The organism is Thermohalobacter berrensis (assembly GCF_003609645.1).
Lineage (GTDB): Bacteria > Bacillota > Clostridia > Tissierellales > Thermohalobacteraceae > Thermohalobacter > Thermohalobacter berrensis.
Genome location: NZ_MCIB01000015.1, coordinates 1 through 45,813 on the forward strand (window position 1 = coordinate 1; position 45,813 = coordinate 45,813).

Consider the following 45,813-nt stretch of genomic DNA (forward strand, 5'->3'; position numbering starts at 1 on the left):
ATAGCTAATTTAATATAACTTGACATATTTTAAATCCTATTTTATAATTAACCTGCAAAATGAATAATAAGGGATTGTTACTGGAAAGCAGGCAAGACCCAAAACAGTTTAGAGGTTAATGTACCTTTAATTGTTTTGGGCTTTTTTATTAGTTTATTTTAAGAGAGGAGTGAATTTATGAAGGGAGTTATTTGTTTAGGAGAAGCATTAATAGATTTCATACCATTAGACAACACTAACATGACTTATCAAAAATGTCCTGGTGGGGCTCCAGCAAATGTTGCAGTAGGAGTATCAAAACTAGGAGGAAAAGCTACTTTTTTAGGCAAAGTAGGAAAGGATATTTTAGGTGAATTTTTAAAGGAGACATTAGACCAAAATGGTGTAAAAACAGATTATATGTTATTTACTGAGGAAGTAAGAACAGGGTTTACTTTTGTTACTTTATCTAAGTCAGGAGAAAGAAGTTTTTCTTTTTATATTGACCCAAGTGCAGATAGATTTTTAGAAGTTAATGATATAGATGATAAGTTATTTAGAGAAAATAGGATATTACATTTTGGTTCTATATCAATGATAGATGAGCCTGCCAAAAGTGCTACAAAAAAAGCAGTAGAGCTTGCTAGAAAAGAAAATATGATTGTATCATATGACCCTAATTTACGATTAAGCCTTTGGAAGAGTAAAGAACAGGCTAAAGAAACTATTATTTCTATGCTTGATAAGTGTGACGTATTAAAAATTTCAGAGGAAGAGCTTGAGTTTATAACTTGTGAAAAGGATATAGAAAATGGCATTAAGAAGATTGAAAAATATGATATACCTCTAATTTTTATAACAATGGGAGATAAGGGAAGTTACTTTAAATTCAAAGATGAAATAATTAAGGTACCTGCTATGAAAGTAGAAACTGTTGATACAACTGGAGCAGGAGATGCCTTTGTTTCAGGAATCTTATATTGTTTAAATGAAAGTGAAAAACAATTAAATGAATTAACTTCAGATGAAATAAAACAAATAGCTAAATTTGCTAGTGTATCAGGGGGATTAGCTGCCTCCACTAAGGGTGCTATGACTTCCCTTCCAACATTAAAGCAAGTAAAAGAAATTTTAAATTCTACTAAATAGCCGGCATTTCAGCCGGCTTTTTATTGACATTAGAACCATTATAAAAAAATAAAGGAATTTTAAGGAAGTTAATAGAAGTAATAAACAATAAAGGATAAAAATGAGATGAAAAGAAAAGAATGTGAGAGTTATTTTAAAATTTTTGAGGATTACGCCCAATTATTGAGAATATATGAGAATGTATAAGTATATACAACATAATGTGTGTTATTGTATACAAATACACAATATCCGTATTTAATGATTGTATATTGGTTTTGTAGCTTTTATAGAACAATGGTAAAATAAACAAATGCATTATGGTGTAAAGGAGGATGCGGATGATTAGGTTCGAGAATGTATCGAAGGTATATGAAGATGGTTTTAAAGCAATAGATAATATGAATTTACATATTAAAAAAGGAGAACTTCTAGTATTAATTGGGCCCAGTGGATGTGGAAAGACTACAACAATGAAGATGATAAATCGTTTGATTGAGCCAACTGAAGGTAAGATATTTATTGATAATAAAGAAATAAGTAAGATTAACCCAGTTGAGCTTCGTAGAAATATAGGCTATGTAATCCAACAGATTGGACTTTTACCCCATATGACTATAGGAGAGAATGTAGCTTTAGTCCCTAAGTTAAAAAAGTGGGACGAAAAAAAATATATGAAAAGGGTAAAAGAATTATTAGATTTAGTAGGTTTAGAGCCAAATATTTATATTAATAGATATCCTGCCGAATTAAGCGGTGGCCAACAGCAAAGGGTTGGTGTAATTCGTGCACTTGCAGCAGACCCTCCTATCATATTAATGGATGAGCCTTTCAGTGCGTTAGATCCTATCAGCCGTGAGCAATTACAAGATGAACTTGTTAGATTACAGGAAGAAATTAATAAAACAATTGTGTTTGTAACTCATGATATGGATGAAGCATTAAAAATAGCAGATAGAATATGTATTATGAAGGAAGGTAAAATTGTCCAACTTGATAAACCTGAGAAGATTTTACAAAATCCAGCAAATGACTTTGTAAAAAACTTTATTGGTGAGGAAAGACTAGAGAGAAGTAATGTTTTACCTTCCATTAATGATGTATTAGTAGAGCCAATGACTATAGAACCTAACCAGACATTGAAAAATGCAGTTGGTAAAATGAGAAAGTATAATATGGATAATCTAATTGTAGTAGATATGAATGGTAATTACTTAGGTGTAGTAAATATATGGGATATTGAAGAAAAATTCCAGGATAATAAGTTATTAGTAAAAGATGTTATGAAACCTATCCCATCAGTAAATGAAAACCAAAACTTAAATGAAGTAATAACTTTAATGAGGAAAGAAAATTTAAGTAATGTTCCAGTTATAAAAGATAAGGGACAATTAAAAGGAATAATTACCCATGCTAGTGTTGTAGAAAAAATAGTATGTTGACATTAAATACAAACAATCCTTTTATTGAACAAAACTAAATAGAAGGGAGTTTTCGCATGGAAAAAATTATAGCCAGTATTAAAGATATTTTAGTAGCAAGATGGCCCCAAATTTTAGATGGAACTTTAGGACATATCCAATTAACTTTAATAGCCCTCTTCTTTGCTGTTTTAATAGCTGTTCCATTAGGAATATTTCTTACAAGACATAGAAAGTTTGCTGACCCTATTATTGGAGTAACTTCCGTATTTCAAACTATACCGAGTCTTGCCCTTTTAGGATTTATGATACCTATTCTAGGAATAGGTAAGGTTCCTGCCGTTGTAGCTTTAACAATTTATGGATTATTACCTATATTAAGAAACACTTATACTGGAATAATTGGCGTAGATAAAGGAGTAATAGAAGCAGGCGTAGGTATGGGAATGACCTCAAGACAGATTTTATTTATGATTGAAATACCTATGGCATTATCAGTGATAATGGCTGGAGTAAGAACAGCTTCAGTTTTAATTGTTGGAGTCGGTACATTAGCTTCACTAATTGGCGCTGGTGGACTTGGAGATTTAATCTTTAGAGGAATTGCTACAGCAACAACAAGTCTAATACTGGCAGGAGCTGTTCCAGCTGCAATCTTAGCTTTAACATTCGACTATGTTTTAAAATCAATTGAATTTAAAGTAACTCCTAGAGGATTAAAGAAATAAACTTTATCAAAATTAATATACATATTTTAGTGAAGTATTTTTAGGAAAAGGAAAGTAATTAAAGTTTTTATATAACAACAAAGGAGGGATTTTATGAAAAAAATATCTTTGTTTTTAGTTTTCGTTCTTCTAATGGGTAGTATTGTTGGCTGTTCAACAGCCCAAGGATCAGAGGACAAAATTGTAATAGGTGGGAAAAACTTTACTGAACAAGAGATATTAACCCATTTACTTGCAGTTTTAATCGAAAATAAAACAGATTTAGAAGTAGAGGCTAAACCATACTTAGGAGGAACTAATGTAGTAGCTAAGGCTGTAGAATCGGGAGATCTTGACCTTTATGTAGAATATACTGGAACAATGCTTTTAAGTATCTTAGGTTTAAAGGATGAGGATATTAGTAATCCTGATAAAGTGTATAATAAAGTGAAAAAAATATATGATGAAGAAAAAGATTTAGCTGTATTAGAACCGCTTGGGTTTAATAATACATATGCTTTAGCAATGAAAAAAGAGAAAGCTGAAGAACTTGGAATCAAAACTTACTCTGATCTTGTAAAACATGCTTCTAATTTAGTATTAGCTTGTACACAGGAGTTTGCTGAAAGACCTGATGGATATAAAGGGTTGAAAAAGACTTATGGAATGGAATTTAAAGATGTAAAAGGGATGGACCCTGGATTAACATATAAAGCTGTTCGAGATGATAAGGTTGATGTAAACACAGCTTTTGCAACTGATGGAAGAATACCAGCCTTTGGGTTAAAAGTATTAAAAGATGACAAAAACTTCTTCCCACCATATCATGCTGTTCCAGTAGTAAGAAAGGATACATTAGAAAAATATCCTGAACTTAAAGATATTATTAATTCTTTAGCAGGTAAGCTAGATGACAGTACAATGGCTAAACTTAATGCACAAGTAGACATTGAAAAGAAAGATGCTAGAGAAGTTGCCCGTGAATGGCTAAAATCAGAAGGATTAATTGATTAATAGAGAATAATCAAGAGCGTCCGATTTATCGGACGTTTTTTTATAACACATAAAAAATTATAATCAAATAAAAATTTGGAATAAAATATAATTTTCGTTATCTGTTTCAAAAAAGTCAACCTTGAGAATCTTCTATTTTTAATAGAAGACTTTTTTATTATGGACAGCTTATATTTGAACAAAACCCTAGAACAATTAATAATAATTTTTACAATAATAGAGATAATAATACTGGAAATGAAGTCCCATATATTAAGGAGGTTTATATTGTTGGAAGCTGTAAAAGTAAGTGAAAATGTGTATTGGGTTGGAGTAAATGATAGAAAGCTAGAATTATTTGAGAATCTTTGGCCACTTCCCTATGGAGTAGCATATAATTCATATATTATTGATGATGAAAAAGTTACGTTAATAGATACTGTTGAAGAAGGTCAATTAAATCAGTATATGAAAGAAATAAAAGAAATAATAGGTGATAATAGAGGGATTGATTATTTAATTGTTAACCATATGGAGCCAGACCATTCAGGACTGATAGAAGCTTTAGTTAAAGAATTTCCTAATATTAAGTTAGTAGGTAACAAGAAAACGATTGAAATGATGGAAAGCTTTTTTGGTATTACAAATAATACATATGAAGTTAAAGAGGGAGATGTGATAGATTTAGGGAAACATAGATTAAAATTTTATACCACTCCTATGGTACATTGGCCAGAATCAATGGTGGCATATGAGGAAACAGAAAAGATGCTTTTTTCTTCTGATGCCTTTGGTAGTTTTGGAACTTTAGATGGGGGAATTTTTGATGATGAAGTAGAGTTAGATTTTTTTGAAGGGGAAATGAGAAGATATTATTCAAATATTGTAGGAAAATATGGTGGTGCTGTTCAAAGAGCTTTTACGAAATTGAAAGATTTAGATATTAAAAGAATTTGTCCAAGTCATGGTCCAATTTGGAGGTCATATCCAGAAAAGGTTTTAGAATTATATGATAAATGGAGTAAATATGAAGGTGAGGAAGGGGTAGTTATTGTATATGGAACTATGTATGGCAATACAGCTAAAATTGCTGAATCAATAGGAAGAGCTATAACACAAAAGGGAATTAAAAATGTAAAAATATACGATGCTTCAAAAACACATTCTTCTTTTATTATAAGTGATATATGGAAATACAAGGGGCTTATTATAGGTAGTAGTACATATGATGCTACACTTTTTCCTCCAGTTGAATCACTAATCTCAAAACTACAGAACAAAGGAATTAAAAATAAAATCGTTGGAATTTTTGGAACATATGGATGGAGCGGTGGTTCACTTAAGAAATTAAAAGAATTTGTTAATAGTATAGATTGTCAACTTGCTTATAAACCATTAGATATAAAGCACTCACCAAATGAAAGTGCTATAAATGAATGTATTAAACTAGCAGAAGATTTGGTAAATAGGTTAAGAAAATAGAAATTATAAAAGCAGCCATTAGGCTGCTTAAACTATATATTTTTTCTGATGTTATCAATTGCCCTTTCAAGAATATCATCTAAATCACCTTTTATTTGAGGAGTTTTTATATTTGGATTATTTAAACTTCCTCCATTGTCATCTATTATTTGTTTTGCTCTATCTTGATTACTGCTTTCGATGTCTACAACTACCTTGCAATTTACATTAGTTACCTCGTCAATACCACCCATACCACTAACCATAGGGTCTGCAGCAGTTAATGGTGCTTTACTCCTATCAATTAAAGTTTCTTCACCAGAGTTTAGAGTTAAATCTGATAGACTTGGTCCTGTTTCTGTACCAGCAAGATTTCTTTCGATATTTCTATCACTTATATAATGGTCATTAATGTCATAGTATGCTTTGAAGCCTTCTTTTCTAAGTTGTTCTACAGTATTTCTAGCATTTTTTATATTATTAAAAAACCCTTCGATTCTCATAATAATCCTCCAATTAAAAGTTATTAATTTATTTAAAATTTAATTATAAATATATTTTTTTCATATGGGAATATCTTTATACAAATTATTTTGGAGGATTTTATTAAGCTTAAAAGTTAACTATTAAATAAAAGGTTTATAGTTTTTTATCAATTAATCTTACTGCTCCTCTAAATCTTCTTCTCCAGGGTCTGTTTAGTCTACTAATTAATAAACCCTTTCTAGGTGCCATATGGGCAAATTCTCTGTCATTAATCATAACTCCAGTATGAGTAATTATGTTTCTTTTTACTGCAAAGTAGACTAAATCTAATGGTTGTAGTTCATTTATTTTTACTTCATTACTACAAAAATTTCTTATGGCTCTTATATATCTTTCAGGATCTTTTTTATACCAGTCTCTTTCAATAGGTTTACCATCATCACTAGGTATATTTATTCCAAATTCTTTATAAAATAATACTAGAAAGCCTAAACAATCTAAACCTTCATCTAATGAGCGACCATTGTGTACAAATTTTACATTTTTAAACTTAGGTAATATTTTTCTTATCTCTTCCTCATAATACTCCTTATTCACAAAATCGCCTCCTAAAAAAGATATAAGGATCCAAAAAAGGATCCTTATGTTACTAAATCTTTCTATGTTTGGTTACCTTAAAAGGATTATTGGTGTATCTTTTGTGTAGTTTAAATCTCTTTTTTTATGTTAATTTAGTACTTGTAGAAATAAGGATAGCAGAACAGAATCACTAGAAGTAAAAAGAAAAATAGAAGTTCACTACCATCGTCATATCCACCGTAACCCATATAAACACCTCTTTATAAAATATTTTAGGATCTTTTTAATCCTATTTTAATATATGAATAAATTTGATATAGTGTGAATTTTAGTAAATTTTTTATCTATATTATATTTTCACTAAGTTGAAAGATTACTTAAATATATTGATTTTAGATTTTCTATATGTTATAATCTTTTTTAATTCTTATTTAAAAACACATGTCCGCAAATGACGGACAAAATAGGGGGATAAAATGGATAAAAAATACTTAGTAGTAGATAAAGAGACTCTTCCAGATATTTTTGAAAAAGTTTTAATTGCAAAGGAATTATTGAAAAAAGGAAAGGTTAAAGGAGTAACAGAGGCAGTCAAGACAGTTGGTATAAGTAGAAGTACATTTTATAAATATAAAGACCATGTATTTACTCTTTCTGAAAGTAGCAAGGGTAGAAAAGTAACTATTTCTATGCTTTTATCCCATAAGCTTGGAGTTTTATCACATATATTAAATATAATTGCTGAAAAAAGGGGGAATATATTAACTATAAATCAAGATATACCAATAAATAATATTGCAAATGTAACTATAACATTTGATATATCTAATTTAACCATAGGATTTGATGATATTTTAGAGGAAATAGAAAAATCAGATGGTGTTGTTAAATTAGAACTAATTGCTATGGAATAAGGGGGAGGGAGTATTTGTGGAAAATTTGAAACTAGGAATTCTCGGTATGGGGAATATTGGGACAGGTTTATATAAGATATTACAAATGAATAGGGAGAAAGTTGAAAATCTACTTGGTAGGAATGTTGAAATACGAAAAGTATTAGTAAGGAATTTAAATAAAAATAGGAAAATTGATATAGGAAAGGAATTACTGACAACAAAAGTAGAGGATATTATAGATGATCCAGAGATTGATATTGTTGTTGAATTGATTGGGGGAATAAATCCAGCTGTTGATTATATAAAACGTTCTATTGAAAAAGGTAAACATGTTGTCACGGCTAATAAAGCAGTAATTGCTACTTATGGGAAAGAGTTAAGAAATTTAGCAGATGAAAAGGGAGTACAATTAAAATATGAGGCTAGTGTAGCAGGAGGTATACCTATAATAGATACTTTAATAAATAGCCTTTCATCAAATGATGTAGAAGAAATAATAGGAATTATAAACGGTACTACTAATTATATTCTTACTCAAATGAGTCATTCAAATATATCCTTTGAAAATGCATTAAAAAAGGCTCAAGAAAAGGGATATGCAGAGGCTGATCCTACTTCGGATGTTGAAGGATATGATGCAGCATTTAAGCTAACAATATTATCGGCTGTTGCATTTGGTGAAACTATTTCTCCAGATGATATATCTAGGGAAGGGATAACTAAAGTTTGTCAAGAAGATATTAAATATGCCTCTAAATTGGATTATAATGTTAAGTTATTGGCATCAGCTAAGAAGTATAATAATTCTTTAGAGCTTCATGTCCATCCTGCATTAATTCCTAAAAAGCATCCTTTAGCTTCAGTAGATAATGAGTTTAATGCATTGTTTGTTAGAGGTAATGCTGTTGGTGAACTTATGTTTTATGGTAAGGGGGCTGGTTCACTACCTACAGGAAGTGCAGTATTGGCAGATATTATAACTATAGGTAAGACAAATAAAATGGAACAAATATCAGATAAGGTTATCACAAATAATGATTTAAAGATAAATGGTCAAGGGATAGGTCAATATTATGTTAGGCTTAAGGTGATCGATAAACCTGGAGTATTAGGAAAAATTGCAACAACTTTTGGTGAATATAGAATTAGCCTAGATTCAGTAGTACAAATAGGAAGAGATGAAAAAATAGTGCCATTAGTTTTTATTACACATGAGATAGAAAAGTTAAAATTAGATAAGGCTTTAGAAGTAATAAGAGAATTTTCAGTAGTAAAGGAAGTTTCAAGTATATTAAAAGTAGAAAATTTATAAATCTTATATATAGATATATTAACTATTGAAAAACTATTTACACTATTAACTATATTAGTATATATTAAAATTTATATTATACAATAAGACTATTAGTTATATAAAGAAAGGTTTCATATTTAAATTTATTATATACTTAGAAGCTATGAAGGGCAGTAGTAGATAATATTTTGTTTAAAGAGAGTCGGTGGTTGGTGTGAACCGATAACAAGAGTTGTTGAATCCGGCCTGGAGCTATATAGGGGTAAAAAACCTATGTCGGAGATTTCCGTTATCAAAAAGAGACTACTTTCTTAGTAAAACAAGGTGGTACCACGTAGATTTTTATCTCCGTCCTTGAAATTCAAGGACGGAGATTTTTTATTTATTAAATTAAAAGGGGGAAGAAAATTGATAAAGAATTATTTTCTATGGGGAAGAAGCTTAAGGTTGTAGGTAGAGCAGGGAATGGAATAGATAATATAGATATTGATGAAGCAACAAAAAGGGGAGTTGTTGTTGCTAATACACCTGAAAGTAATAGTATATCGGCATGTGAATTGACAGTAGGACTTCTACTTGCTCAGGCTAGAAATATATGTAATGCAAACAATTGTTTAAAAACAGGAGGATGGGATAGAAAAATATTTAAAGGTATAGAACTTTATAATAAGACACTAGGTATAATAGGCCTAGGTAGAATAGGATCATTGGTTGCTAAAAGAATGGCTTCATTTGGTATGAAAATAATAGCCTATGATCCATATATATCAGATAAAAGGTTTGAAAGATTTGAAGCAGAGAAGAAAAATACATTACAGGATTTATTAAAAGAAGCAGATTTTATTACTATTCATACTCCTAGAACTAAAGAAACGATGGGAATGATAGGAGAAAAAGAGATTAATTTAATGAAAAATGGAGTAAGAATAGTTAATGCTGCTAGAGGAGGAATTATAAAAGAAGAGCCACTTTTAAAAGGTCTTAAGAGTGGGAAAATAGCAAGTACAGGATTAGATGTCTATCAAAAAGAACCAAGTTTTAACAATCCATTATTTAAATTAGATAATGTTGTTGTAACTCCCCATATAGGAGCAACTACCTATGAAGCTCAACAAAATGTCGGTATAACTATAGCTAAACAAGTTTTAAGTGCACTAAAGGGTGAAATAGTTTCAAATGCTGTGAATTTACCAACTTTAAATCGAGAAGATGTAAAGAGTGTAAAACAATATATTGAACTTATGGAGAAGTTTAGAGCTTTTAAAGGTGTAAGGCCAAATGATGAATTGGCTGAAAAGGTTGCTTTATTACTCTATGATGTTATGAATAGGAATAAAGCTAAAGAAAAATTTTATGTTGAAACTTATGAAGGTAAAGGGACAGTATAAACCAACAAAAAAACATACATTTGGCATGTATCTAAATGAAAAATGGTATAAATTAGTTACTAAAGAAGGAATATATGATGAAACTGATCCTGTTGATAGGTTAGATGTTACAATTATGCACAAAAATTTACTAGAACCTATTTTAGGAATAAAAGATCCAAGAAGGGATAAGAGAATAGATTTTATTGGTGGTATTAGGGGTCTTAAGGAATTGGAAAATAGAGTATCAAATGATATGAAGGTTGCTTTTTCTATGTATCCAACAACTATGGAAGATTTGTTAGAGGTAGCTGATGCAGGAAAAATTATGCCCCCCAAATCCACTTGGTTTGAACCTAAATTAAGAAGTGGGTTATTTATTCATAAATTGTCAAATTGTAATTTTTACTAAAAATATTCTTAGTATAAATTAATCTTTTTTGAATACCTTCTATCCTAATAGATAAAAATATAAACGTATAAACTTAAGTTAGAAGGTGATAAAATGATAACTAAGAAAAAAACTAATAGACTTATAAATGAAAAATCTCCATATTTACTTCAACATGCCCATAACCCTGTGGATTGGTATCCTTGGAGTGAAGAAGCCTTTGAGAAGGCAAAAAAAGAGGATAAACCAATATTTCTAAGTATTGGGTATTCCACCTGTCATTGGTGTCATGTGATGGAAAGAGAATCCTTTGAGGATGAAGAAGTTGCTAAACTGTTAAACGAAAATTTTGTATCTATAAAGGTAGATAGAGAAGAAAGACCTGATATTGATAGTATTTATATGACCTTTTGCCAAGCATTGACTGGTCATGGAGGATGGCCACTTACAATATTTATGACACCAGATAAAAAACCCTTTTATGCTGGTACTTATTTTCCGAAGGAGAGTAAGTTTGGTCGTAATGGATTATTAGATATTCTTGAGAATATTAAGGAAGCCTGGCAGAATAGTAGAGAAGAGTTAATAGATGCAAGTGAAAAAATTGTTAACTCTATTGAAAGTTCTATAGTTGCAGAAAATAAGGTTAAAATTGATAAAGAAACTATCCATAAAACTTTTGAAGAATTAGATTATCTTTATGATTCTGTATATGGAGGCTTTGGAAATGCGCCTAAATTTCCTATACCCCATATTTTATCTTTTTTGCTTCGATATTGGAAAGTAACTAAAAATAATAAGGCCCTTAAAATGGTTGAAAAAACATTAAAATCAATGTATAAGGGCGGTATTTTTGACCATATTGGGTTTGGTTTTTCTAGATATTCAACAGATAGAAAATGGCTAGTTCCACATTTTGAAAAGATGTTATATGACAATGCACTTCTTACAATAGCTTATACTGAAGCATATCAAGTAACTAAAAATAGTCTATATAAAGAAATAGCTCAAAAAATATTAACATATATTTTAAGGGATATGACTTCACCTGAAGGTGGTTTCTATTCTGCAGAAGATGCAGATTCTGAAGGAGTAGAAGGTAAGTTTTATGTGTGGTCAGTTGAGGAAGTAAATGGTGTTTTAAGTGAAGAATTTGGGGAACTTTTTAGTAAATATTACGATATAAGTAAAGAAGGAAATTTTGAGGGAAAAAACATCCCCAACTTAATAAAACAGGATATTGATAAAATACAAAATGATGATGACATAAAGAATAATTTAGATATCCTAAGACAAAAGCTCTTTTTATTTAGAGAAAAAAGAACTCATCCCCATAAAGATGATAAAATCCTAACTTCTTGGAATGGACTTATGATTGCAGCAATGGCAATAGCAGGAAGAGTATTTAACAGATTACAGTATATCGATGCAGCTAGAAGGGCGGTTGATTTCATATTTAAAAAACTAGTTAGGGATGATGGAAGGCTTCTGGCTAGGTATAGAGATGGACATTCTGCATATTTAGGTTATTTAGAAGATTATGCATTTTTAATATGGGGATTAATTGAGCTTTACCAAGCAACCTTTAATATTGAGTATTTAGATAAAGCAAAAAAATTAAACGATGAAATGATTAGGCTTTTCTGGGATGAAAAAGATGGAGGCTTCTATTTATATGGAAAGGATAGTGAACAGTTAATAGTTAGGCCTAAGGAGATATATGATGGAGCAATACCTTCAGGAAATTCAGTAGCAGCATTAAATATGTTAAGATTAGCCAAATTAACAAAAGATGAATCACTTAGAGAAAAGGTTCAAATTATGTTTGAAACCTTTGGAGGAAGAGTAAAAGAATCTCCTAACTCATATACTCACTTTATGATGGCGTTATTATTTAACAATGTAGAAAACAAAGAAGTTGTTTTAGCTGGCAATAAAGGAGATAATAGTACTAAAGATTTTATAAAAGAGATAAATAATAGATTTTTACCTTTCACTACTGTTTTATTAAATGATAATAATGAAAAATTAGAGAAAATAGTTCCTTTTGTAAAAGAACAAAAGAAAATAGATGATAATGCTACAGCATATGTATGTGAGAAATATTCTTGTATTGAGCCTACCACAGATATAAAAAGCTTTTCTGGAATATTAGATAAAGAAATTAATATATAATTAAGGCACACTCATCTAAGTGTGCCTTAAAATTATCCTTGTATTTCAAATGTGAAAGGATAAACTTCTTCAGCTGATTTACCTAGTTTATTTGCAAACTTATCAGCATCAATTTCTTCAACAACATTGTTATCTTTAAAAACTCTTACATTCCAAACTTGACCATCTTCTTTAATTAGCATTTCAGCAGGATAAGTTGTACCATCGTCAAATTTGATTTTTCCTTTTTTCCAAGGCATAAAAAATCCTCCTTTAAATTAAAAGTTGTATCTATTAATATTGTTTTCATTTATTACATCAATTATTTATTACAATATGTAGCAAATATGACTACAGTATATTAATAGATATTAAGTTATAACTGTAGTATATCGTACAGCTTTATTTTTATAGTGTAGCAAAACATATAGTAATTATTTGTTTATTTTGTAATTTAAAGTTGGAATAAAATTTGCACTACATAATATAGTAACTTTTGACTGTTAATTTAATTAATGTAAGGAGGATAATAATGGAACAGATAGGTTTTGTTATTGAAGCCAATGACGAATTTGCCACAATTGAAGTAAGGAGAATATCTGTTTGTGGGGATAAATGTGGTAGTTGCCAAGGTGGATGTAGAGTGCCGGTTACAAAAGTCAAAATACCTAATACACTACAAGTAAAAACTGGTGAATATGTTGAACTAAAAATGGAAAATAAGAAAGTTATATATTCAACTTTTATTGTATATGGTATTCCCTTTATTATGATGATTGTTGGAATGATAGGTAGTTACTTGTTATTTAAAAACTTAAAAATTTCTAAGCATGAGACGTTAAGTTTTATAAGTGGAATGATTTCTTTAGGTGTTTCTTATTTTATATTGAACTTAATTGATAAGAAAATGAAAGAAAAAAATAAAATAAATATTAAAATGATTAGAAAAGTTTCATTACAGGAATTAATATAAATTAGATATTTGGTTATAGAAAATATCGCCTATATGATATTTTAATTACAATCTGTATCGTGGAAGCAGTCCTTGTTTTTAAATTTAATATTTTAAGTAGTTAAGAATCATTCAATTTTATCTTATTAACTTAATTAATTTACTGGTTTATGAGATATATAATCAAATGTAACAAAACAATATAGACTTAATTTTTGAAATTAAATAATAGAGGTGAATGTAGAATATGAAAACTGAAAATAAAGGAAACTTTAATAATCTTATAGCAATTTTTTTTACTTCCAAATCATTATTTATTTATGAAATACTAATTACTAGATTATTTTCAACCATATTACATTATCATTTTGTATTTTTAACTGCTTCTCTAGCTATACTTGGTATAGGTTTTGGAGGTCTAATTGTATATAAGAATAAAAATAGGTATAAGAATAGTTTATTAGCATTCATACTTTCGTTATCATATATAGTATGTGTCCTTTTTATATATAAATTACCTTATATAAACGTTTATATAATTTATTCATTAATATCAAGTATACCATTTGTTTTTGGCGGTATGATAATTTCAAAAGTTTTTTTAGAAAATAATGGGCAAGTAAACAAATTATATTTTGCAGATCTACTAGGTTCAACCTTGGGAAGTGTTTTAATTATTCCTATTATGGACTACTTTGGATTTATGGTGACACTTTTTATTGTTAGTATTATAAGTTCCTTAGCTTCATTATTGTATAATGATAATACAATAAAAGGTCTTAAACATACAATTTATCTATTTATTTTTATTATGTTAGTTCTTATAATGGAACAGAATTTAATTTTAAATTTAGAAAAAAATTTTACTGCTTATTTTACTAGTCCTACTACTATGTACACATATATAAAAGAAAAATTTGATAAAAATGCTAAGATAGTATATACTCACTGGGATTCTATTTCTAGGACAGATGTTGTAGAAGAAAGTAATGGAGATACAACTATTATAACCGATGGTGGTTCAAGTACCTCTATGATAAAATTTAATGGGAAATTACAAAATGTAGAATATTTAAAAAAGGAAATAGGTTTTTTACCTTTTACCCTAGGAAACAATGAAAATACACTAATTATTGGTTCAGGAGGAGGAAAAGATGTATTATTAGCACTGTTAGGGGGAAGTAGGAGAATAGACGCAGTAGAAATTAACGGTTCTATAATTGACGCCGTTAATCAATTTAAAGAATTTAATGGTGATATATATAATTTTGATGGAGTTAATTTATATATTGAAGATGGGAGAAAATTTATTGAGAAAACTGATAAAAAATATAATAATATATACTTGTCTATGGTTATGACAAAGGCAATAGAAAAAGGAGGATTGAACCTTTCTGAAAATTATGTTTTTACAAAAGAGGCAATAAGAGAATATTTTAAGCATCTGGAAGATGACGGTTATTTAAGCTTTATGTTTCATAGTACCCATGATATGATTAAAGGAATTAATACAGTTTTGGAAGTTTTGTTAGAAATGGGGGTAAAAAAAGAAAATTTAAATGAACATTTTATTGCGATTAATAGTATAACTAATTCAATGGATGAAAAACAAAATTCCAACATAAATATGCCAGTTGTAATATTTAAGAAAACACTATTTACTAATAAGGAATTATCTAACATATATGATGAAATAGTTAAGCAAGATAGGATAATAATTAATATGCCAGGATTAAAATATATGGATATTTATGAAGGAATTAGCAAAGGAGAATTGAAATTATCGGAGTTATATGATAAATTAACAATTAATATTAAACCATCCACTGATGATAGACCTTTTTTCTATAATTTCACAAAAGGATTACCAAATACATTGAAAATATTGCTAAACATAACATTTCTTTTAACAGCCACAACATATTTATATATTGTGAAATATCAAAAACTTTTTAGACATGCTGTTTATTTCGGAGCCATTGGGGTAGGATTTATGATGATAGAGATACCTCTTATACAAAAAAGCATACTTTTTTTAGGTAATCCAGCCAAGGCATTTAGCTATATATTATTCTCTTTATTGTTAAGCTGTGGTATAGGAAGTTTTTTTAGCACCAAGAAGGTTTTTATGACTAAAGTTAAAGAAAGACAAATTATTTTTATACTTATACCAATTATAACCATGGGATTACTAGCTTTAATTCCATTTATAATTAATAATTATATTAATATTGACAATGCTTATAAACTTTTACTAATTAGTATAATTTTGTTTCCTTTAGGTTTTTTCATGGGAATGGCCTTCCCAATGGGAATATTTAAATTAAGAGCCCAAAATAATCATAACTATATCCCACTTATGTGGGGAATTAATGGGATAACTTCTGTTTTAGGCTCCGTGTTAGCTTTAGCTGTATCTATGAGTTTTGGGTTTAATATTGCTATAATTACTGGAGCTTTGTTTTACTTAGCTATTTTTATATTTAACATATAAAAACTATAGAGAATTGAGGGGGTAAAGATATGGACTTAAACGAAAAATATACTAAGTTAAAAGAAATTATAGAAAATTTAGGAAGTGGAGCAGTTGCTTTTTCAGGTGGAGTAGACAGTACATTTTTAACAAAAGTCTGCAAAGATGTTTTAGGAGATAAAGCTATTGCAGTTACTGCTACATCATCAACTTATCCTCAAAGAGAATTTAAAGAAGCATGTAAGTTAGCAAAGGATATAGGAATAAAACATATAATTATTGAATCAGAGGAAACTGATATTGAAGGATTCAGTAAAAATCCTCCAAATAGATGTTATTATTGCAAAAAGGAGCTATTTACAAAGGTTAAAGAAGTGGCTAAAAAGTACGATATACAGTACGTATTAGATGGTTCAAATTACGATGATTTAGGAGATTTTAGACCGGGAATGGAAGCAGCTAAAGAGTTAAAAGTTGTAAGTCCACTGAAAGAAGCCAAACTTACTAAGGAGGATATAAGAAAACTTTCAAAAGTGTTAAATCTTCCTACTTGGAGTAAACCTGCCTTTGCATGCTTATCATCCAGATTTCCTTATGGACAAGAGATTACAGAAAAGAAGTTAAACATGGTAGAAAAAGCAGAAGACTATCTAAAAAATTTAGGATTTATACAATTTAGAGTAAGACACCATGGTGAAATTGCAAGAATTGAGGTAAGTCCTGATGAAAGAAATAAGTTTTTTGATGTAGAACTATTAGATGAGATTTCAAGGAAGTTAAAAGAAATAGGTTTTACATACGTAACTATGGATTTAACAGGATATAGAACAGGAAGTATGAATGAAGTTTTAAAGGAAAAGGATACAAAATAAATTGGTTTGCTGATGGATTTTATCCATCGGCTTTTTTAGTATTGAATAATATTATAAAAAGAGAAATTGCTTTTTAGCATTTTTATATAGGAGGTTAATAAAATGGATAAAAAGACGAAAGTAATTCAAAAAAGGTATAATCGAATTGCAAAAATTTACGATTTATTAGAATTACCACTAGAGAGATTAAAACTTTCTTTATGGAGAAAAGAAGCCATTTCTCACTTAGAAGGTAAAGTGTTAGAAGTTGGAATTGGTACAGGTAAAAACCTAGAGTATTATCCAGAACATTTAGAAGTTACAGGTATAGATATTAGTGATAAAATGATTAATAAAGCCAAAAATAGAGGAAAGAAACTTAATAAAAAAGTAAAACTAATCCAAATGGATGTCCAAAATTTAAGTTTTGAAGATAATAAATTTGATTCAATATATGCTTCGTGTGTTTTTTGTTCAGTTCCAGATCCAGTCAAAGGATTGAGGGAAATTAAAAGAGTGTGTAAAAAAGATGGAAAGATTGTAATGATTGAACACATGAGAAGCGAAAAAAAGATTATGGGTATTATAATGGATATATTTAATCCATTAGTAGTAAAGACTTATGGTGCTAATATAAATAGACGTACAGTTCAAAACATAAAAAAAGTAGGTTGGAAAAGTGTTGAAACTAGAAATTTATGGTCAGATGTAGTAAAAATGATTATCATAGATAATAGTAAATAAATATAATATTTACTATAAAATTGATAAAAATAAGAGGTGAAATTGTGGAGGAAAGTTTAATTATATTATTTATTATTTTAGGTTTGGGATTATTTGCACAAAATCAATCTTTGGCAATAGCAAGCTCATTACTTATTTTATTAAAATTATTAAATTTAAATTTTTTATTTCCAAAGTTAGAGGCTTATGGGCTAAGAATTGGAATAATAATACTTACAACTGGAATTCTAACTCCAATTGCTATGGGAAAATATTCAATTAAGGATGTATTAGAGTCGATCAAATCACCTATAGGACTGACAGCTTTAATAAGTGGAATAATAATTATTTATTTTTCAGGTAAAGGATTTAAATTACTTACTTTAGAACCGAAAGTAGTAATACCTATAGTGTTTGGTTCAATAATAGGTTTAATCTTATTTAAAGGTGTTCCTATAGGGCCTTTAGCTGCAGCGGGTATATCTGTTGTTATTTACAATTTATTAGGCTTTATATATAAGTTCTTTTAACAGAGGTTGAATTAAACATAATGTTAATGAACATACTAAATTTATTAACATAGGATTTGTAAAATAAATTATTTTATTTCTTGAATAAATTTTATTCTATGATATAATTAATAAAAAAATATAAATAAAACGATGACTAAGACTAGTAAGCATATAGGCTAACTAAAGCGATCCGGGGATGGTGGAAGCTCGGAGTTAAGCTGTATGCTGAATGGACTTAGGAGTGTGAATCTGAAATAGTAGTAGGATTTAACGGTTATATCCACCGTTATGGATAGAGTGGGCCGTTTATGGTCAATTAGAGTGGTACCGCGAAAGTTAAACCTTTCGTCTCTAAAATAGGTTAGAGATGGGAGGTTTTATTTTGTTTAATATCACATCAAAAGGGAGGTATATAAAGTGGAAGATAAGAAGGTAATATTTAGTGGGGTACAGCCATCAGGAAAATTAACCATAGGAAATTACTTAGGTGCTATTAAAAATTGGCTTAAATATCAGGATGAATATGATTGTTACTTTTGTATAGTAGATTTACATGCTATTACTGTTCCTCAAGTAGCTAAAGATCTTAGAAGGAATTCTTTAGAAGTATTAGCTTTATATATAGCAAGTGGACTTAATCCAGAAAAGGTAACTTTATTTATACAATCACATGTAAGTGCCCATACAGAGTTGGCTTGGGTATTAAACTGTATGACATATATGGGTGAATTAAATAGAATGACACAGTTTAAAGAAAAGTCTAAGAAAAATGAAGCTAACTTAAATGCGGGGCTTTATACGTATCCAGTACTTATGGCTTCAGATATACTACTTTATCAAACTGATTTAGTACCTGTAGGAGATGATCAAAAACAACACTTAGAATTAGCTAGAGACTTAGCTAGAAGATTTAATAATAGATATAGCCCAACATTTAAGGTTCCAGAACCTATTATCGCCAAAGTTGGTGCAAGAATAATGAGTCTTCAAGAACCTAATAAAAAGATGTCAAAATCTGATGAGAATGAAAACTCTTATATTCTATTAACAGATGACCCAGATACTATAAGAAGAAAAGTAAAAAGAGCAGTTACAGACTCATATAATACAGTTAAATTTACTGATGAACAGCCAGGTATTAAAAATCTTATTACTATATACTCTAAGTTATCAGATGAATCTATTGAAGATATAGAAAATAAGTATGAAGATAAAGGATATGCTGATTTTAAGAAGGATTTAGCAGAAGTTATAATAGAGGGCTTAAGACCTATAAGAGAAAAATTTGAAGATTTAATGAAAAATAAAGATTATTTAGAAGAAATATATTTAGAAGGGGCTAACAATGCAGAAAGAGTAGCAAGAAAAACATTAAGGAAAGTTTATAGAAAGGTAGGTTTTAGACCTAGAAAATTTAAATAGAAAATACCCACTAAAATAGTGGGTATTTTCTATTTGAGTGGTTATATAATAGAGGATGGGATGATTAAAATGCAACCTAAAAAAAGGTCAAAATTAAGAATTGTGATGGGTCAAAAGTATTATAGATTAAAAAGATATTTAGAATGGTATTTTGGGAATAAGAAATATGCTAGAGAATTATTAACTATTAAATTACCATATGTAATATTTACACATAGAACACCTTTAATAAGAAAACTAAAAGATGTTGATATGTGGATGCAATATAATAAAGTTACAAATCTAAAAATTGCTACAAAAAAGTTAAATGGAATTTTATTATATCCTGGAGAGACTTTTTCCTATTGGCGGTTAATAGGTAAACCAACAAAGAAAAAGGGTTATGTAGAGGGAATGAATTTATTCTATGGTAAAATTCGACCGTCAGTAGGAGGTGGATTATGCCAGCTTTCAAATCTTATTTATTGGATGACTCTACACACACCTTTAACGGTAACGGAAAGATATAGACATAGCTATGATATATTTCCTGACGTAAATAGAACTCAACCCTTTGGAAGTGGTGCAACATGTGTATATAACTACCTAGATTTACAGGTATACAATAATACAGATGATATTTATCAATTAATTGTTTATTTAACGGATGACCATTTAGTTGGTGAATGGAGAGCTGAAACTCCTAATCCTAGTAAATATAAAGTATATGAAAAAAAGCACTGGATTACACAGGAATACTGGGGTGGATATATGAGACATAATATTATATATAGAAGAGAATATGATTTAAATGGTGAAATTATAAATGATGATTATATTACTGAAAACCATGCTATCATGATGTATAATCCTTTAATAGAGGGTAAACCAAAAAGTGTTGAGGAAGATTAATCTTCCTCAACACTTTTAATTTTACTTATAAACTTTAGGAAACAAGATAAAATTTTCCGCATGTAATACGGAAAATTATTGGATTTTATTTTCTAATAAAAAGAATTATAATTGAAACTGTAGAGAGGGGAAGATAATCTTGAGTTTTGATGCGCGCAAAAAGAAAATATTATCTGGATTCATAAATAGTAATGGGCCCATAACTGGTAAATATTTGTCAAAAGCAGTAGGGGTATCTTCTAGAACAATTAGGAATGACATAAAATTACTTAATAAAGAGCTTAATAAAAAAGGAGTAAGGATTACATCTAATCCCGGAATTGGATATTCTATTGAACCCAATAATAAAGATTCTATTAAAATTTTGAAAGATTTAACTAAAAGTAAAAAGGATTTACCTATACTTCCAGAGGAAAGAGTTTTCTACATAATAAAAAAGCTATTGTATTCAGATGATTATATTACTCTTGAAAATCTTGCAGAAGAGTTATATGTAAGTAAATCAACAATTGTTAATGATGTTAATAGAGTTGAAGAGTGGTTAATGAAACGCAATTTAAAATTACATAAAAAACCTAATTATGGAATTAAAATAGAGGGGGATGAAATAAATTTAAGATTTTCAATATCAGATTATTTAACTAATTTAAAGTTAAGATATGATAATGTAGTAGAAAATCAACAGTTAAGGGAAATGTTAGCAGACATAGATGTTGATAAAATAAAAAATATTATCCTAGAATCATACAAAGATATGCCATTAAAGTTATCTGACATGGCCTTCAATAATTTAGTAATTCATATTGCAATCGCTATAAAAAGAATTAGGGAAGGCAAAAAAATATTTTTACCACATTCAGAGATAAATAGCTTAAGATATAAAAAAGAATATAGTATTTCAGAGAAGATTGTTTCAGAATTAGAAAAAGACTTTTGCATAGATATTCCAGATGAAGAAAAAGGATATATAACTATACATTTATTAGGAACAAAGGCTTTAAAGGATAAAAATTTAGATAATAGAGAAATTAAAAATACTATAGGTAATAGTTTAATGGAATTAATAGAAGAAATGGTTAAAGAAGTCTATAGAGTATATAATGTAGATTTTAGTGATGATAAAGATCTATTATATGGTTTAGCCTTACATTTAAGGACTACATTAAATAGGTTAAAGTACAATATGAATCTTCGAAACCCCCTGTTAAAAGAAATTAAAGAAGAATATCCCCATGCTTTTGAAATGGCTATTACAGCCTCTAAAGTATTAGAAAAAATAGAAAATACATCTATTGATGAAAATGAAATAGGGTATATAGCAATGCACTTTGGAGCTGCAATTGAAAGAAAGAAGTACCTAGAGAAAAAAGAAAGAAAAAGAATAGCAATAATTTGTGCTACAGGAATGGGAACAGCACAGTTTTTAGCTTCAAAAATTAAAAAAACTTTTATTAATGTTGATATTATAGGTGTATTTCCTTCATACAAAATTGATGAAATTTTATCTCAAAAACCAGATTTAATACTTAGTACAGTACCCCTAGAGGTAAAAGACATACCTACTATACATATTAGTACCCTTCTTAGCAAAGGGGATTTAGAAAGAGTTAATAGGGCACTAGAAAATTCAACTGAAACTGATGATAAGGAATTATTAATTGACTTATTTGATAAAGATTTATTTATTACAAATATTGAACATACAGATAAATTTCAAGTTATAAAAGACCTAAGTAGGTTATTATATGATAAAAATATTGTTAAAGAAAATTATGAACATTCAATAGTTGAGAGGGAAAAAATATCTTCAACTTCTATTGGAAATTTAATTGCAATTCCCCATGCTATTTTGGGAAACGCTATCAGCTCTAAAATAGCTGTAGGAATATTAAAAAAACCAATAAAGTGGGGAAAGGATAGGGTACAATTAGTATTCTTACTTGCATTTGAAAAGATGTCTGATAAGTATTTTGAAAAAATATTTGATGTTTTTTTTCAGATTATCAATGACAAAACAAAAGTGCTTAAGCTTATAAGCGCAAAAAATTTTGATGATTTTATTAATATACTACGAGGTAATTAATCCACTTATAAACTTCATATATTTACTACAAATGGCAAATGTAAAGGAAGTGTTAGGTTATGAATATCACTAGTCTAATAAATGAAAAATTAGTTAATTTAGAATTAAAGGCTAAAGATAAAACAGAAGCTATAGAAAAATTAGCAGATTTATTAAAAAAAGAGAAAAAAATAGAATCCAAAAAAGAGTTTGTTAAAGGAATCTTTAAAAGAGAGAATGAATCAACTACAGGTTTTGGTAAGGGAATTGCTATTCCACACTGTAAGTTAGATAGTATTAAAGAGGCAAGTATTGTAATAGGAAAGTTAAAAAAGGGTATTAATTGGAATTCTATAGATGGAAAACCTGTTTATTTAATTATTATGCTAGCTATCCCTAGTAAAGAAGCAAAAACTACCCATTTAAAAATACTATCAAATTTAGCTAGCAGTCTAATTGATGATAAGTTTACTAACAATTTATTAAAAGCAGATAGTTATGAAGAAATAATAAAATTATTAAATGAAAATAACTAGGAATTAAAGGAGGAGATTGTATGAAAATAGTAGCAGTAACAGCATGTCCTGCAGGTATAGCACATACCAATATGGCTGCATCGGCTATAGAAAATGCAGCAAAGAAGAGAGGGATTGAAATCAAAGTAGAAAAGCAAGGGGCATTAGGTCTACAGAATGAAATTACCTCTAAAGATATTGAGGAAGCTGATGTTGCAATTTTATCAGTTGCTACAAAAGTAGAAAAAGAATCCCGTTTTGACTCTTTACCTGTTTATAAGGTTAAAATTGATGAGACATTAAAAAATCCAGAAAAGGTAATTGAAGATGCTTTAAAATTAATTAAATAAAATAAGAGGAGGATAGATTATGGATAGAGTTAAAAGTTTAGGAAAAGAATTACAAGAACACTTAATGACAGGAGTATCTTATATGATTCCCTTTATAGCTGCTGCAGGTCTTATGTTAGCCCTTTCATCTATTATAGGAAAATTTACTCTAGGTACTGCAACTGTTTGGCTAGATGAATATTCAGGAACTTTTGCAAATACTATTAACAGAATCGGTGGAATGGGTTTTAGTCTACTAATACCTATAATAGCTGGATACATATCTTACTCTGTTGCAGATAAGCCAGGTATTGCCCCTGGTATGATTGGTGGAGTTTTAGCAAATGAAATGAAAGCAGGTTTTATTGGAGGAATAGTAGTAGGTTTATTTGCTGGATATTTAGTAAAATGGATGAAGGATAACATTAAATTACCAGTGCCAGTAATGCCTTTATTAACTATTATACTTATACCTTTAGGAGCAACATTAATTGTAACTTTAGTCTTCTATTATATAATTGGACAACCAATAGCAGGATTAATGGCTTTCTTAGAAAATTGGTTAAAGGGAATGCAAGGTGGTAGTAAAGTTATTATGGCTATGATTTTAGGTGGAATGATGGCGTTTGATATGGGGGGACCACTTAATAAAACTGCTGTTGCTTTTGCTTTTGGAATGTATGCTTCAAATATTTATGAGCCAAATACAGCAATTCATATAGCAGTGTCAGTTCCACCATTAGGTATGTGGTTGGCAACTAAATTAGCTCCTAAAAAATATAGTCAATCAGAGTTAACTGCAGCTAACCCTGCAGCTATTATGTCACTATTTGGAATTACTGAAGGAACAATTCCTTTTGCTATGGCAGACCCATTTAGAGTAATTCCTTCGATTATGATAGGTACAGCTGTAGCAACAGGTTTAGCAGCTTTATTTGATATTATTAATCCAGTGACTTTAGCTTTCTTTTTATCTTGGCCGTTTGTAAATAAACCAATTTTATATGGTGTTTGTATGATTTCTGGAATGGTAACTATTGCTCTATTAGTGAATCTATTAAAACCAACTAAAAAAGAAAAGAAAGCTGAAGCTATATAATATTGAAAATGTGCCATACCTTTTTGGTATGGCACATTTTTATTCTATTCTAAAGTTATTGTCTCCATAGCTTTTTCTGCAAACTTAGTTGTAACTATCTTGTCATATGGTGCTCTTTTGTCAAGTTGACCTGCCATTTCCATTATTTCCATTAAGTGATTTAAACCCTTTTCAGTTAATATAGGATCAGGTTTCCAAGTATCTTGGTCTCTATATCTATTTATTACAGTAACAAGTAATTCCTTATCAGTATCAGGAAAATGAGGCTGTATTGCTTCAGCTACTTCTTCAGCTGTATGAGATTGTACCCAAAGCATACCTTTGTAGATAGCATTGGTAAAACCTTGTATTATGTCTGGATTTTCTTCTATATAGCTCTTTTTAGCACTGTAGCATGTATAAGGTATATATCCTGCTTCTTTACCAACAGATGCAACTATATATCCTTTACCTTCCTTTTCAAGCATTGAAGCTGTAGGTTCAAACAATGTGGTGTAATCTCCTTCACCACTTGTAAATGCTCCTGCCATCATGGCAAATTGAATGTCTGTTCTAACGTTTACATCTTTTCCTGGCTGCAACCCATGTTTTTTAAGCACATATTCTAGGGTCATTTCAGGCACTCCACCTTTTCTTCCACCTAATATTGTTTTTCCCTTTAATTTTTCAATTGTAAAGTCTTCATCCTTTTCTCTACCAACTATGAAAGAACCATCTTTTTGGGTTAATTGTGCAAAGTTTATTGCATAATCTTTTTTACCTTGATTATATACATATATTGATGCTTCAGGACCCATAAAACCTATATCAGCTTGGTCACTTAATAGGGCAGTCATAGATTTGTCAGCACCTTTACCATTAGAAAGTTCAATTTTTATACCTTCCTCTTCAAAGAAGCCTTTAGTCATAGCAACATATTGTGGGGCGTAAAAAACAGAATGGGTTACTTCCACAAGTCTTACCGTTTTTAACTCTTTTTTTTCACAACCAACAATTATGGTAGAAGATATTAAGATAAGTATCAAAAAAAGAGTTATTATTTTGGATTTTAGCATTTTATCCCTCCCAGAAAAATTTATTACCTTGTTTCATATTATATTCGGATAAGGACATATTGGTGACAACTATAAGAGAATGTGAATATATAAAAACTAAAAATACATAAACTAATAAATAAAGGAGGGATTATGTGGAATTAAATATAAAAGTTGAAAAAAGCAGAAAAAATAGATATGGTTATATTAAGGGAGAAATTAATGATTATAGTTGGTTTGCACTTGTACATAGAAAAGATGTAGAATATGGCATAGATCCAAAAACTCTTAAAAAAGGTAATGGGAAGATAACAAGATTATGTGTTTATAAAGATATACCTATTTCCTTAGAAAATAATGTTAAATACGATGGAGTTATAAAAAGATATATATTTGCAAACTATAAAAGGGAATGGGATGTATTAAGTCCTGACCATAAATATATTGTTAAGAATTTAGTGGAATATCTTGAAAGAAGGTATAGTATAAAGCTTGTAAAATAAAATATAAAAATTGGAAGGAATTATATATAAAAATGTGGAATAATAAAGTAAGATTAATATTGCCAATTTTGTTATTTTTTTATATCATTATACAATGTACTAAACTTTTGAAAGATGAGGTGTAACATGAATATACCTAATATATTAACTATTTTTAGATTTTTTTTAATTCCAATTTTTATTACTATATTTTACTCACCAATTGACAATAATATAAAATATGCCATTTATATATTTATATTGGCTGGGATTACCGATGTTTTAGATGGATACATAGCTCGAAATTTTAATATGGTTACTAAATGGGGTACAGTTCTTGACCCCCTTGCGGATAAATTAATGCAACTTACAGTTTTAGTTTGTTTTACTGACAAAAACTTTCTGCCTATTTGGGTTATTTTAGTTATAGGTATAAAGGAAATACTAATGATAATTGGAGCTTTATTTTTGTATTATTTTGCTGATAAAACTGTTGTACCAGCCAATAAGTTTGGTAAACTAGCAACAGTTTTCTTTTATGCTGCTATATTAGTAATAGCATTTACATCTAACATAACAATAAAGTATGTATTTGTAGGTTTAACTTTATTGTTGACTATAATTGCTTTTGTTAATTATTTAATTGGATTTAATAAAATTAGCAAAGTTACTAATATAGTTGACAAATAGGTAATATATTGTATAATTGAATTAACAATAGTATAGATTATAGGCTGTGAAGGAGAGGAGTAAGTAAATACCCCTTAAAGAGAGTAGAACCCAAAGGCTGAAAGGTTCTACAGGGCAATATTTACTGAAGGTAGCTCTGGAGCCTTCAAACTGAAACTAGAGTAGGTTTGAACGGATTAACCGTTATCTTATTAAGTGTCAGATATACTAGGAATAGTATGTATATCTGGAAGTAAGGTGGTACCGCGAGTAAACCTTCGTCCTTATATGGATGAAGGTTTTTATTTTTTATTAAGGGTTTTATATTTTTCAAAGGAAGTGAAATAATGCTTACTTTAGGGGGTCTACTATTTATTTTAAGTGGTTTTATATTATTTGGATCAGATTTTTATTTTAAAAAGGGTAAGATTAAATCTTTAAAAACTCTTTTAAAAATTAAATTATCAGCACTAGTAATTGCCATTTTAGCTACATTATTAATGCTTAACAGCTAAGGATAAGGAAAATCTAAAGGAGGGATAGTGTGAAAAAAGAACTGGCAAAAAAGTATAATCCTAAAGACTTTGAAGAAAGAATTTATAAGTATTGGAATGAAAATGAATATTTTAAGGCAGACCCAAATGATGAAAAAGAACCATTTACTATAATGATGCCACCTCCAAATGTTACAGGGAATCTTCATATGGGCCATGCTCTTAATAATACTATTCAGGATATACTAATAAGATGGAAAAGAATGGATGGATATGAAGCCTTATGGCTTCCAGGAACAGACCATGCTAGTATTTCTACAGAGGCAAAGGTAGTTGCTAAGATACGTTCAAAAGGAAAGACTAAAGAAGAGTTAGGTAGAGAGAAATTTTTAGAGGAAGCATGGGATTGGACTGAGGAATATGGAGGAAACATTAGAAATCAGCTGAAAAAATTAGGTGTATCATGTGACTGGTCAAAAGAAAGATTTACGCTAGATGAAGGCTTAAGTAAAGCTGTAGAGGAAGTATTTATAAGATTGTATGAAAAAGGTCTTATTTATAGAGGGAATAGAATAATAAACTGGTGTCCTAGCTGTAGAACGGCAATATCTGATGCAGAGGTTGAGCATAAAGATTCAAATGGGAAGTTATGGCATATAAAATATCCTGTTAAGGATAGTGACGATTTTATCACTATAGCTACTACAAGACCTGAAACAATGTTAGGAGATGTTGCTGTAGCAGTACATCCAGAGGATGAAAGGTATAGACATTTAATAGGTAAAAAAGTAATTTTACCACTAGTAAATAGAGAAATACCAATTATTGAAGATGAATATGTAGACATGGAGTTTGGTACTGGTGCTGTAAAAATAACACCTGCCCATGACCCTAATGATTTTGAAATTGGATTACGACATAATTTAGAACAGCTAAAGATTATGGATGATGATGCTAAAATAAATGAAAATGGTGGGAAATATAGTGGATTAGATAGATATGAAGCTAGAAAAGAAATAGTAAAAGATTTAAAAGAACAAGGATATTTAATAGAGATTGAAGACCATGACCATAGTGTAGGGCATTGTGAAAGATGTTCAACTGTAGTAGAACCGATTATATCTAAACAGTGGTTTGTAAAAATGAAACCTTTAGCAGAACCTGCTCTAAAAGCGTACAAAGAAGGGAAGTTTAGATTTATACCAGAAAGATTCGGTAAAATATATGTACACTGGCTAGAAAATATTAGAGATTGGTGTATTTCAAGACAGCTTTGGTGGGGTCATAGATTACCTGTATATTATTGTAAAGATTGTGATGAAGTAATGGTAGCAAGGGAAATGCCGAAAGCATGTACTAAGTGTGATAGTAATAATATTTATCAAGATCCAGATACCTTAGATACATGGTTCTCATCAGCATTATGGCCATTCTCTACATTAGGCTGGCCTGAAGATACTGAAGAATTAAAATACTTCTATCCAACAGATGTTTTAGTAACTGGATATGATATTATATTCTTCTGGGTTGTTAGAATGGTATTTTCAGGTTTAGAGCACATGGGAGATATTCCTTTTAAAAATGTATTAATCAATGGATTAGTAAGAGACTCACAAGGTAGAAAGATGAGTAAATCATTAGGTAATGGTATCGATCCACTAGAAATAATAGATAAGTATGGGGCAGATGCATTAAGATTTATGCTTGTTACTGGAAATACACCAGGAAATGACATGAGATTCCATATGGAAAGGGTTGAAGCTAGTAGAAATTTTGCAAATAAACTTTGGAATGCATCTAGATTTGTTCTTATGAATCTAGAAGATGATATAGTAAGTGAAGAAGAAGCCCAAAAATATATGGAAGAAGAGGATAAATGGATTATATCTAGAGTTAATAACATAACAAAAGAAGCAACTGAAAATATGAATAAATTTGAACTTGGTATAGCTGCACAAAAGCTTTACGATTTTATTTGGAGTGAATATTGTGATTGGTACATTGAAATGGTAAAACCACGTCTTTATGGGGAAGATGAAAATAGTAAAAATACTGCAAGATATGTATTGTTAACAGTTCTAAAAGATATATTAAAGCTATTACATCCATTTATGCCATTTATCACAGAAGAGATATGGCAGCATCTTCCAAATACTGATGGATCATTAATAAAGGCTAAATGGCCACAATATCAAGAAGAACACAATAATGATAAAGCAGAAAGAGAAATAAGCTTTATAATGGAAGCAGTTAAGAATATAAGAAATATTAGAGCAGAAGCAAATGTTGCACCATCTAAAAAGGCTAAAGTAATTTTTGTTACAACAGATGAAGAAATAAAAAGTATTTTAGATAACGGAAGAAATCATTTTGCTAATTTAGCGGCTGCATCAGATATTGAAATAAGGGATAATAAAGAAGGTATAGGAGAAGATGCAATGTCAGCAGTAGTTGAAGCTTGCGAGATATATATGCCATTAGAAGAATTGGTTGACATTGAAAAAGAAATTGAAAGGCTAGAAAAGGAAAAAGAAAGATTAGAAGGAGAGTTAAAAAGAGTTAATGGAAAGCTTTCAAATGAAGGGTTTGTTAATAAAGCACCTGAACATATTGTAGAGAAAGAAAGGGAAAAGAAAAAAATGTATCAGGAAATGATGGATAAAGTATTAGAAAGACTTGAGGCTCTTAAAAGTAAAAAATAAAAGTTGAGGGGATATCCCCTCAACTTTTAATAAAATGTACTAATAACATTTGGGGGAGTGAAAATATGGACTACAAAGAGGCTTTAGAATATATACATAGTATTGGTAGATTTGGGAGTAAGTTGGGACTAGAAAAAATAGAAAAACTATTAGAATTATTGGGTAATCCCCAAAAAGACTTAAAAATTATTCATGTTGCAGGAACAAATGGGAAAGGTTCAACATCTTCGTTTATTACGTCTATTTTAGCTGAAGCTGGCTATAAAGTTGGATTATACACGTCCCCATATTTAGAAAGATTTACTGAGAGAATTAGAATTAATGATGATGAAATTCCAAGGAATACTTTGGCTAGACTAACAGCTAAAGTAAAAAGTAAAGTAGAAGAAATGGTAGAACAAGGCTATGATCATCCTACAGAATTTGAGATAGTAACAGCAATAGGTTTTTGTTACTATAAAGAAGAAAAGGTTGATTTTGTTGTGTTAGAGGTAGGTCTTGGGGGAAGATATGATGCCACAAATGTTATAGATAAATCTTTAGTATCAGTTATTACTCCAATTTCTATAGACCATAAAAATGTCCTAGGAGATACAATAGAGAAGATTGCTTGGGAAAAGGGAGGTATTATTAAAGAAAATGGACTTGTGGTAATTCATCCCCAAGAAGAAGATGCACAATATGTGATAAAAGAAATTGTACATAGAAAAAATGGACAACTTATAGCTACAAATCTAGATAATGTAACTATAAAAGAATCTAACCAGTTTGGAAGCAAGTTTGATTTTACATTTAATAAAGAAAACCTTAAAGATTTAGAAATAAAACTTAGAGGGAACCATCAAGTAAACAATGCAGCTGTTGCTTTAACTACTATACTAACATTAAGAGATAAGGGACTTTTAGATATAAAAGAAAAATCAATTAGAAATGGTTTAAATAACACCAAGTGGAAGGGTAGACTAGAAATATTAAAGAAAAATCCAACATTTATGATTGATGGAGCACATAATATTAGTGCCATTAAGTTTCTAAAAAAATCTATTAAAGAATTGTTTAAATATAAAAAACTTATTTTAGGAATAGGGATTTTAGGAGATAAAGAAGTTGATAAGATACTAGAAGAGCTTATCCCAGTTGCAGACAAAGTAATAGTTACACAAGCTAATAATCCTAGAGCATTAAGTGCTAGTGAATTAGCAGAAAAAATAAAAAAATATAATAATGATTATATTATTCAAAAGGATATAAATGAAGCTGTTGATATAGCCTTCGATATAGCAAAAGAAGATGACCTAATATTATTTTCAGGTTCATTATATCTAATTGGTGATGTTAGGAAAAAAGTTTTATCTAATTAGTTATTTTTTTCCTCCCTATTGAATAAAATAACAATATACTTAATAGGGAGGGCAGTTATGTCTGTAGTAAAATTTAGACCTTATAAAAAATTAAGTGATAAACAATTACTAGATGAAGCATACAAAAAGATGAAAAAGTTACAACAGTTAGAAAGAGAAAAGAAAGAAGAACTTTATAAAGAAGAGGTTATGAAACTTAATGAAATGATAATTGAGATAAAGAAAAGAAATTTAAAAATTGATAATAGGACACTATTAAGGAGAATATTACTTAATTAAATTTTTAAGTTTAATATTAAATCTACTTACTAATAAAACGTCTGCTTTAAGCAGGCGTTTTTTCTTTTTAAAACAGTTTTTTTATTTAAGATACATTAAATTAATATTTATTACAGAAAATAATTAAGAACCTGTTACATTAAAAAAATTATAGTAGTAAAACAATAAAGGATAGAGGTGAAACTATGAATCTAACAGAGTTACTTCAAAGTTTAAGTGCTTTTCTATGGGGAACTCCACTACTTATTTTATTAGTTGGTACTGGAATATTACTTACGTTTAGACTTAGAGGTATTCAAGTAAGAAAGTTTTTTAAGGCTTTTACATTATTATTTCAGAAAAATGAATCAGAAGGAGATATAACACCATTTCAAGCCTTAACAACAGCATTAGCTGCTACTATAGGTACTGGTAATATAGCAGGAGTTGCTACTGCTATTGCAGCTGGTGGTCCAGGAGCAGTATTTTGGATGTGGGTTACAGCATTTTTTGGAATGGCAACAAAATATTCAGAAGCTGTTTTAGCGGTAAGATATAGAATTAAAGCTGATGATGGAGAAATATCAGGAGGTCCTATGTATTATCTTGAAAGAGGACTCAATCAAAAATGGTTAGGAGTACTTTTTGCAATATTTGGAGCAGTAGCTTCATTTGGAATAGGAAATATGGTTCAAGTTAACTCCATAGCTCAAGCCCTTGAAGCATCACTTAATGTACCACCTTTATTTACGGGTATAGTAGTTGCTATAGCAGTTGCTGCAGTTATAATTGGAGGAATAAAAAATATAGGAAGGGTTACAGAGTTTATAGTACCTATTATGGCTGGTGTATATGTATTAGGATGTTTAATAATTATAATTTTAAATATATCCGAGGTACCAGAAGCCTTTGGACTAATATTTAGCAAAGCTTTTTCTACGACAGCTGCAGTAGGAGGCTTTGCTGGAGCTACTATAAGGATGGCAATTCAAAAAGGTGTATCTAGGGGTGTATTTTCAAATGAATCTGGTTTAGGTAGTGCACCAATAGCTCAAGCAGCAGCTCAGACTGATTCACCTTCAAATCAAGGTTTAGTATCAATGTTAGGAACTTTTATTGACACAATTGTGGTATGTACTTTTACAGCCTTAACATTAATTACAACTGATGTATGGAAAAGTGGCTTATCAGGAGCCAAACTTACAACTGAAGCTTTTAACAAAGGCTTACCGGGACCAGGAGGTTTTATAATAGCCTTTGGGATAATCTTTTTTGCATATTCTACAATTTTAGGGTGGAGTTACTATGGAGAAAAATGTCTAGAGTATTTAGCAGGTCATTGGATTGTTAAAATATACCGTGTAATATTTACCCTTGCAATAATTGTTGGTGCCACTCAAGAATTGGCATTAATTTGGAACTTAGCAGATGTAATGAATGCTCTTATGGCTGTTCCAAACTTAATAGGACTTATTGGGTTAAGTGGTGTTGTAGTAAGTGAAACGAAAAAATATTTAGAAGGTTATTAAATAAGAATGGCTGGATTTATCCAGCTATTTTTTATTTTTATCCTCTATTCACCAATGTATTTTAGAATGCATAAACTGTAAATAAGTTATAAGCGGTGATAGAGGTGATATTATGAGTATAAATAAGGATAAGTTGATAGTCGCTAATACAGGAAGTGATACTCTGACTGTTATAGACTTAAAAGATGATTATTCTCTAGAAACATTCAAACTATGGGAAATGTTAAATAGTAGTGGTATTCAAAATTTAAATAGTAGCTCTGCAATTGGCCCTTATACCTTAGCAGCAGGAAATGAAAAAAATATTATATATTCAGTAAATTCCTATGATAATAGTGTTTTTAAAATAAATATTAAAGATATGGTAATTGAAGAGGTAATTTATATAGGTAGGTCACCTAGTCATGTAGAAATTATAGATGGACTTATTTTTGTTACTAATACAGATTCTAATTCTGTTTCAGTAATTGATGAAGAAAATTTTGTTATTTTGGAGAATATAACAGTAGGAGAGAAGCCCTATGACATAAAAGCAGATTTTGAAGAAAAAAGGGTTTTTGTTGCAAATAGTAACGAATACAGTATTAGTGTTATATATTTGGAAAATAATAAAATAGAGAAGATTAGATTAGATAGTAATCCTTTGCATTTTTTTTTGAATTCAAAATTATTATATATTTTATCATCTCAAGTAAATGGAATGGTAAAAAGTAGTGTATCGATTCTTGATTTATCTAATAATGAACTTATAAAAAAGGTATATATTGAAGGGGTACTTGTTGATATGACTCCTATAGATAAAAAAGATGAAATATTTGTAACAAATGCTGAAGATGGGTATCTATATAAAATAGACCTAATTAGAGGAAAGATTATAGACAAGTATCATCTTGGAGGAATGCCAAGTAAATTATTATGGGATGGGAATAAATTGTTATATATAGTAAATTCTTTAAAAAACTATATATCATTATTTGATTGTAGTAAGGGTAAAATAATGAAAAACATAAAAGTTGGTATAGAGCCTAATGGACTAATTTTTCTATAACTAATAGGAGGGATTAAATGGATAAAAAAGAATGGTTTAGGTTAACAGTGGATGAGACTATTGAAAAATTAAAAACTAATAAGGATATTGGATTAACAGATGATGAAATAGAAAATCGCAGAAAAAAATATGGACTAAATGAACTGACAGAAAAAGAAGGAACTTCAATTTTTCAAATGTTTTTAAATCAGTTTAAAGATTTTATGGTAATAATACTTATTATTGCCGCTGTTATTTCTGGAATACTTGGTGAAGTTACTGATACAATTTTAATATTTATTATAGTTATATTAAATGCAATATTAGGAGTAGTCCAAGAAAATAAAGCAGAACAGTCATTGAAGGCATTAAAGAATATGTCAAAACCAACGGCTAAAGTTTTAAGAAATGGCAATATACTAGAGGTTAAATCTGCAGAGATATTTCCAGGTGATATAGTTATACTTGAAGCTGGCGATTACGTTCCAGCTGATGGTAGATTAATTCAAAGTGCCAATTTAATGGTTGAAGAATCGGCATTAACAGGGGAATCGGTGCCAGTAACCAAATCAATAGATATACCTAAAGGGGAAGATATTCCAATAGGAGATAGAAAGAATATGGTTTTCTCTTCAAGTATAGTAACCCATGGTAGGGGTAGATGTGTAGTTACAGAAACAGGTATGAATACACAGATAGGAAAAATAGCAGAACTATTGGAAGAACAGGAAAATATTAAGACACCACTTCAAGAAAAACTAGAAGAATTAGGTAAATGGCTAGGTGTATTAGCTTTAATAATTTGTGGACTTATTTTTTTAATAGGATATTTTCAAGGAAGACCAGCATTTGATATGTTTATGATTGCTGTTTCACTAGCAGTTGCAGCAATTCCAGAAGGTTTACCAGCAATTGTAACTATTGTGTTATCCTTAGGTGTTCAAAGAATGATAAAGCGACATGCTATTATAAGAAAATTACCTGCTGTAGAGACCCTTGGAACAGCTTCTGTGATTTGTTCAGATAAAACAGGAACCCTTACTCAAAATAAAATGACTGTAACAAAATTATATACCTATAATGAATTAAAAGATATAGATGACATTAATCTAAGCTTAAAGGAAGATAAAACTGCAATCGAAGTAGGTCTTTTATGTAATGATGCATCTATTGAAGATAAAAATGGAGAAAAGGATACTATAGGAGATCCAACGGAAGTTGCTTTAGTTGTTTTAGCATATGAGAAGGGGTTATATAAAAAAGAAGAAGAAAGTAAAATGAAAAGAGTGAATGAAATTCCTTTTGATTCAGAAAGGAAGATGATGACTACAGTTCACGAATATAATAATGGATATAGAATTTTAACAAAAGGAGCTATAGATGTTCTTTTAGAAAGATGTAATAAAATATTGATAAATAATGAAATAGTTGAATTAACAGAAGATATAAAAATGGATATAATGGATGCAAATAAAGAAATGGCATTAAGGGCTTTAAGGGTTTTAGGATTAGCCTTTAAAGATGTTGATAGCATACCAGATAAATTAACTTCAGAAAATACGGAGAAAAATCTTGTTTTTGTAGGTATGGCTGGTATGATAGACCCTCCTAGAGAAGAAGTAAAAGATGCAGTAAAAGAATGTAAAGAGGCAGGAATAAAACCAGTTATGATAACAGGGGACTATAAAGTGACAGCAGTAGCTATAGCAAAAGAATTAGGTATACTAAAGGATGAAGCTGAAGCAGTTGAAGGAAAAGAAATAGATAATATGACACAGGAAGACCTAGAAAAAAATGTGAAAAAATATTCTGTATATGCACGGGTTTCTCCAGAACATAAGGTAAGAATAGTTAAAGCATGGCAAACACATGGAAAAATTGTAGCTATGACTGGAGATGGAGTAAATGATGCTCCTGCATTAAAAAGGGCTAATATAGGATGTGCCATGGGGATTACAGGAACAGATGTATCTAAAGAAGCTTCTGATATGATATTAACAGATGATAATTTTACAACTATAGTAGCAGCTGTTGAAGAAGGAAGGACTATATTTGATAATATAAAAAAATCTATTCACTTTTTATTATCATGTAATATTGGAGAAGTTGTAGCACTCTTTATAGCAATATTACTTAATTTACCTAGTCCTTTAATACCTATACACATATTATGGGTAAACTTGGTAACAGATAGTTTTCCAGCTTTAGCTTTAGGAGTTGACCCTGCTGAACCAGACATAATGAAAAGAAAGCCTAGAGATCCTAAAAAAGGTATATTTGCAGAGGGACTTGGGAACTCAATTATAGTTCATGGGATTATAGTTGCATTAGTTACTTTGTTAGCGTTTAATATAGGTAGGAAAATAGATATTACTACTGGAAGAACGATGGCTTTTACTACTTTAGCCTTTTCACAACTTGTGCACAGTTTCAATGTAAGGGCAAAGGATGAATCTATATTATATGTAGGATTTTTCTCTAATAAATATTTAATTGGAGGAGTACTTGTATCCACTGTATTAATGCTAGGAGTAGTATTTATACCATTTTTAAGAAACATATTTAAACTGACATTACTAACAGTTAACCAGTGGTTTTATATAATTACTTTTTCAGTTCTACCATTAATTATAGTAGAACTATATAAAGGAATAATGAGAAGAATAAAGGAATAGGCTAGTAAAATCAGCCTATTCCTTATCACTATTATTTGCAAGTAACTCAAATATTTTCTTATATATAATTTGTGGATTTTCCTTCCAGTTTTTACAAATAAGTTTAGCTTGTTTATTTGAAGGTACATTTAATGATAGATCAAATAAAGTTATATCTTTTTCTATAACCTTTAATGATACAATATATTCAGTATCATTTTTTTTGTAATAATTTCCTATAATTTGAGTTTCTTTAATCATTTCCTCTTTCTTTTTCTGTAGACTCTTACTTAATTGTAATTTTATATTATCTGGTATTCTATCGATAAAATAGTTAAGAGTATCTTTACCTATTTCTGTTAATTTATAATACTCATTTCCCTCTTCTGTTACTGTTTGTAAAAAATTAGAGGTTGTTAATTCACTTAAAAATTGTTGTACCATGAAATAATTCATATAATTGTTTTCTAAAACAAATTGAGTTATTTCTGAATTAGTAAGAGGAACCTCAGATATATCAATTATGTAAAGTAAAAGAAGTTTATTTTGTGCTACTTCTTTAGTATTTTCTCCAAACATATTGTCACCCTCTTTAAATTGTATATAAAAAATTATAACATATAAAAAAAGAGAAGTGTATTGCTACACTTCTCTTTTTTGTATATTATTTAATTATTTTCCAGATATTTGGTTTTCTGCATGTTCAATAAGTCTCTTTACCATATATCCTCCAACATAACCATTTTGTCTTGAAGTTAAGTTACCTTTATCTATATTATTATAGTTTTCTAAACCTAATTCATTGGCAATTTCAAGTTTCATTTGTTCAAGTGCTTGCCTAGCTTCTGGAACTACTATCTTATTATTGTTTCTAGCCATGTCTTTCCCTCCCAAATAGATTGCTTACAACATCATTAAATTGATGTTGTACTATTAATATAACCTTTTATTTAAAAATATATTCTGGAAAAAATATAATAAATGAATATTCTATAGAAAAATAGCATATAATTATTAAATTAGGCTAAAAATGTTTTTTTATAATCAAATTTAATCTAGTATAATTAAATTAGATAATAAAACAGGGGGGTATATTATGGAAAAAGATATAAAAAAAATAATAATTAATAAAGCAACTGATATGGGAGCAGCAAAAATAGGATTTGGAAACCTAAATGGCTATCTTCCTGAAGAATTATCACATTTAAACACAGGTATTTCGATAGCCATAAGATTATCAGATCAAATAATTAACGATATTAAGGATAAACCGACTTTCACATATTTCCATCATTATAGAACAGTAAATTTTTTAATTGACCAAATAACGTTACAGATAACAACTATACTTCAAAATAGAGGTTATTTAGCTATGGCAGTACCGGCATCTCAGACAGTAAAAACTAGTAAAGATGCATATAGAGGCATTTTCCAGCATAGAACAGCAGCCACTTTGTCCGGATTAGGGTGGATTGGAAAAAATGCCTGTTTAGTAACTGAAGAATTTGGACCTAGAGTGAGATTAGGAACTGTTCTTACTAATTTACCTGTTGACTATGATACACCAATAACAGAATCTAAATGTGGTAAATGTAATATTTGTGTAAGTAATTGTCCTGCATTAGCCTTAAAGGGCAATAAATGGTACCCAGGAATCCCAAGAGATGAACTAGTTGATGCATATGCATGTAGCACATTTATGAATGAACATTATAAAGGCATAGGTAGAGGTTCAGTATGTGGTTTATGTATATCAAAATGTCCTAAAGGAATAAAGGTTCTTAAGATTAATAAGGCTGCTAAGCAGCCTTATTAACCTAAGAAAGTTTATTTTTTATAGGAACTTTTACATCTTTTCTAATGCCATGTTGATGCCCATTTTCTAATTGAGCCTTTTGGGATTTTTTTTCTCTATAATAATGTCTTTCATCATTTGTAATAGTTATAGCTGAATATTCCCTTTGTCTACCTTTAATATTAGTATAGGTGCTTTTTCTTCTAGACAAAATTAACACCTCTTTAATTTGTGGTGTAGTTTTATTTTTACCTTAAGAAAAAAATAAATACTATTTAAAAAATGTATATGGTGAAATAGTATTATAAAAATTGTAAAATTTACAAAACTAAAAGGAGGAAAAACATTTGAAATCAATCATGAAAGTAATTGTAATATTTTTATTAATAATTAGCTTAGTTGGATGTACAGGTCCAAATACAGAAAAAGTTGATACAAATAATCCAGTTGAGGAACAAAAACAAGAAACTAAAAATACTGATAAAGAGCAAGGTTGTGAAACAGATAATAAAGAAAATGAAGTGAAAAAAGATCCGACAAAAGATATTGATTTATCAATTAAGCCGAATGAAGCAGGTCAAATAATGGTACTTATGTATCATCATATAGGAAAAAAAGAAGATACCTGGGTAAGAACAGTAGAAAATTTCAAAAAAGATTTAAAAGTACTTTATGAAAAGGGTTATAGACCAATAAGTTTAAAAGATTTTGTAAATAATAATATACATGTTGAAGCTGGTTATACACCAGTTGTAATTACATTTGATGATGGTAGACAAAATAATTTTAATATTATTGAAAAAAACGGAGAATTGATAGTAGACCCTAATTGTGCAGCAGGTATAATGGAAGAATTTCATAAAAAACATCCTGACTTTCCCTTAGAAGCTACTTTTTTCGTTTTCGGGAAAAGACCCTTTGGACAAAAAGAGTATGTAGAATATAAACTTAAATATTTGATAGATAAAGGTTTTGATATAGGAAATCATACGATTGATCATAATAATTTTAGTAATCTAACACCAGAAGAAATACAAAGAGCTATTGCTAAAAATGTAGAGTTTTTAAATGGAATCTTACCAGATTATGAAGTAAATACACTTGCATTACCATATGGAAGTAGACCTAAAAATAAAGAATATGAAATCTTTTTAAGAAAAGGTGAATATGATGGGGTAAAATATGAAAATATAGCTATATTAAATGTAGGTTGGAAACCCTCAGTTTCTCCTATTGATAAAAATTTTAATCCATATTCTATCCATAGGGTAAGGGCTAGTGAAATGAATGTAGATAATGTAGGTATGTATGACTGGTTAGAATATTTTGATAAATACCCTGAAAAGAGATTTATAAGTGATGGTAATCCAGATGTAATAACTGTACCAAAAAAATATGAAAATAGAATCGATAAACAAAAACTAAATGGTAAATTTTTATATTTATATGATAACGAAAAGAATCTTAAATAATATCCCAGAGCATATTTAATCTGGGATTATTTTTTTTGATATTTTAATGAGTAAAGGATAAATAGGAAATAGTATTATAGTGGTTGAAACATTAAAGATAGTGTGTGCATTAGCTAGTTGTTTAGATGGGTTTTCAGGAGATAAACCATGAACAATAGAGTATAGATAATCTATTAAAAAGTAAAAGATAACTACCCCTAAAATATTAAACATTATATGTATTAAAGCAGCTTGTTTTCCTTTTTTGTTAGTGATAAGGCTTCCTATAAAGGTATCAGTACATGTACCTATATTTTGACCTAAAAGTATAGGTATTGATGTTTTAACAGGAATTATTAAATTTGAAGCTAAAACTTGTAGAATTGCAATACCTGTACTACTACTTTGAATTATAGAGGTTATAATAAAACCTAAGAATATACCGGCAATTTTATTAGTTTCTATATTCTTAATCAATATTATTATTTTTTCATTTATGTTTGTTGAAGAAATTGAATTTTCAAGAATTCTCATACCTAAGAATATTATACCTAAACTTAAAATAACACGTATTAAAGTTCTAAATTTTCTTTTATTATAAAAAGGTAATAGGATTATTGCTAATATAAAAAAATAGGGTATAAAATCATCTAATTTAAAAGCAATTAACTGGGCAGTAAATGTTGTACCAATATTAGCTCCCATAAGTATTGGAACTGCATTATATAAATTTATTAAGTTACTGTGAACAAGGGATATCACTATTAAAGTGCTTGCACTACTACTTTGAAGTAACGCAGTTGCCACTATTCCCAATAGAAGTCCTATTAACTTATTAGAAGTAAATTTTTCTAAATTATTTTTTACTTTTAAAGAAACAATATCCTCAAATGTAGAAGACATTAATTTAATACCAAATAAAAAAAGAGAAAGCCCACCTATAACACCGAAAAATATCAATATTTTTCCCCCTTATATATTAAACTTATTTCTAAAACAGAGACATGTTTAATATATATGTAGTATTAGAAAAATTATATGCATAAGAATTATAAGGGGGAATAAACTTGAGAATTTATCTATTTGATAAGAAAAACATTATAAGACTTTTAGTATTAGCTCTTTTGGTAAGTACTTCTTTAATATATTCCAACCTAACACAAGAGGAAATTATAAGTGTATTTAGTAATAAAAAAGAGTTACCTATTTATTCAGTTGATACTGATGAAAAAAAGGTTGCTATAAGTTTTGATGCAGCTTGGGGAGCCCAGTATACTAAAAATATATTAGATATTTTAGATGAATATAATGTAAAAACTACTTTCTTTTTAGTTGGATTTTGGGTTGATAGATATCCAGAAATGGTTAAAGAAATTCATAATAGAGGTCATGAAATAGGGAACCATTCTAGCAATCATCCCCGTATGTCTAGATTGAGCAAACAACAAATAGTACAAGAATTAAAGGAGACAGAAGAAAAAATTAAGAAATTAACCGGACAAAGAACCAATCTTTTTAGACCACCATTTGGTGATTATAATAATAGACTTATACAAACATGTAGGGAAAATGGGTATTACGTGATACAGTGGGATGTAGATTCTTTAGATTGGAAGGAATTAGGAGTACAGCCTGTAGTAGATAGGGTTACTAGAAAAGTAAAAAAAGGCTCTATAGTTCTTTTTCATAATAACGCTAAATATGTTACCAAATATTTACCTGTTGTTATACGAAAACTTCAAGAAAAAGGATATGAAATAGTACCTATATCTGAACTTATTTATAAAGATAATTATTACATAGATCATGCAGGAAAACAAATCAAAAAGCCTCAATAGGCTGCTTTCATAGAGCAGCCCTATTTTATTGTATAGACAGGAAAAACTATGAAGAAAAATTATATTATATCATGTATATTAATTAGACTCATAACTAAAAAAATAAAAAAATAAGAAGGAAAATTATAATACTAGCTTGAATATTATAATTGTTAACAAAAAAGTTACAGAAATTTTTAAAAATTTATAATTTTTTTGAAGGCAAGAGATGAAATATGATAAAATATGTTATGGAAATTTATATAAAAATAAATTAAAGGAGTGAAACGGGTGATAAAGACCTTAAATGATTTAATCGAAAAGGCTAAAAACCAAAAAACAAGAAAACTTGCAGTTGCAGCATGTCAAGATTATGAAGTGTTAAAGTCTGTAATAGAAGCAGCTAAAGAGGGAATAGTTGAGCCAGTATTAATCGGGGATAAAGAAAAGACTTTAGAAATTGCAAAGGAAAATGGAATAGATATAGAAAAATATGAATTAGTTGATGAACCTGAACTTAAAGAGGCTGCAGAAAGGGCTGTAAAATATGTAAGTAGTGGAAAAGCAGATTTTCTTATGAAGGGTATTATTGATACTTCAATATTGTTAAAAGAAGTACTAAATAAGGAGTACGGATTAAGAACAGATAGTCTTTTAAGTCATGTTATGGTATATGAGGTGCCAACATATCATAAACTTATTTTCTTAACTGATGGTGGTATGAATATAGAGCCTAGCCTTGAGGATAAAGTAAAAATTACTAAAAATGCTGTTAAGGTAGCTAAAGCATTAGGAAATAAAAATGTAAAAGTTGCAGTATTGGCTGCTAAGGAAAAAGTTAATCCTAAAATGATTGCTACAGTACATGCAGTTGAATTGGAAAAAATGAACAAAGATGGAGAGTTTGGAGAAGAAGTAATAGTAGATGGACCTTTAGCCCTAGACTTAGCTATATCAAAAGAAGCGGCTAAAATTAAAGGATATGAAAGTGAAGTAGCAGGAGATGCAGATATATTATTAGTACCAAATATAGAAATGGGCAATGGAGTAGGAAAGAGTCTAACATATTTTGCAAAAGCTAGTTCTGCAGGTATAATCATGGGAGCTAAGGCACCTGTTATATTAGTATCTAGAGCTGATACACATCAAGCTAAATTAAATTCTATAGCTCTAGGAAGTGTTGTAGCAGGTTAATTACAGTAAATGTGTAAAGGTTTTCCTAAAAGCAAAATTTGAACAAGAATGTAAAGGGGTGTAAATTACATGAAAAAACTTCTAACTGGAAATGAGGCAGTTGCCAGAGGGGCCTATGAAGCAGGGGTTACAATAGCTTCAGCTTATCCTGGAACTCCAAGTACTGAAATACTAGAGAATGTAGCTAAATATAAAGAAATATATTCAGAATGGGCTCCAAATGAAAAGGTTGCTTTAGAGGTAGCAGTAGGAGCTTCGATAGCAGGAGCTAGGTCTTTAGCTGCTATGAAACACGTAGGAGTAAATGTTGCAGCAGACCCATTATTTACTTTTGGATATACTGGTGTTAATGGAGGGTGTATCCTTGTAACAGCAGATGATCCAGGAATGCACAGTTCGCAGAATGAACAAGATAATAGATATTATGCTAAATTTGCTAAAGTAGCAATGCTAGAGCCAAGTGATAGCCAAGAAGCTAAAGATTTTGTAAAAATAGGTTATGAAATAAGTGAAAAATTTGATATACCAGTTCTATTAAGATTGACTACGAGAATTTGTCATAGTAAAGGTTTAGTAGAGTTTGAGGAAAGAAGTGAAGTAGGAGTTAAAGATTATGAAAAAAATATACCTAAATTTGTTGCTACACCTGCCAATGGTAGAAAATTACATGTTGTAGTAGAAGAAAGACTTAAAAAATTAGAAGAATATAGTAACAATTGTGATATTAATAAAATTGAGATGAATGATACAAAAATAGGTATTATTACTTCAGGTGTATCTTATCAGTATGCAAAAGAAGTGTTTGGTGATAAAGCATCTTACTTTAAATTAGGTCTTACATTCCCGCTTCCAAAAGCTAAAATAAAAGAATTTGCAGATAAAGTAGATAAACTATATGTTATTGAAGAATTAGAGCCTTATATAGAAACAGAAATAAAAGCAATGGGTATTGATGTTATAGGTAAGGAATTAATACCTAATATAGGAGAATTAAATCCTGATATAATTGCTGAAAAATTATTAGGAGAAAAAAGAGATACAGTAAATATTAATGAAGATAAAATTGTATCAAGACCTCCAACAATGTGTGCAGGATGTCCTCATAGAGGATTATTCTATACTTTAAGTAAGAAGAAAGATGTTGTTGTAACTGGAGATATAGGTTGCTATACTTTAGGCTCAGCACCTCCATTAGAAGCTATGGATACATGTATTTGTATGGGAGCAAGCGTAAGTGCTGGTCATGGTTTTAGTAAGGCAGTAGAGGCAGCTGGACGAAATACTAAGGTTTTTGGTGTAATAGGAGACTCAACATTTTTCCATTCAGGTATAACTGGGCTAATAGATATAGTATACAATAAAGGAAATGCTGCTACTATAATATTAGATAATAGAATAACTGGTATGACAGGACATCAAGAAAATCCAGGTTCAGGCTACACACTGATGGGTGAAAAAGTTGAAGAAGTAGATTTAGTTAAAATATGTGAGGCGATTGGTGTTAAGCATATAGAAGTAATTAATCCATTAAACCTAAAAGAAACTGAAGAAGCTATAGATAAGGCTATTAATACTGATGAGCCTGTAGTTATAATAACAAAGTGGCCTTGTGTATTGAAAAAATCACCAAAAGAGGAAATTGAGGAATATAAGTTAGCAGATAGAATAATATGTGAAGTTGATGCAGAAAAATGTAAGAAGTGTAAGCTATGTTTAAAAGTAGGATGTCCAGCTATATCATTTGAAGAAGATAAAGGAGCAATTATTGATGACACGATGTGTGTAGGTTGTGATATATGTATGCAAGTATGTCCATTTAATGCAATAGTAAAGGTGGGTGAGTAACTATGGATAAAGTAAAGAATATATTATTAGTAGGTGTAGGAGGCCAAGGAATAATACTTGCAAGTAAATTATTATCAAAGGGACTAATGGATGCTGGATATGATGTAAAAATGTCAGAAGTACACGGGATGGCACAAAGAGGAGGTAGTGTAACAACTCAAGTTAGATATGGTAAAAAAGTATATTCACCAATTATAGGAAAAGGGCAAGCTGATATTATAGTTGCATTTGAAAAAATGGAAGCAATGAGATGGATAGAGTATCTAAATCCAAATGGAAAATTAGTTGTGAACAATTATTCAATACCTTCAGTGCCAATATTAACTGGTGAAGCTCAGTATCCAAAAGATATTTTAGATGAATTAAAAGATAAAGTAGATACAAAGGTAATTGATGCGGCTAATGAAGCTAGAGAATTAGGAAATATTAGAACACAGAATGTAATTATGTTAGGTAGTTTATCAAAAGCCCTTGGATTAGATGAAGTTGATTGGGAAGGTGTAATTAAAGAGCTTGTAAAAGAAAAATATATAGATATAAATATTAAGGCATTCCATAGAGGTAGAGAATTATAAAAAACTACTAAAATAAAAGCTGATGGACTCTGAGTCCATCAGCTTTTATTAAATTTTGACCATTTTTTATTTTTAAATACAAGACTTCTTTATAAGGATGATGTTTAAATTTTGTTCTATAGGGTAATAATAATGTACAGCGAAAAAAGAAAGAATATGTAGAATATAATAAAAAAACAAAGATAATTTAAAATAATGTACAATTATACGAATAAAGTTAATTTGAATGGGGAAAATAATT

44 protein-coding genes and 3 other annotated features are annotated in these 45,813 nt (G+C 29.4%); of the genes, 36 read left to right on the top strand and 8 right to left on the bottom strand.

Annotation, left to right across the window (positions count from 1 at the left end; translation table 11 throughout):
* Positions 1-177 precede the first annotated feature (177 nt).
* From BET03_RS07900 to BET03_RS07920, 5 genes are all read left to right on the top strand, one after another.
* Positions 178-1,128, top strand: a complete 951-nt coding sequence (locus tag BET03_RS07900) for an aminoimidazole riboside kinase (protein WP_120169086.1) — start codon at positions 178-180, stop codon at positions 1,126-1,128.
* A gap of 320 nt (positions 1,129-1,448) precedes the next feature.
* The gene (locus tag BET03_RS07905) at positions 1,449-2,549 is read left to right on the top strand and encodes an ABC transporter ATP-binding protein (protein ID WP_120169088.1); all 1,101 of its coding nucleotides are present in this window, start codon (positions 1,449-1,451) and stop codon (positions 2,547-2,549) included.
* A 56-nt stretch (positions 2,550-2,605) separates the two neighbouring features.
* Positions 2,606-3,256: an ABC transporter permease gene (locus BET03_RS07910; RefSeq protein WP_120169090.1), complete on the top strand. Its 651-nt coding sequence runs from the start codon at positions 2,606-2,608 to the stop codon at positions 3,254-3,256.
* Positions 3,257-3,349: 93 nt separating this feature from the next.
* Positions 3,350-4,249: an ABC transporter substrate-binding protein gene (locus BET03_RS07915; RefSeq protein WP_120169092.1), complete on the top strand. Its 900-nt coding sequence runs from the start codon at positions 3,350-3,352 to the stop codon at positions 4,247-4,249.
* Between the two features lie 270 nt (positions 4,250-4,519).
* Entirely contained in the window at positions 4,520-5,710 is a 1,191-nt protein-coding gene (locus tag BET03_RS07920; protein ID WP_243096892.1) for an FprA family A-type flavoprotein, read from the top strand.
* A gap of 32 nt (positions 5,711-5,742) precedes the next feature.
* Here the strand turns inward: BET03_RS07920 and BET03_RS07925 are convergent, their stop codons facing one another.
* Complete coding sequence (locus BET03_RS07925; RefSeq protein ID WP_183108785.1) at positions 5,743-6,192, bottom strand: hypothetical protein; 450 nt, start codon at positions 6,190-6,192, stop codon at positions 5,743-5,745.
* Between the two features lie 136 nt (positions 6,193-6,328).
* Positions 6,329-6,772: a C40 family peptidase gene (locus BET03_RS07930; protein WP_120169096.1), complete on the bottom strand. Its 444-nt coding sequence runs from the start codon at positions 6,770-6,772 to the stop codon at positions 6,329-6,331.
* A 458-nt stretch (positions 6,773-7,230) separates the two neighbouring features.
* Between BET03_RS07930 and BET03_RS07935 the strand changes: the two genes are divergently transcribed.
* From BET03_RS07935 to BET03_RS07955, 5 genes are all read left to right on the top strand, one after another.
* On the top strand, positions 7,231-7,668 hold the full coding sequence (locus tag BET03_RS07935) for an ACT domain-containing protein (RefSeq protein ID WP_120169098.1): 438 nt from the start codon (positions 7,231-7,233) through the stop codon (positions 7,666-7,668).
* Positions 7,669-7,684: 16 nt separating this feature from the next.
* Complete coding sequence (locus BET03_RS07940) at positions 7,685-8,962, top strand: homoserine dehydrogenase (protein ID WP_120169100.1); 1,278 nt, start codon at positions 7,685-7,687, stop codon at positions 8,960-8,962.
* 136 nt (positions 8,963-9,098) lie between these two features.
* Positions 9,099-9,303 (top strand) — a binding site (T-box leader).
* Positions 9,304-9,351: 48 nt separating this feature from the next.
* The gene (locus tag BET03_RS07945; protein ID WP_279230367.1) at positions 9,352-10,332 is read left to right on the top strand and encodes a hydroxyacid dehydrogenase; all 981 of its coding nucleotides are present in this window, start codon (positions 9,352-9,354) and stop codon (positions 10,330-10,332) included.
* Positions 10,298-10,723: a DUF1015 domain-containing protein gene (locus tag BET03_RS07950; RefSeq protein WP_120169113.1), complete on the top strand. Its 426-nt coding sequence runs from the start codon at positions 10,298-10,300 to the stop codon at positions 10,721-10,723. The genes BET03_RS07945 and BET03_RS07950 overlap by 35 nt, the downstream gene beginning before the upstream one ends.
* A gap of 93 nt (positions 10,724-10,816) precedes the next feature.
* Positions 10,817-12,877, top strand: coding sequence for a thioredoxin domain-containing protein (locus BET03_RS07955; protein WP_120169115.1), 2,061 nt, complete (start codon positions 10,817-10,819; stop codon positions 12,875-12,877).
* Positions 12,878-12,909: 32 nt separating this feature from the next.
* On the opposite strand, the gene BET03_RS07960 is transcribed toward BET03_RS07955, so the two are convergent.
* A complete protein-coding gene (locus BET03_RS07960; protein ID WP_120169117.1) occupies positions 12,910-13,116 on the bottom strand; it encodes a hypothetical protein in 207 nt (68 codons plus the stop codon).
* A 272-nt stretch (positions 13,117-13,388) separates the two neighbouring features.
* Between BET03_RS07960 and BET03_RS07965 the strand changes: the two genes are divergently transcribed.
* From BET03_RS07965 to BET03_RS08015, 11 genes are all read left to right on the top strand, one after another.
* Entirely contained in the window at positions 13,389-13,829 is a 441-nt protein-coding gene (locus BET03_RS07965) for a SoxR reducing system RseC family protein (RefSeq protein ID WP_120169119.1), read from the top strand.
* 226 nt (positions 13,830-14,055) lie between these two features.
* Positions 14,056-16,302 (top strand): spermine/spermidine synthase domain-containing protein, encoded by a 2,247-nt coding sequence (locus BET03_RS07970; RefSeq protein ID WP_120169121.1) that lies wholly within the window; start codon positions 14,056-14,058, stop codon positions 16,300-16,302.
* 29 nt (positions 16,303-16,331) lie between these two features.
* Positions 16,332-17,153 (top strand): ATP-dependent sacrificial sulfur transferase LarE, encoded by an 822-nt coding sequence (gene larE, locus BET03_RS07975; RefSeq protein ID WP_120169123.1) that lies wholly within the window; start codon positions 16,332-16,334, stop codon positions 17,151-17,153.
* Positions 17,154-17,255: 102 nt separating this feature from the next.
* Positions 17,256-17,876 (top strand): class I SAM-dependent methyltransferase, encoded by a 621-nt coding sequence (locus BET03_RS07980; RefSeq protein WP_120169125.1) that lies wholly within the window; start codon positions 17,256-17,258, stop codon positions 17,874-17,876.
* Between the two features lie 44 nt (positions 17,877-17,920).
* Positions 17,921-18,385: a DUF441 family protein gene (locus tag BET03_RS07985; protein ID WP_183108786.1), complete on the top strand. Its 465-nt coding sequence runs from the start codon at positions 17,921-17,923 to the stop codon at positions 18,383-18,385.
* 123 nt (positions 18,386-18,508) lie between these two features.
* Positions 18,509-18,723: a binding site (T-box leader), on the top strand.
* Positions 18,724-18,784: 61 nt separating this feature from the next.
* On the top strand, positions 18,785-19,789 hold the full coding sequence (gene trpS, locus BET03_RS07990) for a tryptophan--tRNA ligase (RefSeq protein WP_120169129.1): 1,005 nt from the start codon (positions 18,785-18,787) through the stop codon (positions 19,787-19,789).
* Positions 19,790-19,849: 60 nt separating this feature from the next.
* Positions 19,850-20,680, top strand: coding sequence for a VanW family protein (locus BET03_RS07995; protein WP_120169177.1), 831 nt, complete (start codon positions 19,850-19,852; stop codon positions 20,678-20,680).
* 139 nt (positions 20,681-20,819) lie between these two features.
* A complete protein-coding gene (locus tag BET03_RS08000) occupies positions 20,820-22,763 on the top strand; it encodes a BglG family transcription antiterminator (RefSeq protein ID WP_120169131.1) in 1,944 nt (647 codons plus the stop codon).
* Between the two features lie 59 nt (positions 22,764-22,822).
* On the top strand, positions 22,823-23,278 hold the full coding sequence (locus BET03_RS08005; RefSeq protein WP_120169133.1) for a PTS sugar transporter subunit IIA: 456 nt from the start codon (positions 22,823-22,825) through the stop codon (positions 23,276-23,278).
* Between the two features lie 20 nt (positions 23,279-23,298).
* Positions 23,299-23,607: a PTS fructose transporter subunit IIB gene (locus BET03_RS08010; protein WP_120169135.1), complete on the top strand. Its 309-nt coding sequence runs from the start codon at positions 23,299-23,301 to the stop codon at positions 23,605-23,607.
* A gap of 19 nt (positions 23,608-23,626) precedes the next feature.
* On the top strand, positions 23,627-24,685 hold the full coding sequence (locus tag BET03_RS08015; RefSeq protein WP_120169137.1) for a PTS fructose transporter subunit IIC: 1,059 nt from the start codon (positions 23,627-23,629) through the stop codon (positions 24,683-24,685).
* A 44-nt stretch (positions 24,686-24,729) separates the two neighbouring features.
* Here the strand turns inward: BET03_RS08015 and BET03_RS08020 are convergent, their stop codons facing one another.
* Positions 24,730-25,740, bottom strand: coding sequence for an ABC transporter substrate-binding protein (locus BET03_RS08020; RefSeq protein WP_120169139.1), 1,011 nt, complete (start codon positions 25,738-25,740; stop codon positions 24,730-24,732).
* Between the two features lie 134 nt (positions 25,741-25,874).
* Here BET03_RS08020 and BET03_RS08025 point away from each other — a divergent pair, with 134 nt between their 5' ends.
* The 9 genes from BET03_RS08025 to BET03_RS08060 all read left to right on the top strand — a co-directional run bounded on the left by BET03_RS08025 (position 25,875) and on the right by BET03_RS08060 (position 36,916).
* Positions 25,875-26,222, top strand: coding sequence for a hypothetical protein (locus BET03_RS08025; RefSeq protein WP_120169141.1), 348 nt, complete (start codon positions 25,875-25,877; stop codon positions 26,220-26,222).
* 126 nt (positions 26,223-26,348) lie between these two features.
* Positions 26,349-26,891: a CDP-alcohol phosphatidyltransferase family protein gene (locus BET03_RS08030; protein WP_120169143.1), complete on the top strand. Its 543-nt coding sequence runs from the start codon at positions 26,349-26,351 to the stop codon at positions 26,889-26,891.
* Between the two features lie 37 nt (positions 26,892-26,928).
* Positions 26,929-27,159, top strand: a binding site (T-box leader).
* 58 nt (positions 27,160-27,217) lie between these two features.
* Positions 27,218-27,385 carry a hypothetical protein gene (locus BET03_RS13645; RefSeq protein WP_183108787.1) on the top strand — a complete coding sequence of 56 codons (168 nt, stop codon included), beginning with the start codon at positions 27,218-27,220 and terminating at the stop codon, positions 27,383-27,385.
* A 29-nt stretch (positions 27,386-27,414) separates the two neighbouring features.
* Positions 27,415-30,066 (top strand): valine--tRNA ligase, encoded by a 2,652-nt coding sequence (locus BET03_RS08035; RefSeq protein WP_120169145.1) that lies wholly within the window; start codon positions 27,415-27,417, stop codon positions 30,064-30,066.
* 65 nt (positions 30,067-30,131) lie between these two features.
* Positions 30,132-31,427: a bifunctional folylpolyglutamate synthase/dihydrofolate synthase gene (locus BET03_RS08040; protein WP_120169147.1), complete on the top strand. Its 1,296-nt coding sequence runs from the start codon at positions 30,132-30,134 to the stop codon at positions 31,425-31,427.
* 57 nt (positions 31,428-31,484) lie between these two features.
* Positions 31,485-31,706 (top strand): hypothetical protein, encoded by a 222-nt coding sequence (locus tag BET03_RS08045; RefSeq protein ID WP_120169149.1) that lies wholly within the window; start codon positions 31,485-31,487, stop codon positions 31,704-31,706.
* Between the two features lie 185 nt (positions 31,707-31,891).
* Positions 31,892-33,214, top strand: a complete 1,323-nt coding sequence (locus tag BET03_RS08050; protein ID WP_120169151.1) for an alanine/glycine:cation symporter family protein — start codon at positions 31,892-31,894, stop codon at positions 33,212-33,214.
* A gap of 112 nt (positions 33,215-33,326) precedes the next feature.
* On the top strand, positions 33,327-34,262 hold the full coding sequence (locus BET03_RS08055; protein ID WP_120169153.1) for a YncE family protein: 936 nt from the start codon (positions 33,327-33,329) through the stop codon (positions 34,260-34,262).
* A 17-nt stretch (positions 34,263-34,279) separates the two neighbouring features.
* Positions 34,280-36,916, top strand: a complete 2,637-nt coding sequence (locus tag BET03_RS08060) for a calcium-translocating P-type ATPase, SERCA-type (RefSeq protein WP_120169155.1) — start codon at positions 34,280-34,282, stop codon at positions 36,914-36,916.
* A 15-nt stretch (positions 36,917-36,931) separates the two neighbouring features.
* On the opposite strand, the gene BET03_RS08065 is transcribed toward BET03_RS08060, so the two are convergent.
* Positions 36,932-37,474, bottom strand: coding sequence for a DUF4364 family protein (locus BET03_RS08065; protein WP_120169157.1), 543 nt, complete (start codon positions 37,472-37,474; stop codon positions 36,932-36,934).
* A 93-nt stretch (positions 37,475-37,567) separates the two neighbouring features.
* Positions 37,568-37,774: an alpha/beta-type small acid-soluble spore protein gene (locus BET03_RS08070; RefSeq protein ID WP_120169159.1), complete on the bottom strand. Its 207-nt coding sequence runs from the start codon at positions 37,772-37,774 to the stop codon at positions 37,568-37,570.
* 217 nt (positions 37,775-37,991) lie between these two features.
* On the opposite strand from BET03_RS08070, the gene BET03_RS08075 reads away from it, so the two are divergent.
* Positions 37,992-38,711, top strand: a complete 720-nt coding sequence (locus BET03_RS08075) for a 4Fe-4S dicluster domain-containing protein (RefSeq protein WP_120169161.1) — start codon at positions 37,992-37,994, stop codon at positions 38,709-38,711.
* 1 nt (position 38,712) lies between these two features.
* Here the strand turns inward: BET03_RS08075 and BET03_RS08080 are convergent, their stop codons facing one another.
* The gene (locus tag BET03_RS08080; RefSeq protein WP_120169163.1) at positions 38,713-38,901 is read right to left on the bottom strand and encodes a hypothetical protein; all 189 of its coding nucleotides are present in this window, start codon (positions 38,899-38,901) and stop codon (positions 38,713-38,715) included.
* Positions 38,902-39,037: 136 nt separating this feature from the next.
* Between BET03_RS08080 and BET03_RS08085 the strand changes: the two genes are divergently transcribed.
* The gene (locus BET03_RS08085) at positions 39,038-40,162 is read left to right on the top strand and encodes a polysaccharide deacetylase family protein (RefSeq protein WP_120169165.1); all 1,125 of its coding nucleotides are present in this window, start codon (positions 39,038-39,040) and stop codon (positions 40,160-40,162) included.
* Between the two features lie 15 nt (positions 40,163-40,177).
* Here BET03_RS08085 and BET03_RS08090 read toward each other — a convergent pair whose 3' ends face one another.
* Positions 40,178-41,101 (bottom strand): Na/Pi cotransporter family protein, encoded by a 924-nt coding sequence (locus BET03_RS08090; RefSeq protein WP_243096893.1) that lies wholly within the window; start codon positions 41,099-41,101, stop codon positions 40,178-40,180.
* Positions 41,102-41,208: 107 nt separating this feature from the next.
* On the opposite strand from BET03_RS08090, the gene pdaB reads away from it, so the two are divergent.
* The 4 genes from pdaB (at position 41,209) to BET03_RS08110 (ending at position 45,572) form a co-directional block, all read left to right on the top strand.
* The gene (pdaB, locus tag BET03_RS08095) at positions 41,209-41,979 is read left to right on the top strand and encodes a polysaccharide deacetylase family sporulation protein PdaB (protein ID WP_120169169.1); all 771 of its coding nucleotides are present in this window, start codon (positions 41,209-41,211) and stop codon (positions 41,977-41,979) included.
* 270 nt (positions 41,980-42,249) lie between these two features.
* A complete protein-coding gene (locus BET03_RS08100; RefSeq protein ID WP_120169171.1) occupies positions 42,250-43,152 on the top strand; it encodes a bifunctional enoyl-CoA hydratase/phosphate acetyltransferase in 903 nt (300 codons plus the stop codon).
* A 69-nt stretch (positions 43,153-43,221) separates the two neighbouring features.
* A complete protein-coding gene (iorA, locus tag BET03_RS08105; protein ID WP_120169173.1) occupies positions 43,222-44,997 on the top strand; it encodes an indolepyruvate ferredoxin oxidoreductase subunit alpha in 1,776 nt (591 codons plus the stop codon).
* A 2-nt stretch (positions 44,998-44,999) separates the two neighbouring features.
* The gene (locus BET03_RS08110; protein ID WP_120169175.1) at positions 45,000-45,572 is read left to right on the top strand and encodes an indolepyruvate oxidoreductase subunit beta; all 573 of its coding nucleotides are present in this window, start codon (positions 45,000-45,002) and stop codon (positions 45,570-45,572) included.
* Positions 45,573-45,813: the final 241 nt, after the last annotated feature.

Excerpts from the sequence above, each read along its gene's own strand:
- BET03_RS07900 (WP_120169086.1), top strand. The coding sequence starts at position 178 with ATGAAGGGAGTTATTTGTTTAGGAGAAGCATTAATAGATTTCATACCA.
- BET03_RS07905 (WP_120169088.1), top strand. The coding sequence starts at position 1,449 with ATGATTAGGTTCGAGAATGTATCGAAGGTATATGAAGATGGTTTTAAA.
- BET03_RS07910 (WP_120169090.1), top strand. The coding sequence starts at position 2,606 with ATGGAAAAAATTATAGCCAGTATTAAAGATATTTTAGTAGCAAGATGG.
- BET03_RS07915 (WP_120169092.1), top strand. The coding sequence starts at position 3,350 with ATGAAAAAAATATCTTTGTTTTTAGTTTTCGTTCTTCTAATGGGTAGT.
- BET03_RS07925 (WP_183108785.1), bottom strand. The coding sequence starts at position 6,192 with ATGAGAATCGAAGGGTTTTTTAATAATATAAAAAATGCTAGAAATACT.
- BET03_RS07935 (WP_120169098.1), top strand. The coding sequence starts at position 7,231 with ATGGATAAAAAATACTTAGTAGTAGATAAAGAGACTCTTCCAGATATT.
- BET03_RS07950 (WP_120169113.1), top strand. The coding sequence starts at position 10,298 with ATGTTGAAACTTATGAAGGTAAAGGGACAGTATAAACCAACAAAAAAA.
- BET03_RS07955 (WP_120169115.1), top strand. The coding sequence starts at position 10,817 with ATGATAACTAAGAAAAAAACTAATAGACTTATAAATGAAAAATCTCCA.
- BET03_RS07960 (WP_120169117.1), bottom strand. The coding sequence starts at position 13,116 with ATGCCTTGGAAAAAAGGAAAAATCAAATTTGACGATGGTACAACTTAT.
- BET03_RS07965 (WP_120169119.1), top strand. The coding sequence starts at position 13,389 with ATGGAACAGATAGGTTTTGTTATTGAAGCCAATGACGAATTTGCCACA.
- BET03_RS07970 (WP_120169121.1), top strand. The coding sequence starts at position 14,056 with ATGAAAACTGAAAATAAAGGAAACTTTAATAATCTTATAGCAATTTTT.
- larE (WP_120169123.1), top strand. The coding sequence starts at position 16,332 with ATGGACTTAAACGAAAAATATACTAAGTTAAAAGAAATTATAGAAAAT.
- BET03_RS07980 (WP_120169125.1), top strand. The coding sequence starts at position 17,256 with ATGGATAAAAAGACGAAAGTAATTCAAAAAAGGTATAATCGAATTGCA.
- BET03_RS07995 (WP_120169177.1), top strand. The coding sequence starts at position 19,850 with ATGATTAAAATGCAACCTAAAAAAAGGTCAAAATTAAGAATTGTGATG.
- BET03_RS08005 (WP_120169133.1), top strand. The coding sequence starts at position 22,823 with ATGAATATCACTAGTCTAATAAATGAAAAATTAGTTAATTTAGAATTA.
- BET03_RS08010 (WP_120169135.1), top strand. The coding sequence starts at position 23,299 with ATGAAAATAGTAGCAGTAACAGCATGTCCTGCAGGTATAGCACATACC.
- BET03_RS08015 (WP_120169137.1), top strand. The coding sequence starts at position 23,627 with ATGGATAGAGTTAAAAGTTTAGGAAAAGAATTACAAGAACACTTAATG.
- BET03_RS08020 (WP_120169139.1), bottom strand. The coding sequence starts at position 25,740 with ATGCTAAAATCCAAAATAATAACTCTTTTTTTGATACTTATCTTAATA.
- BET03_RS08030 (WP_120169143.1), top strand. The coding sequence starts at position 26,349 with ATGAATATACCTAATATATTAACTATTTTTAGATTTTTTTTAATTCCA.
- BET03_RS13645 (WP_183108787.1), top strand. The coding sequence starts at position 27,218 with ATGCTTACTTTAGGGGGTCTACTATTTATTTTAAGTGGTTTTATATTA.
- BET03_RS08040 (WP_120169147.1), top strand. The coding sequence starts at position 30,132 with ATGGACTACAAAGAGGCTTTAGAATATATACATAGTATTGGTAGATTT.
- BET03_RS08045 (WP_120169149.1), top strand. The coding sequence starts at position 31,485 with ATGTCTGTAGTAAAATTTAGACCTTATAAAAAATTAAGTGATAAACAA.
- BET03_RS08050 (WP_120169151.1), top strand. The coding sequence starts at position 31,892 with ATGAATCTAACAGAGTTACTTCAAAGTTTAAGTGCTTTTCTATGGGGA.
- BET03_RS08055 (WP_120169153.1), top strand. The coding sequence starts at position 33,327 with ATGAGTATAAATAAGGATAAGTTGATAGTCGCTAATACAGGAAGTGAT.
- BET03_RS08060 (WP_120169155.1), top strand. The coding sequence starts at position 34,280 with ATGGATAAAAAAGAATGGTTTAGGTTAACAGTGGATGAGACTATTGAA.
- BET03_RS08065 (WP_120169157.1), bottom strand. The coding sequence starts at position 37,474 with ATGTTTGGAGAAAATACTAAAGAAGTAGCACAAAATAAACTTCTTTTA.
- BET03_RS08070 (WP_120169159.1), bottom strand. The coding sequence starts at position 37,774 with ATGGCTAGAAACAATAATAAGATAGTAGTTCCAGAAGCTAGGCAAGCA.
- BET03_RS08075 (WP_120169161.1), top strand. The coding sequence starts at position 37,992 with ATGGAAAAAGATATAAAAAAAATAATAATTAATAAAGCAACTGATATG.
- iorA (WP_120169173.1), top strand. The coding sequence starts at position 43,222 with ATGAAAAAACTTCTAACTGGAAATGAGGCAGTTGCCAGAGGGGCCTAT.
- BET03_RS08110 (WP_120169175.1), top strand. The coding sequence starts at position 45,000 with ATGGATAAAGTAAAGAATATATTATTAGTAGGTGTAGGAGGCCAAGGA.